The sequence below is a fragment of the Gymnodinialimonas sp. JB5-7 genome, assembly GCF_055693405.1.
Window position 1 is genome coordinate 53,220 of record NZ_JBVFUX010000012.1, and the last position, 55,080, is coordinate 108,299.

Annotated in this window: 59 protein-coding genes and 3 pseudogenes (1 of these 62 cut by a window edge); 16 read left to right on the forward strand and 46 right to left on the reverse strand. The window is 61.9% G+C overall.

Going from position 1 to position 55,080, the window contains the following annotated elements:
* The 3 genes in view from ACZ1HK_RS07815 to ACZ1HK_RS07825 are tightly spaced (at most 48 nt apart) and all read left to right on the forward strand, a layout consistent with a single transcriptional unit that may run on beyond the window.
* Positions 1-22: the 3' end of a hypothetical protein gene (locus tag ACZ1HK_RS07815; RefSeq protein ID WP_472628221.1), read on the forward strand. Its footprint begins 287 nt before the window's first position; only the last 22 of its 309 coding nucleotides appear in the window; the start codon falls outside the window, past its left edge; the stop codon is at positions 20-22.
* A gap of 48 nt (positions 23-70) precedes the next feature.
* Positions 71-1,681, forward strand: a complete 1,611-nt coding sequence (locus ACZ1HK_RS07820; protein ID WP_472628222.1) for a peptide chain release factor 3 — start codon at positions 71-73, stop codon at positions 1,679-1,681.
* Entirely contained in the window at positions 1,609-2,406 is a 798-nt protein-coding gene (locus ACZ1HK_RS07825) for a hypothetical protein (RefSeq protein WP_472628223.1), read from the forward strand. The genes ACZ1HK_RS07820 and ACZ1HK_RS07825 overlap by 73 nt, the downstream gene beginning before the upstream one ends.
* Positions 2,407-2,562: 156 nt before the next feature.
* Here the strand turns inward: ACZ1HK_RS07825 and ACZ1HK_RS07830 are convergent, their stop codons facing one another.
* Complete coding sequence (locus tag ACZ1HK_RS07830) at positions 2,563-2,802, reverse strand: hypothetical protein (protein WP_472628224.1); 240 nt, start codon at positions 2,800-2,802, stop codon at positions 2,563-2,565.
* Between the two features lie 161 nt (positions 2,803-2,963).
* Between ACZ1HK_RS07830 and ACZ1HK_RS07835 the strand changes: the two genes are divergently transcribed.
* The 3 genes from ACZ1HK_RS07835 (at position 2,964) to ACZ1HK_RS07845 (ending at position 6,030) form a co-directional block, all read left to right on the forward strand.
* Positions 2,964-3,569 carry a hypothetical protein gene (locus ACZ1HK_RS07835; protein ID WP_472628225.1) on the forward strand — a complete coding sequence of 202 codons (606 nt, stop codon included), beginning with the start codon at positions 2,964-2,966 and terminating at the stop codon, positions 3,567-3,569.
* Between the two features lie 34 nt (positions 3,570-3,603).
* Entirely contained in the window at positions 3,604-4,065 is a 462-nt protein-coding gene (locus tag ACZ1HK_RS07840; protein ID WP_472628226.1) for a hypothetical protein, read from the forward strand.
* Positions 4,066-4,227: 162 nt separating this feature from the next.
* Positions 4,228-6,030, forward strand: a complete 1,803-nt coding sequence (locus ACZ1HK_RS07845; protein ID WP_472628227.1) for a DEAD/DEAH box helicase — start codon at positions 4,228-4,230, stop codon at positions 6,028-6,030.
* A 54-nt stretch (positions 6,031-6,084) separates the two neighbouring features.
* On the opposite strand, the gene ACZ1HK_RS07850 is transcribed toward ACZ1HK_RS07845, so the two are convergent.
* The 32 genes and pseudogenes from ACZ1HK_RS07850 to ACZ1HK_RS08005 all read right to left on the reverse strand — a co-directional run bounded on the left by ACZ1HK_RS07850 (position 6,085) and on the right by ACZ1HK_RS08005 (position 34,141).
* Positions 6,085-7,761, reverse strand: coding sequence for a ribonuclease J (locus tag ACZ1HK_RS07850; protein WP_472628228.1), 1,677 nt, complete (start codon positions 7,759-7,761; stop codon positions 6,085-6,087).
* A complete protein-coding gene (locus ACZ1HK_RS07855) occupies positions 7,758-8,537 on the reverse strand; it encodes a type III pantothenate kinase (RefSeq protein ID WP_472628229.1) in 780 nt (259 codons plus the stop codon). Before ACZ1HK_RS07855 ends, ACZ1HK_RS07850 begins: the two co-directional genes overlap by 4 nt.
* 11 nt (positions 8,538-8,548) lie before the next feature.
* Positions 8,549-9,298: a biotin--[acetyl-CoA-carboxylase] ligase gene (locus ACZ1HK_RS07860; protein WP_472628230.1), complete on the reverse strand. Its 750-nt coding sequence runs from the start codon at positions 9,296-9,298 to the stop codon at positions 8,549-8,551.
* A 1-nt stretch (position 9,299) separates the two neighbouring features.
* Positions 9,300-10,745, reverse strand: a complete 1,446-nt coding sequence (gene nuoN, locus ACZ1HK_RS07865; RefSeq protein ID WP_472628231.1) for an NADH-quinone oxidoreductase subunit NuoN — start codon at positions 10,743-10,745, stop codon at positions 9,300-9,302.
* Between the two features lie 9 nt (positions 10,746-10,754).
* Complete coding sequence (locus ACZ1HK_RS07870; protein WP_472628232.1) at positions 10,755-12,299, reverse strand: NADH-quinone oxidoreductase subunit M; 1,545 nt, start codon at positions 12,297-12,299, stop codon at positions 10,755-10,757.
* A gap of 6 nt (positions 12,300-12,305) precedes the next feature.
* A complete protein-coding gene (gene nuoL, locus ACZ1HK_RS07875; RefSeq protein ID WP_472628233.1) occupies positions 12,306-14,465 on the reverse strand; it encodes an NADH-quinone oxidoreductase subunit L in 2,160 nt (719 codons plus the stop codon).
* A 6-nt stretch (positions 14,466-14,471) separates the two neighbouring features.
* On the reverse strand, positions 14,472-14,780 hold the full coding sequence (nuoK, locus tag ACZ1HK_RS07880) for an NADH-quinone oxidoreductase subunit NuoK (protein ID WP_472628234.1): 309 nt from the start codon (positions 14,778-14,780) through the stop codon (positions 14,472-14,474).
* Positions 14,781-15,293: 513 nt separating this feature from the next.
* Positions 15,294-15,908, reverse strand: a complete 615-nt coding sequence (locus tag ACZ1HK_RS07885) for an NADH-quinone oxidoreductase subunit J (RefSeq protein WP_472628235.1) — start codon at positions 15,906-15,908, stop codon at positions 15,294-15,296.
* Positions 15,905-16,312 carry a carboxymuconolactone decarboxylase family protein gene (locus ACZ1HK_RS07890; RefSeq protein ID WP_472628236.1) on the reverse strand — a complete coding sequence of 136 codons (408 nt, stop codon included), beginning with the start codon at positions 16,310-16,312 and terminating at the stop codon, positions 15,905-15,907. The genes ACZ1HK_RS07885 and ACZ1HK_RS07890 overlap by 4 nt, the downstream gene beginning before the upstream one ends.
* Positions 16,309-16,803: an NADH-quinone oxidoreductase subunit NuoI gene (gene nuoI, locus ACZ1HK_RS07895; protein WP_368475961.1), complete on the reverse strand. Its 495-nt coding sequence runs from the start codon at positions 16,801-16,803 to the stop codon at positions 16,309-16,311. The genes ACZ1HK_RS07890 and nuoI overlap by 4 nt, the downstream gene beginning before the upstream one ends.
* A 236-nt stretch (positions 16,804-17,039) precedes the next feature.
* Positions 17,040-18,065 (reverse strand): NADH-quinone oxidoreductase subunit NuoH, encoded by a 1,026-nt coding sequence (gene nuoH, locus ACZ1HK_RS07900; RefSeq protein WP_472628237.1) that lies wholly within the window; start codon positions 18,063-18,065, stop codon positions 17,040-17,042.
* Between the two features lie 41 nt (positions 18,066-18,106).
* On the reverse strand, positions 18,107-18,517 hold the full coding sequence (locus ACZ1HK_RS07905; RefSeq protein WP_472628238.1) for a hypothetical protein: 411 nt from the start codon (positions 18,515-18,517) through the stop codon (positions 18,107-18,109).
* Between the two features lie 5 nt (positions 18,518-18,522).
* Entirely contained in the window at positions 18,523-20,541 is a 2,019-nt protein-coding gene (gene nuoG, locus ACZ1HK_RS07910; RefSeq protein ID WP_472628239.1) for an NADH-quinone oxidoreductase subunit NuoG, read from the reverse strand.
* Positions 20,542-20,604: 63 nt separating this feature from the next.
* Positions 20,605-21,030: a DUF5333 domain-containing protein gene (locus tag ACZ1HK_RS07915; RefSeq protein WP_472628240.1), complete on the reverse strand. Its 426-nt coding sequence runs from the start codon at positions 21,028-21,030 to the stop codon at positions 20,605-20,607.
* 104 nt (positions 21,031-21,134) lie between these two features.
* Entirely contained in the window at positions 21,135-21,491 is a 357-nt protein-coding gene (locus tag ACZ1HK_RS07920) for a hypothetical protein (protein ID WP_472628241.1), read from the reverse strand.
* Positions 21,488-21,745 (reverse strand): hypothetical protein, encoded by a 258-nt coding sequence (locus ACZ1HK_RS07925; RefSeq protein WP_472628242.1) that lies wholly within the window; start codon positions 21,743-21,745, stop codon positions 21,488-21,490. The genes ACZ1HK_RS07920 and ACZ1HK_RS07925 overlap by 4 nt, the downstream gene beginning before the upstream one ends.
* A 195-nt stretch (positions 21,746-21,940) precedes the next feature.
* Positions 21,941-22,693, reverse strand: coding sequence for a class I SAM-dependent methyltransferase (locus ACZ1HK_RS07930; protein WP_472628243.1), 753 nt, complete (start codon positions 22,691-22,693; stop codon positions 21,941-21,943).
* A gap of 147 nt (positions 22,694-22,840) precedes the next feature.
* Entirely contained in the window at positions 22,841-23,203 is a 363-nt protein-coding gene (locus tag ACZ1HK_RS07935) for a hypothetical protein (protein ID WP_472628244.1), read from the reverse strand.
* Between the two features lie 264 nt (positions 23,204-23,467).
* Positions 23,468-23,845: a DUF5333 family protein gene (locus ACZ1HK_RS07940; protein ID WP_472628245.1), complete on the reverse strand. Its 378-nt coding sequence runs from the start codon at positions 23,843-23,845 to the stop codon at positions 23,468-23,470.
* On the reverse strand, positions 23,842-25,137 hold the full coding sequence (gene nuoF / locus ACZ1HK_RS07945; RefSeq protein WP_472628246.1) for an NADH-quinone oxidoreductase subunit NuoF: 1,296 nt from the start codon (positions 25,135-25,137) through the stop codon (positions 23,842-23,844). The genes ACZ1HK_RS07940 and nuoF overlap by 4 nt, the downstream gene beginning before the upstream one ends.
* 42 nt (positions 25,138-25,179) lie before the next feature.
* Positions 25,180-25,476, reverse strand: coding sequence for a DUF5337 domain-containing protein (locus ACZ1HK_RS07950; RefSeq protein WP_472628247.1), 297 nt, complete (start codon positions 25,474-25,476; stop codon positions 25,180-25,182).
* A 32-nt stretch (positions 25,477-25,508) separates the two neighbouring features.
* Complete coding sequence (locus ACZ1HK_RS07955) at positions 25,509-26,273, reverse strand: hypothetical protein (RefSeq protein ID WP_472628248.1); 765 nt, start codon at positions 26,271-26,273, stop codon at positions 25,509-25,511.
* Positions 26,274-26,408: 135 nt separating this feature from the next.
* Positions 26,409-27,527, reverse strand: a complete 1,119-nt coding sequence (locus ACZ1HK_RS07960; protein WP_472628249.1) for an NADH-quinone oxidoreductase subunit E — start codon at positions 27,525-27,527, stop codon at positions 26,409-26,411.
* Between the two features lie 84 nt (positions 27,528-27,611).
* Positions 27,612-28,097: a hypothetical protein gene (locus tag ACZ1HK_RS07965; RefSeq protein ID WP_472628250.1), complete on the reverse strand. Its 486-nt coding sequence runs from the start codon at positions 28,095-28,097 to the stop codon at positions 27,612-27,614.
* Between the two features lie 114 nt (positions 28,098-28,211).
* The gene (locus tag ACZ1HK_RS07970) at positions 28,212-28,442 is read right to left on the reverse strand and encodes a hypothetical protein (protein ID WP_472628251.1); all 231 of its coding nucleotides are present in this window, start codon (positions 28,440-28,442) and stop codon (positions 28,212-28,214) included.
* Positions 28,439-28,807: a hypothetical protein gene (locus ACZ1HK_RS07975; protein WP_472628252.1), complete on the reverse strand. Its 369-nt coding sequence runs from the start codon at positions 28,805-28,807 to the stop codon at positions 28,439-28,441. The genes ACZ1HK_RS07970 and ACZ1HK_RS07975 overlap by 4 nt, the downstream gene beginning before the upstream one ends.
* 415 nt (positions 28,808-29,222) lie before the next feature.
* Positions 29,223-29,525, reverse strand: a complete 303-nt coding sequence (locus ACZ1HK_RS07980) for a hypothetical protein (RefSeq protein ID WP_472628253.1) — start codon at positions 29,523-29,525, stop codon at positions 29,223-29,225.
* Between the two features lie 152 nt (positions 29,526-29,677).
* Entirely contained in the window at positions 29,678-30,922 is a 1,245-nt protein-coding gene (locus ACZ1HK_RS07985) for an NADH-quinone oxidoreductase subunit D (protein WP_472628254.1), read from the reverse strand.
* The gene (locus ACZ1HK_RS07990; RefSeq protein WP_472628255.1) at positions 30,919-31,536 is read right to left on the reverse strand and encodes an NADH-quinone oxidoreductase subunit C; all 618 of its coding nucleotides are present in this window, start codon (positions 31,534-31,536) and stop codon (positions 30,919-30,921) included. Before ACZ1HK_RS07990 ends, ACZ1HK_RS07985 begins: the two co-directional genes overlap by 4 nt.
* 10 nt (positions 31,537-31,546) lie before the next feature.
* Positions 31,547-32,079: pseudogene (locus ACZ1HK_RS07995) on the reverse strand (NuoB/complex I 20 kDa subunit family protein).
* A gap of 656 nt (positions 32,080-32,735) precedes the next feature.
* Positions 32,736-33,494: a trypsin-like serine peptidase gene (locus ACZ1HK_RS08000; protein WP_472628256.1), complete on the reverse strand. Its 759-nt coding sequence runs from the start codon at positions 33,492-33,494 to the stop codon at positions 32,736-32,738.
* A gap of 281 nt (positions 33,495-33,775) precedes the next feature.
* Entirely contained in the window at positions 33,776-34,141 is a 366-nt protein-coding gene (locus ACZ1HK_RS08005) for an NADH-quinone oxidoreductase subunit A (protein ID WP_368475982.1), read from the reverse strand.
* 205 nt (positions 34,142-34,346) lie between these two features.
* Here ACZ1HK_RS08005 and ACZ1HK_RS08010 point away from each other — a divergent pair, with 205 nt between their 5' ends.
* Complete coding sequence (locus ACZ1HK_RS08010; protein WP_472628257.1) at positions 34,347-34,838, forward strand: hypothetical protein; 492 nt, start codon at positions 34,347-34,349, stop codon at positions 34,836-34,838.
* Between the two features lie 8 nt (positions 34,839-34,846).
* Here the strand turns inward: ACZ1HK_RS08010 and ACZ1HK_RS08015 are convergent, their stop codons facing one another.
* The 12 genes and pseudogenes from ACZ1HK_RS08015 to ACZ1HK_RS08070 form a co-directional block, all read right to left on the reverse strand.
* Positions 34,847-36,391, reverse strand: a complete 1,545-nt coding sequence (locus ACZ1HK_RS08015) for an AMP-binding protein (RefSeq protein ID WP_472628258.1) — start codon at positions 36,389-36,391, stop codon at positions 34,847-34,849.
* A 202-nt stretch (positions 36,392-36,593) separates the two neighbouring features.
* On the reverse strand, positions 36,594-37,373 hold the full coding sequence (locus tag ACZ1HK_RS08020; protein ID WP_472628259.1) for a crotonase/enoyl-CoA hydratase family protein: 780 nt from the start codon (positions 37,371-37,373) through the stop codon (positions 36,594-36,596).
* Positions 37,360-38,220: a hydroxymethylglutaryl-CoA lyase gene (locus ACZ1HK_RS08025; RefSeq protein WP_472628260.1), complete on the reverse strand. Its 861-nt coding sequence runs from the start codon at positions 38,218-38,220 to the stop codon at positions 37,360-37,362. The genes ACZ1HK_RS08020 and ACZ1HK_RS08025 overlap by 14 nt, the downstream gene beginning before the upstream one ends.
* Positions 38,213-38,872 carry a glutathione S-transferase family protein gene (locus tag ACZ1HK_RS08030; protein WP_472628261.1) on the reverse strand — a complete coding sequence of 220 codons (660 nt, stop codon included), beginning with the start codon at positions 38,870-38,872 and terminating at the stop codon, positions 38,213-38,215. Before ACZ1HK_RS08030 ends, ACZ1HK_RS08025 begins: the two co-directional genes overlap by 8 nt.
* Positions 38,869-40,790: pseudogene (locus ACZ1HK_RS08035) on the reverse strand (ATP-binding protein). The gene ACZ1HK_RS08030 and the pseudogene ACZ1HK_RS08035 overlap by 4 nt, the downstream one beginning before the upstream one ends.
* Positions 40,780-41,502, reverse strand: a complete 723-nt coding sequence (locus ACZ1HK_RS08040) for a hypothetical protein (protein WP_472628262.1) — start codon at positions 41,500-41,502, stop codon at positions 40,780-40,782. The pseudogene ACZ1HK_RS08035 and the gene ACZ1HK_RS08040 overlap by 11 nt, the downstream one beginning before the upstream one ends.
* Before the next feature lie 27 nt (positions 41,503-41,529).
* Positions 41,530-41,955 carry an ASCH domain-containing protein gene (locus ACZ1HK_RS08045; RefSeq protein ID WP_472628263.1) on the reverse strand — a complete coding sequence of 142 codons (426 nt, stop codon included), beginning with the start codon at positions 41,953-41,955 and terminating at the stop codon, positions 41,530-41,532.
* A 68-nt stretch (positions 41,956-42,023) separates the two neighbouring features.
* A pseudogene (locus ACZ1HK_RS08050) lies at positions 42,024-43,616 on the reverse strand (carboxyl transferase domain-containing protein).
* A gap of 446 nt (positions 43,617-44,062) precedes the next feature.
* The gene (locus ACZ1HK_RS08055) at positions 44,063-44,533 is read right to left on the reverse strand and encodes a hypothetical protein (protein ID WP_472628264.1); all 471 of its coding nucleotides are present in this window, start codon (positions 44,531-44,533) and stop codon (positions 44,063-44,065) included.
* A complete protein-coding gene (locus tag ACZ1HK_RS08060) occupies positions 44,524-44,976 on the reverse strand; it encodes a hypothetical protein (RefSeq protein WP_472628265.1) in 453 nt (150 codons plus the stop codon). The genes ACZ1HK_RS08055 and ACZ1HK_RS08060 overlap by 10 nt, the downstream gene beginning before the upstream one ends.
* Positions 44,973-45,272 (reverse strand): hypothetical protein, encoded by a 300-nt coding sequence (locus tag ACZ1HK_RS08065; protein ID WP_472628267.1) that lies wholly within the window; start codon positions 45,270-45,272, stop codon positions 44,973-44,975. Before ACZ1HK_RS08065 ends, ACZ1HK_RS08060 begins: the two co-directional genes overlap by 4 nt.
* A 107-nt stretch (positions 45,273-45,379) precedes the next feature.
* A complete protein-coding gene (locus tag ACZ1HK_RS08070; protein ID WP_472628268.1) occupies positions 45,380-46,540 on the reverse strand; it encodes an isovaleryl-CoA dehydrogenase in 1,161 nt (386 codons plus the stop codon).
* 128 nt (positions 46,541-46,668) lie between these two features.
* Between ACZ1HK_RS08070 and ACZ1HK_RS08075 the strand changes: the two genes are divergently transcribed.
* Positions 46,669-47,895 (forward strand): NAD(P)/FAD-dependent oxidoreductase, encoded by a 1,227-nt coding sequence (locus ACZ1HK_RS08075; protein WP_472628269.1) that lies wholly within the window; start codon positions 46,669-46,671, stop codon positions 47,893-47,895.
* A gap of 63 nt (positions 47,896-47,958) precedes the next feature.
* Complete coding sequence (locus tag ACZ1HK_RS08080; RefSeq protein WP_472628270.1) at positions 47,959-49,071, forward strand: hypothetical protein; 1,113 nt, start codon at positions 47,959-47,961, stop codon at positions 49,069-49,071.
* Positions 49,072-49,077: 6 nt separating this feature from the next.
* On the opposite strand, the gene ACZ1HK_RS08085 is transcribed toward ACZ1HK_RS08080, so the two are convergent.
* Positions 49,078-49,446, reverse strand: coding sequence for a YybH family protein (locus ACZ1HK_RS08085; protein ID WP_472628271.1), 369 nt, complete (start codon positions 49,444-49,446; stop codon positions 49,078-49,080).
* Positions 49,447-49,871: 425 nt separating this feature from the next.
* Between ACZ1HK_RS08085 and ACZ1HK_RS08090 the strand changes: the two genes are divergently transcribed.
* The 7 genes from ACZ1HK_RS08090 (at position 49,872) to ACZ1HK_RS08120 (ending at position 55,047) form a co-directional block, all read left to right on the forward strand.
* A complete protein-coding gene (locus tag ACZ1HK_RS08090; RefSeq protein ID WP_472628272.1) occupies positions 49,872-50,729 on the forward strand; it encodes a PhzF family phenazine biosynthesis protein in 858 nt (285 codons plus the stop codon).
* A 160-nt stretch (positions 50,730-50,889) separates the two neighbouring features.
* Entirely contained in the window at positions 50,890-51,339 is a 450-nt protein-coding gene (locus tag ACZ1HK_RS08095) for a DMT family transporter (protein ID WP_472628273.1), read from the forward strand.
* Positions 51,340-51,431: 92 nt separating this feature from the next.
* Positions 51,432-51,872 (forward strand): tellurite resistance TerB family protein, encoded by a 441-nt coding sequence (locus ACZ1HK_RS08100; RefSeq protein WP_472628274.1) that lies wholly within the window; start codon positions 51,432-51,434, stop codon positions 51,870-51,872.
* The gene (locus tag ACZ1HK_RS08105) at positions 51,869-52,621 is read left to right on the forward strand and encodes a phosphate/phosphite/phosphonate ABC transporter substrate-binding protein (RefSeq protein WP_472628275.1); all 753 of its coding nucleotides are present in this window, start codon (positions 51,869-51,871) and stop codon (positions 52,619-52,621) included. The genes ACZ1HK_RS08100 and ACZ1HK_RS08105 overlap by 4 nt, the downstream gene beginning before the upstream one ends.
* A gap of 65 nt (positions 52,622-52,686) precedes the next feature.
* Positions 52,687-53,463: an ABC transporter ATP-binding protein gene (locus ACZ1HK_RS08110; RefSeq protein ID WP_472628276.1), complete on the forward strand. Its 777-nt coding sequence runs from the start codon at positions 52,687-52,689 to the stop codon at positions 53,461-53,463.
* Complete coding sequence (locus ACZ1HK_RS08115) at positions 53,453-54,208, forward strand: substrate-binding periplasmic protein (RefSeq protein WP_472628277.1); 756 nt, start codon at positions 53,453-53,455, stop codon at positions 54,206-54,208. The genes ACZ1HK_RS08110 and ACZ1HK_RS08115 overlap by 11 nt, the downstream gene beginning before the upstream one ends.
* A 110-nt stretch (positions 54,209-54,318) precedes the next feature.
* Complete coding sequence (locus ACZ1HK_RS08120) at positions 54,319-55,047, forward strand: transporter substrate-binding domain-containing protein (RefSeq protein WP_472628278.1); 729 nt, start codon at positions 54,319-54,321, stop codon at positions 55,045-55,047.
* Positions 55,048-55,080: the final 33 nt, after the last annotated feature.

Below are 55,080 nucleotides of genomic sequence, written 5' to 3' on the forward strand. Positions count from 1 at the left end.
ATCCGATACCGGCATGGGCTAGCGCAGTTGGGCGTTGTCCCCGCCGCGCCCGCCCAATATATGGCGCGATATGTTGGACAATCGCCCCACCCTTCCGCCCGAGATTGCGCGCCGTCGCACCTTTGCGATCATCTCGCACCCCGATGCGGGCAAGACGACGCTGACCGAGAAATTCCTGCTCTACGGTGGCGCCATCCAGATGGCGGGCCAGGTCCGTGCCAAGGGCGAAGCGCGCCGCACGCGGTCCGACTTCATGCAGATGGAGAAAGACCGCGGCATCTCGGTCTCGGCCTCCGCCATGTCCTTCGACTTCGCGACCCCGCAAGTGAACTACCGCTTCAACCTCGTCGACACGCCCGGCCACTCCGACTTCTCCGAGGATACCTACCGCACCCTCACCGCAGTGGACGCGGCCATCATGGTGATCGACGGCGCCAAGGGCGTGGAATCCCAGACCCAGAAATTGTTTGAGGTCTGCCGCCTGCGTGACCTGCCGATCCTCACCTTCTGTAACAAGATGGACCGTGAAAGCCGCGACACGTTCGAGATCATCGACGAGATCCAGGAAAACCTCGCCATCGACGTCACACCAGCAAGCTGGCCCATCGGAGTGGGCCGCGACTTCCTCGGCTGCTACGACCTGATCCACGATCGACTGGAACTGATGGACCGCGCCGACCGCAACAAGGTCGCTGAAAGCGTATCCATCAATGGCCTCGACGATCCCGCCCTCGCCGACCACATCCCCACCGATCTACTCGACAAACTCCGCGAAGAGGTCGAGATGGCGCGCGAACTGCTCCCGCCGATGGACGCCACCGCGTTCGGCCAGGGCACGCTGACGCCCATCTGGTTCGGCTCCGCCATCAACTCCTTCGGCGTGAAGGAACTCATGGACGGCATCGCCGAATATGGGCCAGAGCCACAGGTGCAAAACGCCGAACCGCGCGAAGTCGCGCCCGAAGAAACCAAGGTCGCGGGCTTTGTCTTCAAGGTGCAGGCCAATATGGACCCCAAGCACCGCGACCGCGTGGCCTTTGTCCGCCTCGCCTCGGGCCATTTCAACCGCGGCATGAAGCTGACCCATGTCCGCTCCAAAAAACCCATGGCGATCTCCAACCCGGTCATGTTCCTCGCCTCGGACCGCGAATTGGCGGAGGAGGCATGGGCCGGCGACATCATCGGCATCCCCAACCACGGCCAGCTCCGCATTGGCGATGCCCTGACCGAGGGCGAGGCCCTGCGTTTCACCGGCATCCCCTCCTTCGCGCCCGAACTCCTGCAATCGGTCCGCGCGGGCGATCCGATGAAGGCCAAGCACATGGAAAAGGCCCTGATGCAATTCGCCGAAGAAGGGGCTGCCAAGGTCTTCAAACCCACTTTCGGCTCCGGCTTTATTGTGGGCGTCGTGGGCGCGCTGCAATTCGAAGTGCTGGCCAGTCGGATCGAGCTTGAATACGGCCTGCCCGTCCGGTTCGAGGCCTCGCAATTCACCTCCGCCCGCTGGGTTCACGGCCCGAAAGAAGCGGTGGAGACATTCGCCGCCGCCAACAAGCAGCACATCGCAGAAGACAACGACGGCGACCCGGTCTACCTGACCCGCCTGCAATGGGACATCGACCGCGTGGAACGCGACTACCCAGACGTAACCCTGTCGGCCACGAAGGAGCTGATGGTCTGACCACCGGCCCCTCCATCCGCACCTGGCTCAAGCTGGAGGAGGAGGCGACCGCCCCCTTCACGGAGCTTGGCGACGCGGTCCCGGCGGCAGACGTCGATTTCGCGGCGCTGTTGAACGAAAGCGTTCCCGAAGCCGACGGCCCCAAAGAACCCGCCGCCGCCAGCGATTTCGCCGCGAAATCCCGCAACCTCGCCCGCGCCTTTGCCGGTCAGCCCGCGATTCTACTGCTCAACGCCCGGCTGATCTCCCTGCTCCGCCGTCGCAATCCCCCCGCGCATATCCCGCGCCTCTTTGCCGACCTCTGGTCCGCCCATGCCGATGACCTGGCCGATCTCCAAGATGCCCGCTGGCTGATCTCGTCCTGCCGCACGCTGGCCGATTTCGGCCCGACCGCGCCGAGCCGCATCACCGGCGCGGAACTCGCCATGCTGGCTGACATGATGAAACTCTATGAATCGGAGCGTCTGTTTTCCGGCACCGCGCCCGAAGACCTGTTCGCAGGCAAACGCAAACCCGCGCCCCTGCCGCTCGACCTCGATGCGTTTGCCATCGGGGCCGGTGATCTGGATCGGTCCATAGCAACCCGCATCTGGAAACGCGCCGCCGGTGATCCGGTTGCCGAGGCGCTCGTCAGCCGTCTGATCCCCGACATTCTCGGCGATCCGCGCGGGCTGTTTCTTCGGCTGCGCCGAATGCGCGACCGACGAAGAATGCGGCGCGGCTGATCGCTTTCGCAATAAGTGACCAACTGGACGCTTTTTGCGGAAAACAGTGACCAGATGGGCGCATTTGCGTTCAAATGGTCACTGTTTGGCGTCATCTAAACGCGTTCGCGCCGCTGACTTTAGCGGCGCAAACTTTTCATTATTCAACATTTCAGGTTAACGCCGCCCGGCCCGTCCCGTCGGGTCGATATAGTCCTTCGGGATCATCCCCGGCGGCAGCGTCACGCCTCTGCCTGACCGTGATCGCGACCGTCGCGCCGCGCGTTCGCGGTCCGACCCGGCCCAAACCAAAAAGGCCGCACAACCGGCCAACAGGATCAGGCCAGCGGTCATTGGGTCAAGGTTGGCAAGGTAGGTCGGCACCTCATCAAGGCTGCGGGGGAACGAGACCTGCACATAGGCATGCCCCCCAAATCACTTAAACTCCGTGTCACTCGTTACGTCCTTCTGCTCTTGGTGTTTGGTGTGCGAAGACAATCGCCGCTGAACGTGCCGATTGTTCGTTGAAATACGTCAAAAAGCAGGACAATTTCGGGGCGATCGGAGGATTGTTTCCCATGCCGTTGCGCAATCGCGTTTTGCCCACAGGCCAGATTGTCGCCGACCCGGCCCGCGGCACCTTCACCGGAAATCGCGGCATTCTGGTGGATCGGGACGGCCATATGACGAACCGTCAATGGGCGCTAAAGGCTTGGATTACTTGCGTTTTGGAGTTCAGGGGGCGTCGCAGACCTATCGCGCAACCGCGCACCTGGACCGAGCTCTTTTTCCTCGACGAAGCCGTCGCCTTTTCCGCCGGTCATCGCCCCTGCGCCTATTGCAGGCGCGGCGATTACAACCGGTTCAAGGCGCGTTGGGGCGGCCTGAAGGCCGTCGAAATGGACCGGATTCTGCATGCTGAACGCCTTTTGGGACGTGAAAAAAGGCTACACCCCGCCCGCCTGCAAGACCTGCCCGACGGTACATTTGTTATGCACCAGGACCAACCAATGCTGATCAAGGGCGACGTGCTTCTGCCCTATGCCCCAAACGGGTATCTCCCGCCCCTGCCCCGCGCAGACGGCCCCACGCAGGCTTTGACACCGCCGAGCCTGATCGAGATCTTGCGCGCGGGCTATCGCCCCCAACTGCACCTGACGGCCGCACCTGCTCCGCCCGGTTAGCGGTCGGTTAACCAATTCAGGGCACACTGGCCCCATGCGGTTTATGATCCTGATCTTGTTTCTCTTTTGCGCGGCCTGCACGCCCCAATCCGGCGCACTCACCGCCCCTGCCCTTGGCGCGCAGGGCAATTTTACCGAGCAAATCGTCATCTCCAACCATCCCCATCACGTCCTGATGGGCCATGTCGTGGATGTCACCCAAGCCAGAACACGGACCCGCGCCTTGGTGATCGGGCAACGCCGCGACGGCGTTCATCGGCTGCGCATGTCCGAGGCTTGGCAAAATGGCACCGCCTTGCCATTTTCACCCACCCACCGGCGGCTTGACGGCTGCACCCATGGCCATTGCCGCGACAATTCCGTCGGCTTCATCCTTCTGTCGGACATCCTGTTTCAATCCGCGCGGCAACACGGACTGACCGCTCGCCTGATCGGGACAAGCGATGCAATCAACATCGCGGTGCCGGCCTCACTTTTTCAGGCGTTGCCGGAATAGCGCGCCCCACATTAACGACGCCGCGCCTGTTTGACCTCAGCCCCCCAATGGCCTATGTGCCATTGTGCTTTGGCGGTCCGCGCCAGGCCATTCGCGGAGCGCGATCAGGTAACATGCGCTCCATCACCCTTCCGGCCCATCGGCCGGTCAGATTGGACGCATATGACGACCTTTTCAGAGCTTCAGCTCAATCCCAAAGTGCAGAAAGCCATCGCCGAGGCGGGCTACGAAAATCCCACGCCGATTCAGGAAGGGGCCATCCCGCCCGCCCTTGAAGGGCGCGACGTTCTGGGGATCGCCCAAACCGGCACCGGCAAGACCGCAAGCTTCACCCTGCCGATGATCACGATGCTGGCCCGCGGACGCGCCCGGGCGCGCATGCCCCGCAGCCTCGTGCTGTGCCCGACCCGCGAACTCGCCGCACAAGTCGCTGAAAACTTTGACGTTTACGCCAAACACGTGAAGCTGGCCAAAGCCCTGCTGATCGGTGGCGTGTCGTTCAAGGAACAAGAAGCCGCCATCGACAAAGGTGTGGACGTCCTGATTGCAACGCCCGGCCGTCTGCTTGACCATTTTGAACGCGGTAAGCTGATCCTGAATGACGTGAAGGTCATGGTCGTGGATGAAGCCGACCGCATGCTCGACATGGGCTTTATCCCTGATATTGAACGGATTTTTGGCCTTGTGCCGTTCACCCGGCAGACCCTGTTCTTCTCGGCCACCATGGCGCCTGAGATTGAGCGGATCACCAATACGTTCCTGTCAAATCCGGCCAAGATCGAAGTCGCGCGGCAATCAACGACCTCCGACACGATTGAGCAGCGCCTCATCGAATTCAAACCGACCCGCCGCGACATGGCCGCCAAGCAGAAGCGCGACATGCTGCGCGCCTGCATCACGGCTGAGGGTGAGGCGTTCAACAATGCGATCATCTTCTGCAACCGCAAAGTTGATGTCGATATTGTCGCCAAGTCGCTGAAAAAGCACGGGTTAAACGCTGAGCCGATCCATGGCGATCTGGACCAGTCACACCGGATGCGCACGCTGGATGGCTTCCGGGATGGCTCGATCACCCTGCTGGTTGCCTCGGATGTGGCGGCGCGCGGGCTCGACATTCCGAACGTGAGCCACGTGATCAACTATGATGTCCCGTCGCACGCCGAGGATTATGTGCACCGCATTGGCCGCACGGGCCGCGCCGGTAAGACCGGTGTCGCGATCACACTGAGCGTTCCGGCCGACGAAAAGTATCTCGGCGCGATCGAGAGCCTGATCGAACAGCCGATCCCGCGCGGCACCCCACCGATGGAGGTGCAAGACACGCGACGCAAGCGCGACGATGAGAAATCCGAAGAGAAGCCGCGCCGGAATCGTCGTGGTCGGGGCAAGGCTGAGGAAGAGCCGCAGGCGGTTGAGGCCCCGGTGCAGGTGGCTGAGGCACAGCCAGAGGCAAAGCCTGATGATCGTCCCCGCCGTGAACGCGGCGGCCGTGGACGCGCACGCGACCGGGATCGCGGGCCTAGAATTGTCGGCATGGGCGAACATACGCCGGATTTCATCTCGCTCAGCTTCGATGAACGCCGCGGTGGGCCAGCCCGTGATCTGACGGAGGACTCTGACGAAGAAGACGTCGCGGAGGCGGCAGCGCCCGAACCGGAGGCCGCGCCGGAAGAAAAGCCAAAGCGGCGCCGGTCGCGCAAGCCGAAGGCAGAAGAGCCCGCTGTAGAAGACGCGCCGGCAGAGGCCGAAGCACCGGAGGCGGAGGCCCCTGCCGAAGAGGAAAAGCCAAAGCGCCGCCGCCGGAAGAAGGTTGAGGAGCCCGCGTCTGAGGATGCGGCTGAGCCTGTGGCGGAGGAAGCCGAAAAGCCCAAACGGAAACGCGCGCCCCGCAAGAAGAAGGCGGAAGCTGACACGCCCGAGGCGGAGGCCCCCGCGGAAGATCCGGCACCAAGCCCTGAAGAATAAACAAAAAAGCGCCCCTGACTGTGGGGCGCTTTTTTCGTTAGGGGCGTTGGAGCCTTACTCAGCCATCAAGCGGCTGACCAAAAGCGCAAGCTCCGGCTTTTTGCCAAGCTCCTGATTGCAGGTTTGCCGCACGACCCGCTTGATCGACTCCTCAAGCTTGTCATCATCCTCAATCACTTTCGCATCAAGGCGCGGGAGCAGCTTGGCGATGTCATCCTCGATCAGCTCCTGCAAGGGCGCGCCGGAAGAACCAACCTCGGGCAGGCCCTTGAGCTGAACCCAAGCGTCTTCCAGCATTTCGTCGCCTTCATCGACGATCAGCGCCACAACGACCATGCCGTTCAGCGCCATCTTCATCCGCTCGCGGATCACACCGTCGAACTGCCCGACAAAGGCTTCGCCATCCAGATAGGTGCGCCCCGTCTCGATATATTCGACAACCCCCGGCGCGTTGCCCGACAGCTCCACGACCGAGCCGTTGGGGGCCACGATCCCGGCCATACCCTTCGACGCGGCCAGGCGCGCATGTTCGCGGATGTGACGGAATTCACCGTGGCAGGGGATCAGGATCTGAGGCTTGAGCACCTCGTGCATCACCTCAAGATCAGGCCGGTTCGCATGGCCCGAGACATGGTAGAAGCCGCTATTGTCATCGACAATCTCGACGCCAATCTCGGCCAGCGCGTTCTGGACATGCGCCACAGGCACTTCGTTGCCCGGGATCGTCTTGGACGAGAACAGGAACGTATCGCCGTCTTTCAACTCATGGCCCAGGAACTTGCCCCGGCTGAGATTGGCCGACGCCGCGCGGCGTTCGCCTTGTGACCCGGTGACAATCAACATCAGGTTCTCGCGCGGGACATCCAGCGCATCTTCGGGCGATACCGTCGACGGGAAGTCGGTCAAAACGCCCGATTCCACGCCCGCCTTCACCATACGCTGCATGGCGCGGCCCATCAGGCAGATGGAGCGGCCTGCGGCGACGCCCGCATCGGCCAAGGTCTTCACCCTTGCGATGTTGGACGCAAAGGTTGTGGCCACAACCATCCCGCTCGCCTGCGCCACAAGCGCGTTGATATGCTCAGGCAACTGGCTTTCCGAGCGGCCCGGATTGCGATTGAAGACATTTGTGGAGTCGCAGACATAGGCCAACACGCCTTGCGCGCCGATCTCGGCCCACATGTCTTCATCAAAGGGCTCGCCCACCAGCGGATCCCGGTCGATCTTGAAGTCGCCAGAATGCACGACCCGGCCCGCATCGGTGTCGATCACGAGGGCGGAGGCTTCGGGGATGGAGTGCGAGACGGGCGCGAAACTGACGCGGAAGGGGCCTGCTTCCACAACCTCCGGATAGGCACCAACAACCTTGACCATGGCACTGTCATGGCCCGCCTCCTCGATCTTGCGGGTGGCGTGGATCGCCGTGAACGTCCGGCAATAGACCGGCGCGCGCAGACGGTTCCACAGATGGCCCACTGCCCCCACGTGATCCTCGTGGGCATGGGTGATGAAGATGCCGTCGATACGGTCCTGACGCTCTTCCAGCCAGGCGACATCGGGCAGGATCAGGTCCACGCCCGGCTGCCCATCCATATCGGGGAAGGCCACACCCACATCGGCCACGATAAACCGCTCCGCCCCTTCCGGCCCATAGCCGTAGACATAGCAATTCATCCCAATCTCCCCCGCGCCACCGAGGGGGAGGTACATCAGCCGGTTCCGGTCTGTCATGAGGGGGTGTTTTCCTTGTTATACTTATGAATGACCGTCAGGCCGTACATCGTCAGATCGTCTTCGATGGTGTCAAATAGCAGTTCCCCTTGGGCGAACAAGGGGGCAAGGCCGCCCGTGCCGATGACTTTCATGGGGCGTCCGTATTCCGCTTTGATCCGTGCCGTGATGCCCTCGATCAGGCCGATATAGCCCCAGAACACCCCGGATTGAATGCAGCCCACCGTATTGGTGCCGATCACTTGATCAGGCTTGGTGATATCCACATGCGGCAGGGCTGCAGCGCCAAGCGCCAGCGCCTCAAGCGAGAGGTTTACACCCGGCGCGATCACCCCGCCGACATAGGCGCCATCCTCGGCCACAACGTCGAAATTGGTGGCGGTACCGAAATCAACCACCACGCAATCCCCGCCGTGGCGAGCAAAGGCCCCTGCGGCATTGGCGAGGCGGTCAGGGCCCACGCCTGTGCCGTAATCGACGCGCGGATCAATGGGCAGAGCACAGTCAGGCTTTCCAACGACCCAAGGGCGCAAGCCGAAGAACCGGTCGCAGAAGACACGCAAGTTGAAAACCACACGCGGCACGGTGGAGGAGATGATCACATCATCAATCTGTGGGTCGATGCCGTAATGGCCAAGCAGGGTCGAGAACCAGGTGAAATAGGCATCCGCCGTGCGGGAATGGTGGGTGGAGGTTCGCAGCGTGCACAGCCAGCTTTCCCCATCCCAGATCGAGAAGACCGTGTTCGTGTTGCCGCAATCAATGCAAAGGAGCATATTGGCCTCCCCTAGAAATAGATGTCCGCCGCCGCAATCCGGCGCGGGCCTTTGGGTGTTTCAAGCACAAGGTTGCCCGTCTCGTCCACGTCCGCGAAGGTTCCTTTGACCTCCTCACTCGGCAAGCGGGCGGTAATGACCTCTCCCCTGCGGGCTGCGTGGGACAGCCAGGCGATGCGAGTCGGGCCGAAGCCGTAAGTGGCAAGGCTCGCCTCATGGCGCGCGAATGCGGGGGCGAGCGCATCGAGCAAGGCCTCGGGTTGGGCCGTCACCCCGCTCTCGCGCAGCGAGACAGGGGCCACCGCCCGAGGCTCCAGTGCGGAGGCGTCTGGCACGGCGGCAAGGTTCACGCCGATGCCGATGATCAGATGGCTCACACCGCCTGCCCCGTCACCCACGCTCTCCAACAGGATACCGGCCAGTTTTCCGCCGTGCAGAAGCACGTCGTTGGGCCATTTCAGGGAAAGCGCAGCGTCCGGGCATCCCACCGCAATTAGGGCATCCCGCAACGCAAGCGACGCCGTGAAGGACCGCAGCGCGATCTGCTCGACTGGCCCACTGGGGCGCATCGTGAGGGACGCCGCAAAATTGCCAGCGGGCATCGACCAGCCCCGGCCCCGTCGGCCACGCGCAGCCGTTTGGTTCAAGGCCAGCACCCATTCCGGGGCCGCGAGCGTTGCGGCGGAGCGCGCTGCCTCAGCCATTGTGCTGTCGGTCTCAGCCAGGACGCGACGGCCCACGCCGGTGGGCCAATCGGTCATATCAGCGGGTCAACATCGCAGCCGCGAGTTCCGCCGGGCCTTCGATCCCGAACAGGTTGATCCCTGGCACCCAGCCCAAGCCAATGACCAAGGCCATCGCGATCAGGCCTGCATAGGTGGCAAGGCCCATCCGGCCATCGAGGCCCTCGCGCGCCTCGCCAAAATACATCAGGTAGACGATGCGGATATAGTAGAACGCGCCGATGACCGAGGCGATCACGCCTGCGATTGCGAGCCAGACCATTTCGGCCTCAACCGCCGCCGTCAGAACGGCATATTTGCCGAAGAAGCCCAGAAGTGGCGGGACGCCAGCAAGGCTGAACATCAGCACCAGCAAGGCCATGGCTTTGCCCGGCTCTTTCGATGCGAAGGCGCTGAGCGATGAGATGTCGGTCACATGCCGTCCGTCGCGTTCCATCGTCAGGATGAACGCGAAAGTGCCGATGTTCATGGCCACATAGATCGCCATGTAGATCAGCATGGCTTCGACGCCGACAGCCGTGCCAGCCGCCAACCCCATCAACGCAAAGCCCATGTGCGAGATAGAGGAATAGGCCATCAGGCGCTTGATATCCGTCTGCCCAATTGCGGCGATGGCGCCGAGGAACATCGACACGACGGCCAAGAACGCCACGACCTGCTGCCAATCGCCAACTACACCGCCAAACGCATCATGCACCACGCGGGCGAACAGCGCCATCGCGGCAACCTTGGGCGCGGTCGCGAAGAGCGCGGTCACTGGCGTCGGGGAGCCTTCGTAGACATCCGGCGTCCACATGTGGAACGGCGCGGCCGAGACCTTGAAGGCAAGACCCGCCAGGATGAAAACAAGTCCGAACAGCAGGCCAAGCGACAGCTCGCCATTCGCCGCGTCGATGATGCCCGCGAATTGGGTCGTCCCCGCAAAGCCGTAGGTCAGCGAGATGCCGTAAAGCAGCAGACCCGAGGACAGCGCGCCAAGGACGAAGTATTTCAAACCCGCCTCCGTCGACCGCACGCTATCGCGGCGCAGCGAGGCCACGACGTAGAGGGCCAGCGACTGAAGCTCCAACCCCATGTAAAGCGCCAGCATGTCACCGGCGGAAACCATCATCATCATGCCGACGACCGCCAACACGATCAGCATAGGGAATTCGAACCGGAGAAGGCCCGTCTTGCTCATATAATCCTGACTGATCGCCAGAATGCCCGCCGCCGCCAGAAGGATGGTGATCTTGGCAAAGCGGCTGAACGCGTCATCGACGAACATGCCATCAAAGGCTGTGCGCGCACCCGCGCCGGTCACGCCGATGTAGAACGCCATGATGACGAATAGCAGCGCGGTGCCCCAGGTCAGTGCGGCCGCAAGCCCGTCTTTCGAGGTATAGACCGCCGCCATGAGGCCGCCCATCGCGAACAGCGACAGGACGATTTCCGGCGTCAGGATGGCAAGATCAGCACTCAGCATCGGTCTACCTCAGTGGTTCGCGGCGACATGGGTGAGCGGCTCAAACGCCGCCACGGCCACATCATAGTTTTCAACAAGGGCACCAACCGAGGGGCCGATCACATCGGTCACAAGGCTCGGGTAGACGCCCAGAAGGATGGTCATCACGATCAGCGGCGCGAAGATCGCGCGCTCCCGTGGCGTGATGTCTTGGATGGTCTTGAGGCTTTCCTTGATCAGGTCGCCAAACACGACCCGGCGGTAAAGCCACAACGCGTAGCAAGCCGACAGGATCACACCGGTTGCGGCGAAGACGCCGACCCATGTGTTGACCTGGAAAACCCCGATCAGTGTCAGGAATTCGCCCACAAAGCCAGAGGTACCCGGCAGGCCCACATTGGCCATAGTAAAGAGCATGAAGATCAGCGCATAGGCCGGCATCCGCACCACCAGGCCGCCGTAAGCGTCGATGTCGCGCGTATGCATCCGGTCGTAGATCACGCCGACACACAGGAACAACGCGCCCGAGATGAAGCCGTGGCTGATCATCTGGAAAATTGCACCGTCCACGCCGTTCTGGTTCGCTGCAAAAATGCCCATCGTCACAAAGCCCATGTGGGCGACCGAGGAATAGGCGATCAGCTTCTTCATATCCTCCTGCACCATCGCGACAAGCGAGGTGTAGACGATTGCGATCACGCTCAGCCAAAGAACCAACGGCGCCAGAAGATCTGAGGCGACCGGGAACATCGGCAAGCTGAACCGAAGGAACCCGTAGCCCCCCATCTTCAGCAGAACCGCCGCCAGTATGACCGACCCCGCCGTGGGCGCCTGCACGTGCGCGTCTGGCAGCCAGGTGTGCACTGGCCACATCGGCATCTTCACGGCAAAGCTCGCGAAGAAGGCGAGGAACAACATTGTTTGCAACCCGCCGATCACCTGAATGCCCAACACGTTGAAGGTCTCGGTCGCGAAGTTATGGCTAAGCAGCTGCGTGATGTCCGTTGTGCCCGCATCGACAAACATCGCGATCATCGCGACCAGCATCAGGACGGAGCCAAGGAAGGTGTAGAGGAAAAACTTGAAGCTCGCGTAGATGCGGTTCTTGCCGCCCCAAATCCCGATGATCAGGAACATCGGGATCAGGCCCGCCTCAAAGAACAGATAGAACAGCACCAGATCCAGCGCCACAAAGACACCGATCATCAGCGTCTCAAGCACCAGCATCGCGATCATGTATTCCTTCACGCGATGCGTCACCCCCCAGCAGGACGCAATGGTGATGGGCATCAGGAAGGTCGTCAGCATCACGAACAGGATCGAGATGCCGTCAACACCCACGCGGTATTGCAGGCCGAAGAGCCATTCACTCTCCTCAACCATCTGGAAGCCAGTGTTCGACGCGTCGAACTGCACCAGCAGGAACAGCGACACAAGGAACGTGGCCGCCGTTGCCGCGAAGGCCAGCCGCTTGGCGTTGAGCTGCGCCGCCTCATCATCGCCGCGCAGGAAGACGGCCATGATGATAGCTGCGACCGCAGGCAGGAAGGTAACGATGGAGATCAGGTTATCCATGATGTCTTATCCTGCGCTCAGCGTCATCCAGGTGATGAGGATCACGATCCCGAGCACCATGGCGAAGGCGTAGTGGAAGATGTAGCCGGATTGCAGCCGGTTCAGCGTGCGCGTGAAGAACGGCACGATACCCATCGCAAGCCCGTTGATCCCGCCGTCGATGACGGCCCCATCGCCGCCTTTCCAGAGGAACCGGCCGAGCCATTTCGCGGGTCGCACGAGGAGGAAATCGTAAGCCTCGTCGAAGTACCACTTGTTCAGCAGGAAGTTGTAGATCGGCCGCTGCTGCGCCGCGAGGCGCCCCGGCAGAGACGGGTTCACGATGTAGAACAAATAGGCCGTCAGGAAGCCAAGGACCATCGACACGAACGGCGCGAGTTTGACCCAGACGGGCACCGAATGCGCATCGTTCAAGACGTGGTTGTCCGGCGCGTGGTGGATCGCACCCTCGCCCGGCGCGCCTGTGAAGACGTAATGCGTGTCATAGCTGGCATCGGCGTAATCCTCATCGCCATGGCCATCATCCGCGTGTTCTTCGTCTGCATGCTCCTCGTCACCATGGGCCGCATCTGCATGCTCTTCCCCATGATGTTCTTCGGCTGCGTAGGGCACACCAAAGAACTGGGCCACGTAGTTCGTCTTCCCGAAGAAGCTGCCATACCAAACCATGCCCGCGAACACCGCACCGACGGCCAGCGCGCCAAGCGGCACCAGCATCGTCATCGGGCTTTCATGGGCGTGGTCGTGGGTGTGCTTGTCGCCCCGCGGCTCGCCATAGAAGGTCAGGAACATCAGACGCCAGCTGTAGAAGCTGGTGAAGAGCGCGCCGATCACCAACGCCCAGAAAGCGAAGTTGCCGAGGTCCCCGCCAAAGGCATAGGCCGACTCAATGACGGCATCTTTGGAGACAAAGCCTGCAAAGCCGACCGGGAAGCCGAAGTAGAGCAACGGAATACCGACACCGGTGATCGCCAGCGTGCCGATCATCATCGCCCAGAACGTGTAAGGCAGTTTGTGCCGCAACCCGCCGTAATTCCGCATGTCCTGCTCGTGGTGCATGCCGTGGATCACGGAGCCCGCGCCAAGGAACAGCATCGCCTTGAAGAAGGCGTGGGTCAGCAGGTGGAACATCGCGACCGAGTAGACGCCCACACCTGCGGCCACGAACATATAGCCAAGCTGGGACATGGTCGAATAGGCGATCACGCGCTTGATGTCGTTCTGCACCAGGCCGATCGTGGCCGCGACAAAGGCAGACAGCGCGCCGACGATGATGATGAAATTGCCAGCCAGAGGCGCATATTCGATCAGCGGCGACATGCGGCAAACCAGGAACACACCCGCAGTCACCATGGTCGCGGCGTGGATCAGGGCCGAAACAGGAGTCGGGCCTTCCATGGCGTCGGGCAGCCAGACATGCAGCAACAACTGCGCCGATTTACCCATCGCCCCGATGAAGAGGAAGAAGGCGATCATCTCAACCGCGTTCAACTCCATACCGAGGAAGGTGATCGACATGCCTGCGATCTCTTCGCCCATCGGCAGGATCACGTCGAACTGGATCGAGTCCGTCATCCAGAAGATCGCGAAGATCCCGATCAGGAAGCCGAAATCGCCCACACGGTTGGCAATGAAGGCTTTCATCGCCGCCGCACCGGCGGAAGGTTTGCGGTAGTAGAACCCGATCAAAAGATAAGACGCGACGCCCACGCCTTCCCAACCGAAGAACAGCTGCAACAGGTTGTCCGCCGTCACCAGCATCAGCATCGCGAAGGTGAAGAACGACAGGTAGGCGAAGAACCGGGGGCGGTAGCTTTCGCCCTCTTTGAAGTTCTCGTCATGGGCCATGTAGCCAAAGCTGTAGAGGTGGACCAAAGCCGAAACGGAGGTGATCACAATCAGCATGATCGCCGTGAGACGGTCGATCCGGATCGCCCAATCGGTGAAGAGCGTGCCGCTCTCGATCCAGGTCAGGATGCTCTCGGTGTAGTAACCGTTGTCATGGGCGCTCGGGTCGAAGGTCAGGAAGATGACCCACGACAAAAGGCAGGAAATCCCCAGGCCGATTGTTGCAACGACACATGCACCTTGTTCGCCGATCAACCTCCAGGAGAACCCGCAAATGAGCGCGCCGATGAGAGGGGCAAAGAGGATGATTTGTTCCATGCCGGCTTACCCCTTCAGATTGTCGAACGCTTCCACGTCGACCGTGCCGCGGTTGCGGAAGAAACAGACAAGGATGGCAAGGCCAATCGCGGCCTCAGCCGCCGCAACCGTCAGGATGAACAGGGTGAAGACCTGGCCCGTCAGATCGCCCAGGAACGAGGAGAACGCGACCATGTTGATGTTCACGCTGAGCAGCATCAGTTCCAGCGACATAAGGATGATGATGACATTCTTCCGGTTTAAGAAGATGCCGAAAATCCCAATGACAAACAGCGCCGCCGCCACCGTCAGGTAATGCTCGAGACCTATGGTCATGTCGTCGTTCCTCCAGGCCCAGACGCTTGCCGGCTAACCCCAATATTCATCGGCCAAACATTCTCTCGTATCCGCGCGCGAACGGATACGCTACGGCGCAACCGCAACCCTGATGTTGCTCTCTGTCGTCAAATTCCACTCTGGGACTGACTTGCTCCATCTCGCGTCCGACCTCTTCAAGTGCAAAAGCCTCCGGGCTTCCAAGAATTTCTTCGAACCTAGAAAGCACCTCTGTTTCAACGTCGAACTGCCTCTCTCCACCAGATGCAAAGAAAAGCTGCACTCTCAAAGACTGTCGTGCTCTGCACGCTTGCACAACCAGTGTCCGAGCGCTGACATGGGTGTTGGAGGCGATCGAAATTTCCGAAATGCTGTCTATGTTCGAAACCACACCGCGACCGTGATCTCGCCAGTGCAAGGACGGCCGATGAATGTCCTCATAATTGCATTGCGATATCGTTGCGACAGCTGGGTTCGCTACGAAGACAGCCAAAGCTAGGTAAATGACTGTTCTCACAACCCCTGCCCCGGCTTCACATCCTTCAGCTCCATCGCAGTCGCCGGGTCGCGCATCATCTGGGCGACGGGGCTCTGGCGCTTGACGTCCACGCGGTGGCGTAGGGTCAGGACGATCGCCCCAACCATCGCGACCAGCAGGATCAAGCCCGAGATCTGGAATAGCAGGAAGTAGTCGTCGTAAAGGATCAGGCCGAGGGCCTGCGTGTTATGCGCCACATCCAGCGGTGGCGCAGGGTTGCCCAATCGCTGGTCGATCCCTTCCGAGAACTCCCACGAGCCATAGGCCAGCGTGAGTTGCATCAACAAAACAACGCCGATCAGTCCCGCGACCGGCACATATTTCGCCATCTCGGCCTTCAGCTCGGCGAAATCGACGTCGAGCATCATGACCACGAACAGGAACAGCACCGCGACGGCGCCCACGTAGACGATGATCAGCAGCATCGCGACGAATTCCGCGCCAAGCAGCACGAACAGACCCGCCGCACTCAAGAACGCGAGGATCAGCCACAAAACCGAATGCACTGGGTTCTTTGATGCGACCGTGAACAGCCCGCCGGTGATGACCGACAGCGCAAACAGGTAGAAGGTGAAATCAGCTACAGTCATGCCTCGTCCCCTTGGATCGCCTCTTGCGCCAGTTCCATGGCTTTCGTCATCGCGGGAACGCCGCCGAACATCGCAGCCACGCCAATGGTTTCCGCGATTTCCTGCTGCGTGGCGCCCGCCTCAATCGCGTGGCGCACGGTCAGCCGGATCTGCGCCTCGGCCACAGCACCCTGCACCGTCAGCCCCAGAAGGGTCAGCAAAAGTCGTGTCTTCGCGTCCAACCCGCCCGGGTTGAACTGCTTGCCCATGAACGCTTCCAGCATTTCAGCCGGAACCGTGGGCCACATCTTGTCCATGGACGATGGCGCAAAAGAGGTCATCGCCGGATTGACCGCCTTCAACCATTCCTGCGTCATGTCCTGCGTCTGCTTGAACAGCGCCTCAAAAGGGTTCGCGTCACTCATCGGTAGGGCGCGTCCAGCTCTAGGTTCTTGGCGATCGCCGCTTCCCAGCGTTCGCCGTTATCGAGAAGCTTTTCCTTGTCGTAGAACAGCTCTTCGCGGGTCTCAGTGGCGAATTCGAAATTCGGCCCCTCGACGATGGCATCGACCGGGCAGGCCTCCTGACAGAAGCCGCAATAGATGCACTTGGTCATGTCGATGTCGTAACGTGTCGTCCGGCGAGAGCCATCTTCGCGCGGCTCGGCATCGATGGTGATGGCCTGTGCCGGGCACACAGCCTCACACAGCTTGCAGGCGATGCAGCGCTCTTCCCCATTCGGATAGCGGCGCAGGGCGTGTTCGCCACGGAAGCGCGGCGAAAGCGGCCCCTTCTCGTGCGGATAGTTCACCGTGACCTTGGGCGAGAAGAAATATTTCATGCCAAGCCCGAAGGCTTTGAAGAAATCGGTGAACAGGAAGTATTTCGCAGCGCGGGTGTAATCGATCTGGGTCATTGACGAGCCTCCAAAGCTTCCGAGACGCACCCACGAGTGTCGAGCGCACCTGCGGCCATACAGCCGTCGAATACCTCAGTGAACCTCTCGCACTCCTCGGCGGAGCGAGCAGGAAAAGGTCCTTGCCCATAAGTTTCGAAGTCACCGAGAACGAAAATCATAATGCCGTTCCAGCACGATCCGAACGAAGAAACTAAATCGGGATGCTCAAGGGTAGAGTTCACAGCTTCCATGCGTTAGCCCCCCACCGCAAAGCGAGCATAGAACCCGCCGAACACTTCAAATTTCGCCATGAACGCCACGAACACCACCCAGAAGAGCGAGAACGGCAGGAACACTTTCCAACCCAGACGCATCAGCTGATCGTAGCGGTAGCGCGGCACAATCGCCTTCACCATCGAGATGGCGAAGAACACCAACAGCATCTTGCCCACCATCCAAAGCGCGCCGTCAGGCAGACCTGGGATAGGCGACAGCCAGCCGCCGAAGAACAGCAGCGTCATCAACGCGCACATCAGGAAGATGGCGATATATTCGCCCGCCATGAACAACAGGAACGGCGTGGCGGAGTATTCGACCTGATAACCCGCGACCAGTTCCGACTCAGCTTCCGGTAGATCGAAGGGCGGGCGGTTGGTTTCGGCCAGGGCGCTCACGAAAAACAGCATCACCATCGGCAGGTGTGGCAGCCAGTACCAGCCAAGCAGGCCGTATCCGGTGTCTTGCGCTGCGACAATGTTGCCGAAGTTCATGGACCCGGTGGAGATGATCACACCGATGATGATGAGGCCAATGGAGACCTCGTAGGAGATCATCTGCGCGGCAGAGCGCAACGATCCGAGGAATGGGTATTTCGAGTTGCTCGCCCACCCGCCCATGATCACGCCGTACACCTCTAGCGAGGACATTGCGAACACATAGAGAATGGCAACGTTCAGATCGGCCAAAACCCATGTATCGTTGAACGGAATCACCGCCCAGGCGATGATCGCCAACACGAAAGAGGTCAGCGGCGCGATGAAGAAAACCGGCCTGTCGGCGCCCGCAGGCACCACCACTTCTTTGATGATATATTTGAACGCGTCGGCAACGGCTTGCAGCAGGCCGAATGCGCCCACCACGTTTGGGCCTCGGCGCATCATCACGGCAGCCCAGATCTTGCGGTCGCCATAAACCAGCATCAACAGCGAGATCATCACGAAAGCGATCACCAGCAGGCATTGCCCCGCTATGATGAGGATGCTGAACAGAAGCTCGTTCATCGGTCGTTTGTCCCTTGGCTCGGGGCCTTTCGGTCACCTTATCAGACCGAAGGTATCCCTTGCTCCGCGCAATCTGCCGCAACCACCTGAGCTTCGAGCGTCTGCAACCCGCGCGGGAGTTCCGGCGAGATGGTGTAAACCGCATCTGCGACCCAAACGCCACCCTCTTCCGTAATACTTGTGCGCACATGTCGCGCAAAAGTATAGCCACGGATCAGGGTATATTGCGCGGCCGCGCAGCGGGTATAGGCATCAAGGTCCGCCCGGGTGGCCACACCGGTCATCTGAGCGCGGAAATTTACCAGATCATCGTCCAGCAAACGCGTTTCGATTCCGTCGTACGTTGCTGGTGGAGCCTGTTCGAGGGTCGGCCCCTCTGTCTCAGGCACACACCCGGCAATCGAGGCAGCTGCGCAGACACCCGCCAGGGTGGATAAGGGGCTGCGCAGCATGGACCTTATTCCGCCGCCATCGGCGCGTCTCGGCGCGCTTTCGCATTTGCACTCAATTCTGCCATAAGGCTGGAGGCCCGCGTGATGGGGTTGGTCAGATAGTGATCCGCAATGGGTGACGCAAAATCGCCGGAGCCAAGGGTGCCAAGCGGCAGTGCCTCACCCTCATTCTCGGCCACATCGTCAATCATCGCCAGATGTGGCGCGGCTTTCACCATCTCGGCCCGCACGGCGCCGATTGTGTCAAATGGGAGCGTCGCCCCGACTTCTGCCGACAAGGCCCGCAGGATCGCCCAGTTTTCCCGCGCATCGCCGGGCGGGAAGCCCGCGCGCATGGCGAGTTGCGGGCGGCCTTCGGTGTTCACGAACAGGCCCTGCTCTTCCGTATACGCCGCACCCGGCAGGATCACATCGGCGCAGTGCGCGCCCCGGTCCCCGTGGGAGCCTTGGTAGATGACGAACGGGCCGGTTGCGATCTCAACTTCATCGGCACCCATGTTATAGACAACGTCTGCATCCTGAATCGCGGCCATAGCGTCAGGGTTGGTGGCACCGATGTCCATCGCGCCCACACGGCCCGCAGCGGTGTGCAACACGAGAAGGCCGGAACCGGTTGCGTCCGCCACTTTCTGAGCGTGCGCCAGAACCGCCTCGCCATCTTCACCCGTCAGGGCGCCCTGCCCCACGATCACGACGGACGGGACGTCTTTCACAGCACCGAATTCCCGATCAGCCAGCGCCTTCAACGCCGCACGATCCGTGCCCATGTGGACATATTCATACGTCAGATCAACGGCTTCACCGATCAGCGCCACATTTGCGCCCTTGCTCCACGCTTTGCGGATACGGGCGTTCAGAACCGGCGCTTCCGCGCGTGGGTTGGTTCCGATCAACATGATGTATTGCGCATCATCCAGGTCTTCGACCGCCGCCGTGCCAACATAGGCCGCGCGGTTGCCCGAGGGCAGCTTCGCGCCATCGGTGCGGCATTCGACAACGCCGCCCTGCCCCTCAACCAGTGTTTTCAGCGCGTAGGCTGCCTCGGTCGAGGCCAGATCACCGACCAAACCGGCCAGCTTTGTGGCACCTTTGATCTTTTCTGCAGCAAGACCCATCGCCTCGCCCCACGAGGCCGCGCGCAGTTTGCCGTTTTCGCGGATGTATGGCTTGTCGAGCCGCTGGCGACGCAACCCGTCCCAAACGTATCGGGACTTGTCGGAAAGCCATTCCTCGTTCACGCCATCATGGTTGCGCGGCAGGATACGCATCACTTCGCGCCCCTTGGTGTCCACGCGAATGTTCGACCCCAACGCGTCCATCACGTCGATACTCTCGGTCTTGGTCAGTTCCCAAGGACGCGCGGTGAAGCTGTAGGGTTTGGAGGTCAGCGCACCGACCGGGCAGAGATCGACGATATTGCCCTGCATTTCCGACTCGAGCGTCTGGCCCAGATACGAGGTGATCTCCGAATCCTCGCCACGTCCCGTCTGCCCCATCTCGGGCATGCCCGCGACTTCGGTGATGAAACGGACACAGCGCGTGCAGGAAATGCAGCGCGTCATGGCAGTGCCCACCAGCGGCCCCAGCTCCAACTCCGTCGCGGCGCGCTTGGGCTCGCGGTAACGCGAGAAATCGACGCCGTAAGCCATCGCCTGGTCCTGAAGGTCGCATTCGCCACCTTGATCGCAGATCGGGCAATCGAGCGGATGGTTGATCAGGAGGAACTCCATCACCCCTTCACGCGCCTTCTTCACCATGGGCGAGTTTGTTTTGACGACCGGTGGCTGGCCCTCCGGACCGGGCCGCAAATCCTTGACCTGCATCGCGCAAGAGGCGGCGGGTTTCGGCGGTCCGCCCACAACTTCCACAAGGCACATCCGGCAATTGCCCGCGATGGTCAGCCGTTCGTGGTAGCAAAAACGCGGAATTTCGATCCCGGCCTGTTCGCAGGCCTGGATCAGGGTCATGGCTGGATCAACCTCGATCTCGTTGTCGTCGATGATGATCTTGCGCAAATCGCTCATGGGGACCGGTCCTTTCCCTCAAGCACATGATATGTGCCTGCTTGTCTGGACCGTCTTCTAACCCTAGCGGAGCAATCTGCCAATCGGCGAACCGGCGGTAATTTCGTCGCGCCCCACGCGACACACGGCATCGCGGTCGCCGGCATCTACGCCGCGGGCGGCAAACCAGTCTCGCATGATGGCGCGATAGCGCTCCTGCTCGGTCCGGTCGTCGATAAAGGCATCCACGTCGCGCCGTTCCACGCCAAGGTCCTGCGCCCGGTCCACCAGCCCTTCGGCAAAGGCCCAGGCCCGGACCATGCGCGGGCGAATATCGTCGCATATGTTCTGGATGTGGCGCCCGACGGAGATCACGGTAAGGCCCGAATGAATTTCAGGATCATCCCGCAAGACCTGCCAGCTTGCGTTCTGTGCGTGGCCGATCGTTGTGAACAGCCCGGTGACCAACAGCACACCAGCGGCGGCCGCGATACGGAAGGGGGTAAGCATTTTTATTGTCCCTTTTAATAGGTTGGCCCGTTTCCAGAGACGGACATGGGGACAAGGACCCATGTTATTCAATGTCACGAATGGGTCATCGCGCCTTTCGGCATCTATTCGCCAACAGGCACATCACAGCCCGCCGCGGACCAAAGGCTTTCATCGCCCACCGCGCGCCAACCAAAGAACAGCGGCACGGTATCAAGGTCGAAGTCGAGGCAATGGGCCTGCATGGCCTCAAGCGCGGCAGCGCGCGCTTCGAACGGAACCGCACGGCCATTGAGCGTTCGCACGACGAGGCCACCCTGAATTGGAACAGGCTCAATCTCCGTCCCGTCGGGTAATGCGACCGGATTGAAAATCGTCACATCGGGGTCTGCCTGAACCTGTAGCGGCCCAATCGACGTCACATAGACCTGCGGCGTGACACAGGCCGCAAGGGCCAGCGACAGCGCAGGCCAGGCCCTCATAACCGCACGCCCCAAAAGGTGATGATAAGCCAGACCAGCAGGGTCAGGAACAGGATAGCCAGGATGATGTAGATCGCGGCTTCCATCCGTTCAGGCGTGTTCAGCACGATCGCAATGCCCGAGGCAACCATACCGCCCATCACCGCGCCCAGAATGCCGCCGCCCAAGCCCCATAGCTGATAGCACAGGCCCGCGCCCACAACGGCGCAAGCGAGGTAAATGATCGCCAGAGAATACCAGTATACGCGAACCATGCCGCCGCCCCTTTGCCCTCATAACGCCAATGCGGTGCGTATCACGCCCACTTGGTCATTTTGCGCAAAGGATAGGAAAGTTGCGGGACTCCAGCAAGATGGACGGCGCAACCACAGCCTTCAGTGAGTCCTCATGGTCACAGGCGAAAGGTGGTGCGCCGCATCGCCCGGAACAGCACACACAGCCCAAATGGTTTAATTGCGCCCTTCGCCGCGTTGAATATTCGCAGGCCGCTTTTGCATTCGCTTTTCCAACACCGTAATCGAGTCGTGCACATGGATACTGTCCAATGCATCGGCCGTCGCGTCGATCCTTTGCCCCTTTGGGTGATACCAGTGGTGGATGTCATCAATGAGCGTTTTAATCACACTCATGAAGCTGGCCCGGCGACGGTATCCCCCTGTGAAACCGGGCCAATAGGCGGCCTGCAGATCCTCAACCATGTAGACGCCCCCATCGCTCAGCCTTGGGAACAAGACATCGAGGGAAGCGCGGATATGCAGGGAATCGTGGCTGCCATCATCCAGTACGACGTCCACGCCGCCCATTTCGTCCACCACTTTCGCCAAGAACGCCCCATCTGCCTGAGAACCGATGCGGACGGCCCCGCTTTGGCCATCAAAGGCCGCGCATGCAGGGTCAATATCAATGCCAAAGATCACCGCATCTTCGCCAAAATATGACCGCCACATCTCAAGCGAGCCGCCCTTCGCGACGCCGATTTCAAGGAACCGCACCGGCGTGTTCCGAAACCGTGCGAAATACCGATCATAGATCTCGAAATAGTGCAGCCATTTGTGCACGACGGGCCCGTTATGGGCCCAGAAGAAGCGCTCAAGATCGTTCTGCTGTTCTTCAAGAGCCGGCGGCTCGCCCTGAAAGCGATACTGTCCGCTGCCACCCGTGCGCCCCCATATCAGCCGCGCCAGAGAATTGGGCAATGCCATGTTCGATTGTCCCGTATTTTCGCGTGCTGCGGACGTTTTTGCATGATGCACAGCGCGCCGCATGTCCAGTGGCGGCGACCCTCGCCCAATCCGCACACGTCCCGCAAGATCATGGCAACAGGCCACGGCTTGAGTGGGTCTCCACGGTCACAGACCTTCTGGCGCATCGCCGGGGCAGAGCCCGAAGAAATGCCACGCGCCAAAGCTGTCGGTCCCGATGCCCACAAAATTGGCGCGCACGCCGTCACTGCTGTGATCCGGGCACCGGACAGAGCGCGCCAGCGTCGCGACTTGGCCGCGCCCGTCATCGCCAAACTGGAATGCAGCAGCGCCTTGCAGGACATAGACCTCGGTAAGGACTTCGCGCGCCTCCTGCGGCGCACAGGGGGTCGACGGGTGACATGACCCGAGCCCCTGGTCGGTGTCCGTGAAGGTTTGGATCACATAGCGCACGCCATCCGCGTCTACGATCTGGCGTGTGTCGGGCTGCTGAATCGCCGCATAAGACAAGGGGGGCGGCACCGGCGCTGTACAGGCTACGATGCCAGCAGCCGAAAGGAAAAGACAGGTTCGCCTAACCAGCAAATCGGCCGCCGGGACGCGCCCATACCGCCATCCGCAAACGTGCCCACACGCCACGAAGGCCGCCGATCAATTCCGGTGGGAGCCCTTCAGAAACTTCAGTCGGCGCGCGTTCAACACCGCGCAATCGATCTTGAACCTCGCGCTCCAGCACCTTTGTATCGACATGTCCGTAGCACATAGGCCGCCCTCCTATCGCAGAAAACGCCCAATCTGGCTTCCTGCCGCAACTTCGCGATCAGCATAGGCACAAAGTGCGGCCGTGTCGCCCGGTGTGACACCCTGACGACCCATTTCCGAGATCACGCCGTCAATCACCTGTTCCTCGGACGTGTTTTGGACGGCTTGCAACACGTCCAACTCCGAATATCCCGACGCCAGCATCTGATCCACAAACGCTTCAGTCAGCTGCTCAATCGAGCTTCGCATTTGGTATTGCGGACAAAGGCCCGCCATGATGTCAGCTGTTGCAGCGTTCCCGGCGAATGCCGCGAATTGCGCCTGTACGCCCGTGGGCTGCGCGACACAGCCTGCCAGCGCGATCAGGCCGACGGCCGCAAGCGACCTCATTCCGCGGCGACCTGAACTGTTCCGTCGCGTCGCACCTTGATGCGATCTTCAATCTCATCGCGGAAGTTACGGATCAGACCCTGGATTGGCCAAGCCGCCGCATCACCAAGCGCGCAGATCGTGTGGCCCTCGACCTGCTTGGTCACGTCCCACAGCATCTCGATCTCTTCGACCTGCGCCTCGCCTTTCACAAGCCGTTCCATCACCCGCATCATCCAGCCGGTGCCTTCGCGGCACGGCGTACACTGGCCGCACGACTCGTGCTTGTAGAAGCAAGCCAGCCGCCAGATCGCCTTGATGATGTCGGTCTGCTTGTCCATCACGATGACCGCCGCCGTCCCAAGTCCCGAGCCAAGCTCGTTCCGGAGATAGTCGAAGTCCATGATGGCGTCTTTCATGTTCTCGCCCCGCACGCACGGCACCGACGAGCCGCCGGGGATCACCGCCTTGAGGTTGTCCCACCCGCCGCGAATCCCGCCGCAATGGGTCTCGATCAGCTCCTCAAAGGTGATCGACATCGCCTCTTCGACGACGCAGGGCTGGTTCACATGGCCAGAAATCGCGAACAGCTTCGTGCCCGCATTGTTCGGGCGGCCAAAGCCCGCGAACCACTCCGCGCCTCGGCGCAGGATCGTCGGCACAACGGCGATGGATTCGACGTTGTTCACAGTCGTCGGGCAACCGTAGAGACCCGCACCCGCCGGGAAGGGCGGTTTCATGCGGGGCATACCCTTGCGACCTTCGAGCGATTCCAGAAGCGCAGTTTCTTCGCCGCAAATATACGCCCCTGCGCCGTGGTGCAGGTACAGGTCGAAATCCCAGCCGGACTTGGCGGCGTTCTTGCCAAGAAGGCCCGCGTCGTAGGCCTCATCAATCGCGGCCTGCAGCGCCTCACGCTCGCGGATATATTCGCCGCGGATGTAGATGTAGCAGGCATTGGCATTCATCGCGAAAGACGCGATCAGGCAGCCTTCGATCAGGGTATGGGGATCATTGCGCATGATCTCCCGGTCCTTGCAGGTGCCGGGCTCGGATTCGTCCGCGTTAACCACCAGATAGGCCGGGCGTCCGTCGCTTTCCTTGGGCATGAACGACCATTTCAGACCAGTCGGGAAACCCGCCCCGCCGCGACCGCGCAGGCCAGAGGCCTTCATGATCTCAACGATCTTGTCGCGACCCAGACCGATCAGATCCTTTGTGCCGTCCCAATGGCCGCGCGCTTTCGCACCGGCAAGGGTACGATCGTGCATCCCGTAGATGTTGGTGAAGATCCGGTCTTTGTCCTGCAACATTGGCTAAATCCTTGATCGCTCGCGCGGGGTCTGGTCGCGCGTCTAGCTTTGTCTGCGCTCTTTCCACACCCAATACGTCACCACAAGCGCCCAGACCAGTGCCCCAATCGCCGCAAGGTCGAAGAGGAATACAAACCGCGGCGGCCAGCCCATCTGTCCGCCGATGAATTGCACGCCCATCCAAAGCACCATGGTCAACGCCATGACAATCGCGGCCCGCCGGATCTGGCGCACGCGGCGTTGTTCTTCGGCGGAGACTGGCTTTTTCTCAGGCATCACCGGCCCCAAAGAAAGCTGCGCGACAGGGCCGCGCAGCATCATGTCTGTCAGGTTAAGCATATCTCACCCTCGGATCAGCTGTGGTCCGAGGCTTAATATACATCTCCGTCATCGACTTTCTTGGAAAACTCGGTCTCACCGCCTGCGGCCAAAAGGCCCGCCTGCTCAACCCAGTTGTCGCGGCTCACGCGGCCCTTGAAGCCTTTCAGGTTCTGGTCAACCCACGCGACTTCGTCGGCGCTCCAGGCAGCGATCTGGTCGAAATGGTAGAAGCCAAGCTCGTTGCAGAGCATTTCCATCTTGGGCCCGACACCTTTGATCCGCTTGAGGTCATCGGCCTGACCACCGCGCGGGCCATCAAGCGCCTCCGGGCGCGTGCCCGCGCCGGGGTCCGCAGCAGGTGCTGGAGCAGCGGCGGCGGCGGCACTTGCGGCTGCCGCTTCGGCTTCAGCCGCGCGAGCCGCTTCGGCGTCAGCGGCAGCTTTCGCCTCTGCCTCTGCGGCTGCGCGGGCGGCCTCAGCCTCTGCGGCGGCAGCAGCTTCTGCTTCGCGTGCGGCATCCGAAGCACTCGTGTCAGCGGCCGGAGCCGTGGCAGCAGCGGTTGTCGCAGTTGATGTCGAAGACCCGCCAGCGCTGCTTTGCCCGGAATTAGCCGATCCGAGCGGTGCGGCAGGTGCGCGGCACATGGTAATCGTCAGAACCGCACCCAGCACCAGCAGCACCAGAACGCCCATGAAGGCGCCCTGCATAAAGCTCCATCCTCCCAGAACCCAAAGTGCTGCCGCCGTGAAGACGCCGGCCAAAGCGGCAATCCCCCAGGTCCAGGCAAGGCATTCCACGCCACCGGATTTGTTCATTGTAAGACCCCCGTCATTCAACGTTTTTATCGTGTCGCTGGGAGTCTTAGCGCAGGATTCGGCCCCTGTCTTCCGCTACGTCGACGGATTGTCGCAGGTTTGCAGCAGGGCCACACATTTTCCCCGCTTGGCGGCTCAGCCTTCGTTCGCAAAATCGGCGGCTTGCGCGATCCAATTGTCCCGTTCGATCCGACCCTTGAACTTGAGCCGCGCATCGACCCACGCCACTTCGGCCGGGCCCCAGGCCGCAATCTGATCGAAATGGTAAAAGCCCATCTCGTTCAGCACACCTTCAAGCTTCGGGCCAACGCCGCTGATCCGCTTGAGGTCATCGGCCCCACCGTCGCGCGGGCCGGACAATTGCTCGGGCGCTTGTTCGGCCACATCTGCCGAAGCGGGTGCAGGCTCTGCCGCGGCTTTCGCCTTTGGCTTGGCTTTTGATTTGGCTTTCGCCTCTGCCTTCGTGGCACCGGTCTTGTCGGCGGGCGCCTTGGCACGGTTTGCAGGCTTGGGCCGCGCGGGTTCCGTGGGCACACCATCGCCCGATTGCCGGCCCCAGGGTGCAAGCAACGGCACTTCCGTCCCGTCGATCCGCTTGATCGTATCGCCAATGTCAGCCGCCAACCGGGCAGAGGCATTCAACCCGTCCTTGCCCGCCTCGTGATCTTTCAGCGAGGTCAGCCCACCCGCAGGTTCCGACGCATAACGCCCGTTCTGTGGCCCCGGTGTCGGCACTTCGCCTGCGGCCATCTTGTCGATCAGCGCCGCAAAGCTCTCTGCGGTCAGATCCTCGTAGTAGTCCTTGCCGATCTGCGCCATCGGCGCATTGGCGCAAGCACCAAGGCACTCCACCTCTTCCCACGAAAACTTGCCATCCGCGCTCAACTCATGGGCACGCGGGGCGATCTTGTCCTTGGCCACGGCGACCAGATCTTCGGCCCCGCAAATCATGCACGAGGTCGTGCCGCAAATCTGGATATGCGCGACCGAGCCCACGGGCTGAAGCTGGAACATGAAATAGAACGTCGCCACCTCCAGCGCCCGGATGTGCGCCAGACCCAGCATATCGGCCACCGCCTCGATCGCCGGACGGGTCAGCCAGCCCTCCTGCTCCTGCGCGCGCCACAAAAGCGGGATGATCGCGCTGGCCGCACGGCCTTCAGGGTATTTGGTGATCTGCGCCTCGGCCCAAGCCTGATTGGCGGGCGTGAAGGCGAAAGTGTCCGGTTGCTCGGGGTGCAGGCGTCGCAGCATGTGGGTCGTCCCTGGCGGTCGTGTGTCCGGCACGGGTTTCGCGCAAATAGCCGGGGATGTCCATGCGCGCTATGGCGCAGGGGGCTATTGCATGGCGTAGGGCGATAGGGCGAACAACGTCCCCTCCGGTTCACAATCGGCGACATGAAACAGGCCAGTGCGCTGCGCCATACGGCCGGACCGGATCGCGTCGTTCAACCTTCCGTCCATCGCACGCGCCGCCGCCAGAACTGCGCGCGCCTCGGGGTGGCGGATCGTTGTGCTGCGCAACCTCAGCGCGAAAAAGCCCTGTTGCGCGACCTCGGGACCAACCGGTTCACCCAACGCCATCATGACGCGGTCGACCAGAAAAACCTCGAAAACCGACACCAGATCTATTGGCAATGCGCAGCCGATGGCTGCGTAGGCCTCTTCCATGATCTCCTCAACGGCCACGGTGTCTAGCGCTTCCGCGCGGTCAAACAAGCTCGCCTCCGGCAGGCTCTGCGCAGGAACCAATAAATCCCATTGCGCGTCCGCCGCGTGAACCGGATTGCACACCAGCGCCAAAATCACTGAAAGACATCGCATGCCATGAGCCTAAGGCAGCCTGGCGCATTGTGTCTACGACTCTCAGGACGGCAGATCAGGTCAAGCTGGCCCTTGAACGCCTATTGAAACCGGATCGACGCCAATTGCCCGCCCTTAGCACCCTACGAGCGTCCTCCCTTCATCCCCATCGACCAGACGACCCTGTCGGACAAGCTGCAACACACCACGCTCCAGCATCGCCTCAAACGCATCTAGGAACGGGTCCATTTCTTCCGACGGCAAAGCTGTTTCATCAAATCCGAAGCGTGCCCCCACGGCGCGCGTCACTTCGCTTTGGAACCGTCCGAACTCATCCGCACCGATGACACAGCCCCGCGCCTTCATGATTTCCGCCACGACATCCGCAGATTGATCACCCCCAAGGCCGTCATCCAATCAACAGCTGCTTGCACACCAATTGGGGTCGCGCTCCCCAAGGTACCGTTCGGGCAGTCGGGATGCAGAAGCACAAGGTTGTCGTTGATTTGTCGGAACTGCCCTTCGGCAAACATCTGTTGTCCAACCTCTTCAGAGACGTCATCGCTCAGGCCCATGGCCGCAACGACGGCATCTTCATTCGCGCGGGTCATGACGCAATCGAACTGTAGAAAGGCTTGAATGACGGCTGCTTGCTCTGGCGAGGATTGTGCGGAGGCGGTCACTGGACACAGCGCCAAGGCGACGATTGGCAGTATGGAAAACGGACGCATATTTGAAAAAGCCCTTTGATCGCAGAAAGATGAAAAACGTTCCTGCATGTTGGGAAAGACCGATAAGGCTGTCCAACAAATAAAGTAGGGCGCCTTTCCTGCACGATGTCAGGAAAGACGCCCCCGCCCGGGCCGGACCCCTTCTTTCCGCCGGGCTAAGCGAAAGCGTTCAGCGCCAGGGAGATTGCGCAGGACGCCAATTCGTCGGGTTCGTGACAGTGCGACCGCCCGCTTGCATCCGGGCAATCACTTTGGACGCACGGGCAATGCAGGGATCATTGAGGGATTTCGCGGAAATGGGCTCGTGTGGCAGCAGCGGGCGCATGGCTTGGGTCCTTCGTGTCAGGGGTGTCACGTGTTCGTGAACCCAACCTGCCCTTGAGAACCTTTTCCCACAACGGAGGGAATCCGTAGCTTACTCCGTCTCGGCGTCGCTCGCCTCTGGCGCAGCATCCGTCGCTTCGGGCTCCTCAGCCGGCGCTTCTCCGGTGCAAAGCCCCCAGTTCACAAGTGTCAGAGTCCCATTGCCGGAAGACCGCAAGAACCCCGTCTGCATCAGCGGCACCGCCATCTGCGGAAACATCGCACTTTCCACGCCGATGCTTTCCATGACGGAATTTACATCGTCCTGATGCAGCACGCAGCCTTGTTCCGCGATGGCTTGGGCCAGCGGATAGCCCGGATGATCCTCCGGCATCGCAGCCTGCCCGTGGGCCATGGATGCCGCGAGAAGTGCCGCAGGGCCGAGGAGGAAGAGTTCTGAAAATACGCATATGAAACGGTCCTTCGAATAAGCCACGGGATCTGTAACACAAAGAAAAAGCCCACCAAATGGCGGGCTTTCCTGACCTTACAGGTTTGTGAAGACGCTTAGCGGTCCACTTCCCCGAACACGATATCGAGCGAGCCCAAAATCGCCGACACATCCGCCAGCTGGTGGCCTTTGCACAGGTAATCCATCGCCTGCAAATGCGGGAAGCCCGGCGCGCGCAGTTTCGCGCGGTAGGGTTTGTTCGTCCCGTCAGCCACGAGGTAAACGCCGAATTCGCCCTTCGGCGCCTCCACGGCGGCGTACACTTCGCCCTCAGGCACATGGAAGCCTTCGGTGTAGAGCTTGAAGTGGTGGATCAGCGCTTCCATTGAGGTCTTCATGTCGCCGCGCTTGGGCGGGGACATCTTGCCCCGCGCCATGATGTCCCCCTGGTTCTCGGGCATCCGCAGCTTTTCGCAGGCCTGCTTGATGATCTTTTGGCTCTCGCGCATCTCGGCCATGCGGCAGAGGTAGCGGTCATAACAATCGCCGTTTTTGCCCACGGGGATCTGAAACTCGAACTCGTCGTAGCATTCGTAGGGCTGCGACCGGCGCAAATCCCATGCAAAGCCCGAGCCACGCACCATCACTCCCGAAAACGCCCAATTTTGGATGTCCTCTTCGGTCACGATGCCGATATCGGCATTCCGCTGCTTGAAGATGCGGTTTTCCGTCAACAGCGTGTCGATATCATCGAGCGCCTTGGGAAACGCGTCCGCCCAGGCGTCGATATCCTCGATCAACTCCGGCGGCAGATCTTGATGCACGCCGCCGGGCCGGAAATAGGCCGCATGCAGACGCGCGCCCGAGGCCCGCTCGTAGAAGATCATCAGCTTCTCACGCTCTTCAAAGCCCCACAGCGGCGGCGTCAGCGCGCCAACGTCCAGCGCCTGCGTCGTGACGTTCAGCAGGTGGTTCAGGATGCGCCCGATCTCGCAATAGAGCACCCGTATCAACTGGGCGCGACGTGGCACCTCGGTGCCGGTCATGCGTTCGATGGCGAGACACCAGGCGTGTTCCTGGTTCATCGTGCCCACGTAATCCAGCCGGTCGAAATACGGCAGGTTCTGCAGATACGTCCGGCTTTCCATGAGCTTCTCGGTGCCACGGTGCAGCAGGCCGATATGCGGATCACAGCGCTCGCAAATCTCCCCGTCCAGCTCCAACACCAAACGCAACACGCCGTGCGCCGCCGGGTGCTGGGGCCCGAAGTTCAGGTTGAAGTTGCGGATCTTCTGTTCGCCGGTCTCAAAATCGGTGGAGCCGTCGTCATAGGTGTTCGTGCGGATATCGCCGTCCATCATGCCTTCTCCTCCGCATCTGCCTTCTCATCGCCGGGCAGCACGTATTCCGCACCCTCCCACGGGCTCATGAAATCGAACTGGCGGTATTCCTGGACCAGCTTCACCGGCTCGTACACCACGCGCTTGAGCTCCTCATCATACCGCACTTCGGTATACCCCGTCGTTGGGAAATCCTTGCGCAGCGGATGACCGCGGAAGCCGTAATCTGTCAGCAGGCGGCGCAAATCGTCATGGCCAGTGAACAGGATCCCGAACATGTCGTAGACTTCCCGCTCGTACCATCCGGCACTGGCATGGACTCCGGTGATGGAGGCCAGCGTCTCATCTTCTCGTAACGCCACCCGAACCCGGATGCGGTGGTTCTGATACATGCTGAGGAAATGGTAGACGACATCGAACCTGCGATCCCGGCTGGGATAGTCCACCGCGGTGATGTCGATCAGGGTCGAGAACTGGCACGACCGATCAGTCTTCAGAAACTCGATGAATTCCACCAACTGGGTCGGGGGCACGTCAACCGACAGCTCGCCCACCGCGTTGACATCCGTCGACAACACCGCGTCCGAACGCTTTTCGCTGAGATACGTGGCCAGCTCTTGCAGGGCTTGGGTCATTCTAAATCCCTCAGCGCGTGATGGTGCCGGTGCGGCGGATTTTCCGCTGCAACTGCAGGATGCCGTAAAGAAGCGCCTCCGCCGTGGGCGGGCAGCCGGGCACATAGATATCGACCGGAACGATCCGGTCACAGCCCCGCACGACGCTATAGCTGTAGTGATAATACCCGCCGCCATTGGCGCAGGACCCCATCGAGATCACGTAGCGTGGCTCGGGCATCTGGTCATAAACCTTGCGCAGCGCCGGCGCCATCTTGTTGGTCAGCGTCCCGGCCACAATCATCACATCCGATTGGCGGGGGAGGCGCGCGGCGCGATGCCGAAGCGCTCCGCGTCGTAGCGCGGCATGGAGGTGTGCATCATCTCCACCGCGCAGCACGCCAAGCCAAAGGTCATCCAGTGCAGCGATCCGGTACGCGCCCAATTGATCAGATCTTCGGTCGACGTGACCAGAAAACCCTTGTCCTGAAGCTCGCGGTTCAGTGTCTGCGTCGCAACCTCGCGGTCTGCACCGGCATGGTTGGGGGTCGTTGCTACACCCATTGTGGCTCACCCTATATGGTCGTTTGTTCTCCAGATACGGGTGGCGGCGGCGGCGGTCAACGGCGTCCGCACACAATGCCACAAGGGGTCGCAGGCAAACGCTGCGCAACCGCCGTAGCGTGCACAGGGCCTGGTGGTGTAACGATGAATTTGGTCGCAGGCGTGACCTCACCCAATCGGGGCTGGTCATGGACAGGGCCACGCCTGCTGGCCCACACCTATCGGTGTGGGTTTTCGCGCCATCCGCCACGGGGTCGCACAAGCGCAAAACCGGCAGATGTCGTTGTCAGATTGGAAGAGGGCGTCACCCGCCAGCAGTCCGGGCCGCGCAAGCGGTTCCGTGAGTCTGTCGCCTTGCGTCGAACGCACCGCGCATCCGCCTCGGCACTTTGCCGGGCCCGCATCAAAGTGTGGTTCAATCCCGTCCACCGGCCATGAAATGGCAACGGCCCTCTCCCCTTGCGGAGGCATCCCATGAACTGCGCCCAGACCGCAGCATGGCTTGCCAATCCTGAAATGAGAGTCACCCCGATTGCCCCGGCGACATCGCAGGCACAAAAGACCGATCTTTGGCCCGGTTCAAGCGCGCAGGGGCGTCAATTCAGGAAACCCTCAGGTAAGGGGAACCCGCAGTTTCCCAGGGGCGCACTTGCGCCCTACGGGACAATGTCCATGGCGGGTGTCAGCGGACCTGCAGTGTAGCAAAACGTGCGTCCAATATCAGGGCAGCGGTCCCGACCGCGAAGGCTGTCGGTCAATATGCCCCAGATCATCGGCCGCCCCTCCGACCAGCCGATCATGGGAGAGCCTGAAGCACCGCTGCCGCTGTCGCAATCGTAGCGGGCAACTTCCAGCGTGTCGCGCGGCTCGGCGGCACGCCCTACAATCTCACCCGCTGTATCGAGGATGGAGGTCGTCGGCGGCACACCCCGATATCGGCAGGTTTGTGCCAGAAATCCCTCTGTCCGATAGGACGCCGTGCCACCGGTCACATTCAAGATCGGTCGCCCCTCTTCCAGGATCAGATCATCTGCCGTTGCCACGGGCAAAGGCCGCGCGCTCTGCGGAACGCGGCTCAACTGCACAATGGCCCAATCCGCGCGGGTGATCGGAACGGAAAGATGGCTTCCCAATTCGGGCGGGACGCGGAAGGGCCCTGCCTTCAACCCAACCGTGTTCAAAGTCACAACGTCACCACCTGTGTGGATGGCCACGCAATCCGGGTTTCGCGCGCGGTGACTTCCGTCTTCGTTCAAAAACACATGGGCCGCCGTCAGCATTCGGTCGCCCTCGGCTATGAGAACGCCACCGCCAGTTGTTCCTCCCCGGCAAGAGACGCGCACAACGGCGGCGATGGCATCTTCCCAACCCGGGAACTGCGTCGGATCATCTGGCGCAAAGTCGGCCAGCGGCACGCGGCTTTCCCTCCCGATCACACCAGGCGGCGGTGGCGTGTCAACTTTGGAAGGCAGCGGATTTTGATGGTCCGGAGAGGCCGCACTCAACGCAAACCAACCAACACATGCAAGCGCGACACAAATCAAAATGCCACGAACGGGCGAGGCGCCGCGTTCGACGGGTCGGTAGGGTTCAGGCCCCGGCATGTGTGCGCGAGATGTTCGATTGAGGAACGCAGCGACCGGTTTTACCGTTCTTTTTCAATGCTATAGATAGTCTTATCACGCGTGATAAGGCATCATTCCCACTCAAGCGCACCCTTTTTCCACTCATAGGCGAACCCGATGGTCAGAACAGCGAGGAACACCATCATGGACCAGAAGGCGGTGTCGCTGAGATCCGGGAACGCGGTGGCCCACGGGAACAAAAATGCGATTTCCAGATCGAAGATGATGAACAGGATCGACACGAGGTAGAACCGCACGTCAAACTTCATCCGCGCATCATCGAACGCGTTGAACCCGCACTCATAGGCGCTGACCTTTTCCGGATCCGGATTGCGGACCGCAAGAACCACCGCCGACAACATCAAAACCAGGCCAAGCCCGATGGCAATGGCCAGGAAAATCAGGATCGGGGCGTAGTTCGACAAAAGCTCGGTCATCGGCGTCTCGTTTGGTCCGGTCACCTGACGGTTTACGGCGCGCCGCCGGGGCGGTCAATTCCCTGCCGGTGCGGCAAAGGGGTGCGGACGATATTTCATGGCCCTCACGCAGATATGAGACAGCGGAATTCCGCACCTGCCAGCCGAAAGGTTTTCTGGAATGTCTGGCCACACCCCTTCTTTTCGCCGCTCGAAAGCTTCCGACATGTTTCGTCCCTTCGTCCTGCCCGCCGCATTCTGCGCCTTGTCGCTCATCGCGGCCCTGCCCGCCGCAGCGCAATTCTCTACTCAAGGTCCAGGCGACGGTTGCGCCCCCTATAATGACGGCACCATCAACTCGGGTTGCCTAGCCGTTTTGCGAAACTTGGCCTTCCAGGCGGCGACACCTTCGGATTGGGAGCGCCTGCCGCAAGACACGCTCGCGCCCGCCGCAAGCCCAATCGAGGCGATCTTGCCGCTCCTGTCGGGCGTCTTTGGAAGCGGTACATTCCCGGCGGAGGCCGTGGAATTTGCGACCAATGATGGATTTTCCGTCGATTTCCGGGTCACATCCGGTGTGCGAACCAACGATATGAGCGACCAAATCGAATGGGTCGGGCGACTGCTTCAGGACGATAACGGCCTATGGCATCTGCTTCAGATTGATCGCCGCACGACATGCATCGTTGGATCTTTCTTCGGGCCCTCCTGCCCATAACCGCCAGGCTAAAGCGCGTCTCTCAGTTCACGCCGCAGGATTTTGCCGCTCGCGCTTTTGGGCACGCTCTCCACGAACCGGTATTCGTCTGGCCGCTTGTAACTGGCCAGGCACCCTTCGCAATAAGTGCGGATATCGTCCTCCTCAACCGTCCCGTTGGTCACGACAAAGGCAATAGGCACCTCACCGGCTTCCGGGTCTGCCTTGCCAATCACGGCCGCATCAGTGACGCCTTCCATCGCGCAAAGTGCAGCCTCCACCTCGGCCGGCGCCACCTGAAATCCCTTGTACTTTATCAATTCCTTCAACCGGTCCCGGATGAACATGAAACCATCTTCATCGATCTCGGCCAGATCACCTGTGCGCAGCCAACCGCCCTCCGCCATGGTCTCAGCGGTGGCGTCGGGATTATTCAGGTATCCCTTCATTACCTGCGGCCCACGGATCCACAATTCCCCCTCCATGCCGGGTGGCTGATCCTCCAACGTTTCGGGGTCCACGATCCGACACTCGGTCGAGGGCACGGCCTGACCGCTTGATCCATGCCGGATATTGCCGAAGACGGTCATATGGCTGATCGGAGAAAGCTCGGTCATCCCATATCCTTGCACAGAGCTTGCGCCAAAGCGTTCGCCGACAGCCGCTTCGATCTCCGCGCCCAACGGCGCGGCACCTGAGAAGATTTCCGACACGGACGAAACATCGTAATCGTCCACCATCGGATGCTTTGCCAAAGCCAGCGCAACCGGCGGGACGATGTAGAGGCGTGTCGCCCGATGCTCCTGGATCAGCTTGAGGTAAAGCTCCAAATCAAAGCGCGGAAGGGTCACGATTTTCGCACGTTGGTTCAGGAACAGGTTCATCAGAACCGTCATGCCGTAAATGTGGAAAAACGGCAGGAACGCGATGGTGACGTCGTCCGGATCAATCTGTGCCACCGCCGCCGATTGCGTGACATTGGCCACGAGGTTTCGATGGGTCAGCATAACGCCCTTGGGGCGTCCGGTCGTGCCGCTGGAATAGGGCAAGACAACAACATGCTCTGCAATATCAACCGGGGCCTGTTCTGGCAATTCTGGCCCCATCACATCGGCCAGCGTCAACGCCCCGTCTCCGCCATCGAGAATAACCAGCTCGCGGCACCGCGTGCCTTCCATCGCGGTGCGCGCGACGTCAGCAAACATCGAGATTGTCACGAGCATTTGCGCGCCTGCATCTTCCAGCTGATGCTTGATTTCCGGTGCCGTGTAGGTGGGGTTGATCGTCGTGACCGTGCCGCCGCCCCATGCCACGCCGTGAAACACAATCGGATATTCCGGCAGGTTCGGCGCCAGTAGCGCGACGGTTCCACCAGGCAGCACACCACGTTCGGTCAGTCCGCCCGCCAAAGCCTTGATCTGCGCAACGATTGCACCCGCCGTAACCTCCCGGCCGGTCGGGCCGTCCACCATGGCCACGTCATCCATGCGCCCCTCGAAGCCTTCGAACAGCTTTTGCGTGACCGACATATCTGGAACCTCGACCGTTCCGTGCCGACTTTCGAAAATTGCCATGATGTCCTCCCAGACCCGGCCTCTGGATCGGACCGTGTGGTTCAAGGATTGCGGAGGAGTAAGGCCTCTGTCCAGTGTCAATCACGGGACGGCGGGCGGGGCGACGCCCTTGGGCGAGCGTCGCGCGTCGCTCTTCCTTTCCCGTCACACCAAGGAAAATCCAGCATCAAAGGGTGCGCCAAGAACTACTCCTTTTGTGCTGCTACCGATCCCACCCCGGCTTGCGTTTGTCGAAAAAGGCGCCGATCCCCTCTTCCGCTTCGGCGCTTTCCCAACGGGCGACAAGGGCGTCAATTGTGGCGCTGATCTGCGCCTCGGCGGCCACACCACCAAGCTCGGCCACCAACGCTTTTCCTGCAGAAACTGCACCGGGGGCCGCCCTCAGATATGGCTCAATTTCCGACGCAATCGCAGCATCCAAGTCCGTCTTCGGTACGGCACGCGCCAGCAAGCCCAACGCGACCGCCTCGCCGGCGTCAAATCTGCGGCCCGAGAAGAATACGCGCCGGGCCCGAGCCGCACCCATGCGCGCAACGACATAAGGCCCGATGGTCGCGGGGATCAGGCCCAGACGAACCTCCGTCAGACCAAATTTCGCATGATCGACACCCACCGCGACGTCGCACACAGACATCAGTCCAACACCGCCACCAAAGGCCTGGCCCTGCACACGCCCGATCAGAGGACGGGGCATCGCGTCGAGCGCGCCCAACATCTCGGCCAAGGCCCGCGCTTCGCGGGCGCGCGTTTCCGCATCGGCCGCCATCTGTGCGCGCATCCAGCCCAGATCGCCACCCGCACAGAAACTGGCGCCTTCGCCGGTCAGCACCACAACCCGAACCGCCGGGTCGCGCCCCAGCCGGCCCGCCATCAGCGTCAATTCGGCAATCATCGCTGCATCCATCGCGTTGTGCACCTCAGGCCGGTTCAACCGCACCCAGGCCACACCACGATCATCGACGTTCAATTCAACCACCGCCATGTCGCGTCTCCTTTGCCATCCGCCCGGCCTTGGCAACCACAGCACGGTTCAGGCCCGTGACGTATCCCAGCGTCGTCAAATGCGCGTCCAGCGCTTCGGTTGCCAGATTTCCTGCTGCACCCGGCGCATAGGGGCACCCGCCAAGCCCCCCGACCGCGCTGTCAAAAATCCGCACACCGCGCGCCAGGGCTACGTCGACATTGTCCAACGCGCGGCCGCTTGTGTCGTGGAAATGCCCGGCCAGCATGTCCATCTCGGCCACGTTCAGGACGGCCTCCAGCATCGCGTCCACTGCCTCAGGCGTGCCCCGGCCAATGGTATCGCCAAGCGAAATCTCATTGCATCCCATCCCCTCCAAGGCGCTGGCGACCACGGCCACCTGCGACGGGGGTACCGGTCCGTCGAACGGGCAATCGGTCACGCAAGAGATATAGCCGCGCACCGTCAGACCATCGGCCTTGGCTGCACGCACCACCCCATCAAAGCGTCCAAGGCTCTCAACAACGGATGCATTCAGGTTGGCCTTGGAGAACCCTACCGACGCGCTTGCAAAAACGGCGATCTCGTCCACCTTTGCCGCCCGCGCGCCCTCCAGACCCCGCATATTCGGCGTCAACGCCATGTACCGCACGCCGTCTGTCCGCCGGATGCCGGCCAAAACCTCCGCCCCGTCCGCCATCTGTGGCACCCATTTTGGTGAGACAAACGACGCCACTTCGATCCGGCGGAACCCGGCACAGGACAACAGATCAACCAGCGCGATTTTCTCGTCTGTAGGGATCAGCCGCGCCTCGTTCTGCAACCCGTCCCGCGGTCCGACCTCGACGATTTCGACCGTCTCACCCATCGACCGGAACCTCGTAGAACGGTTTGGAATAGAAGCGTTGCGGCCCTTCGATCGCCGCCGCCGCCTGAAACGCAGGCCGGGCTTGCAGGCGCGCCCAATAGGATTGGAGCCCTGGCCATGGATCAAGCTTCACGTAGAATGGCGCAGCGAACAGGTTGAAGCCCAGCATCGCATCTGCTGCCGAAAAACCGGATGGCAGCAGGTAGTCCCCAGCGATCATCCCGTCGAGCGCATCCAGCGTGCCCTTCAGGCGCAGCGTATTCAACTTGATCACTGTGGGCGACGGCTTGGCCGGTGCGCGCAGGAACAGGTGGTTCAGGTTCAACTGCTCAATCAGCGAGGCTTGTGTTTCCGCAAATCCCATCGCTTCCAGATACGCCACCCGTTCCGAATGACCCGGAGCGCGGCCAAAGCCGAAATCGGGCCGGGTTTCGCACAGATATTGCAAAATCGCCGAACTCTCGAAAATCGTGCGTCCGTCGATCTCCACCGCCGGAATACGTCCTGCGGGCGAGCGATCTTTCAGGATCGGTTCCTGCATTTTGCGCGTACCGATCTCATAGAGTTCCAGCTCTGGCGTCAGGCCCATTTCCTGCAACAGCCACAGCACACGGAACGACCGCCCCCAAGGCACATGGTGCAATCGGATCATGCCTCATCCTCCAAAACGATCAGAGGCGCGCCGGCTTCCACCTGGGCACCGGCCTCCACAAGAACCTCGGCCACGATGCCGTCCCGGCCCGCGGTCAACACATGTTCCATTTTCATCGCCTCCAGCACCGCCAATCGGTCGCCCGTTTCTACCTCAGCACCCGCTTTCACAAAGACGGCCTTCACCAACCCCGGCATGGGCGCCTCAATCCGCCCGGCACCATAGGCTTCCGCCTGCACATCCAACGGATCTGGCAGTTCGAAATGATAGTTGTTGCCCCAGAACACGCTCAGCCCCGCTGCGTGCCGAACCACGTCCGCCGCAACCGGCGCGCCATCCACGGACCAATCGGTGCCAAGCGTCACACGATGCTCGGCATCTCCCAAGGCGACGGCATAGTCACCTGCGCCGAGCGTCGTCACATGTGCAACCTCCGCCAAGCCATCGCGGGCAATCACAACACTCTGCGGCACCGGCGCCCACAGCGTGAACCCTTCCAACGGCCCGTCGCGGTCCACCGCCCCCACCGCTGCAAGGGCGCGTGTGCGCGAACAGGGCTCTGGCGCGCGGGCCAGAGCCTCGACCTCCCGGTCGATCAGGCCGGTATCAACCTCTCCGCGCCCAAAGCCCTCATGCGTCGCCAAGGCGCGCAGAAAGGCGAGGTTCGTGACAGATCCCGCCACTTGTGTGCCCGCCAAGGCCCGATCCAGCTTGGCCAGAGCGATCTCCCGTGTCGGTCCATGGACAATCAGCTTGGCGATCATCGGGTCATACCAGGGGCTGATCTCGTCCCCCGGGCGCACGCCGATATCCGCGCGTGCACCGTCAGGGAATTTCAGATGCGCCAAAGTTCCCGTCGCGGGCAGGAAGCCCTTTGGCACATCCTCCGCGTAAAGCCGCGCTTCAAAGGCATGACCTTCAATTGACAGAGCCTCTTGTGTGACAGGGCAAAGGCTCTCCCGCCGCGACGCGCAACTGCCATTCGACCAGATCGACGCCTGTGATCGCCTCCGTCACCGGATGCTCGACCTGCAAACGCGTGTTCATCTCCATGAAGTAGAACCGATCCGGCTTCAGCCCGTCAGAGCGCATCCACGATAAACTCAACCGTGCCGGCACCTTTGTAGCCAATTGCCTCAGCCGCGCGCACGGCGGCGTCTCCCATCGCGGCCCGCATTTCCGCCGTCATGCCCGGCGCGGGGGCCTCTTCGATCACCTTCTGGTGGCGGCGCTGGAGCGAGCAATCCCGCTCGAAAAGATGCACAGCCCGCTCACCGTCGCCAAAAACCTGCACCTCGATATGGCGCGGGGTCGCGACGAACTTTTCTATGAGAACGGCGTCATTTCCGAACGCCGTTGCTGCCTCTCCCTGCGCGCTGGCCAGCGCATCGGCAAAATCCTCTGCCCGGTCGACGCGCCGCATCCCTTTGCCGCCCCCGCCCGCGACGGCCTTGATGAGCACCGGATAGCCGATCTCTGCGGCGCGCTCGGCCAACCCCTCTTGCGAGGCCCCGTGATAGCCCGGCACGACCGGAACACCGGCCTCCTCCATCAAGGCCTTCGCCGCATCCTTAAGTCCCATCGCACGGATCGCTTCGGCCGACGGCCCGATGAAGACGAGCCCTGCCACCTCGCACGCCTCCACAAACTCCGGGTTCTCGCTCAGGAACCCGTAGCCCGGATGCACCGCCTCCGCGCCCGTGGCCTTGGCCGCCGCGATGATTGCGTCGCCTCGCAAGTAGCTGTCCGCCGGTTTCGGCCCACCGATATGCACCGCCTCATCGGCCATCGCGACATGCCGCGCCGAGGCGTCGGCGTCAGAGTAAACCGCCACCGTCCGCACACCCATGGTGCGTGCCGTGTCAATGACGCGGCAGGCGATCTCTCCCCGGTTCGCAATCAGGATTTTACGAAACATCAGTCTCTCCCGGTGGTAGAAGCCGCTCGAAGCGGTGGCGGTATATCAGGTTCGGGCGCACGCCATCGGCCCAGTAGACAAGGACCGGGATCATCAGCGCCATCAAAATCGGGGCCTGCACAACGAATGCCGCAATCACGGCCCCAAAGACCATCGGATAGGCCACGGGTTGACGCGCAAAGATGGGCCAGATCGGCAACAGAAAGACCGCCACAAGCGCTGCCTCCCAAAGCTGCGCCAACCCCAGCATAAGGTCGATGATCACCAAAATCGCCGCCAGGCACAACGCTCCGACGCTTAACCACAACCCTGGGCTCAGTCGGTTGAGCGGATGCCCCTCCACATAGCCTGCGCCCGTGAACACCCATTCCCATTCCTGAATGCCGTGTCCCCGTGCGCAAAGCCGCATCGCGCGAGCCTCGCCCCAATGACGGCCAATGCGGACTGCCGCGAAACTGGCCAACCAGGAACACAAGATGGCCCCGACAGCCACAGGCCATGTCGGGAATGTCACAACGACCACCAGGGTTGCGCACAGCCAGACAAGCCACATCACCACAAGGGCGGGCCATTTCCCGAGCCGACCCAGCAGGATCAGCGCCACAAGTGCGGCCCCGACACAGGCAATGCCGACGCGGCCCTCCCAAGCGGTCCCCAAGGCAAGCAAAGCCGAGGCGCCAGGCAGGCAGAAGAACAAACGCCACGCTAGCATGGCGCAGCACCGGTCTCGAAAAACGGCTCAGCCCACATTGTCCACCGCCCCCAAATCCTCAACCACCTCGAACCTCTCCCAGACCAATTCCATCTGCGGTTTGAATATCCCGGCCCGCCGGTAGTACCGCTCGTGGTTCTCCTGCCATCCGGCCAAGGTTTCGTCCTCGCCCTCGGCAAGCGCCAATTCCTCCGGCATGTCGCAGAACCGCACGAGCCGCAGTTCCACCGTCCGATTCACCAGCGCAGGCCGGCCATCAAACGTCGTGGCAATGTCACATCGCCCGATTTGCGGCAGCGCTTCGCCCGCCGCGACTTCCGCCATTGACAAACAGGTCGCGCGTTTCCGACCGGAACGCACCAAGCCCAATAGCAGCCCCGACAACTGCGCCGAGTCGCCAAACGAATAGGTCTCCGCCCCCGGATATCGCGTCTTGAGCGCGTCCAGTGTCATCGCCCGGCCCTTCCTTGTTTCAGAAATACCTCGGGGAGGCGGCCACAGGCCGTGGGGGCAGCGCCCCCTTACATCCGGAACAGGCCAAACCGCGTCTCCTCGATCGGCGCGTTCAACGCAGCCGCCAGGCTCAACCCCAACACCTCGCGGCTTTTTCGAGGGTCGACCACCCCGTCATCCCACAGCCGCGCGCTGGCGTAGAGCGGGTGGGACTGCTCCTCGAACATATCAATCGTGGGCTGCTTGAACGCGGCCTCTTCGGCCTCAGACCACGCCTCCCCTTCTTCTCGATCGCGGCCCGCTTCACGGTCGCCAGAACGCCTGCCGCCTGCGCGCCGCCCATCACGGAGATCCGCGAATTCGGCCAAGTCCACAGGAAGCGCGGGCTGTAGGCCCGCCCGGCCATCCCGTAGTTGCCAGCCCCGAACGAGCCGCCCACCAGCATCGTCACCTTCGGCACAGCCGTGGTCGCCACTGCCGTGACCATTTTGGCCCCATGCCGCGCGATGCCCTCATTCTCGTATTTCCGGCCCACCATGAAGCCGGTGATGTTCTGCAAGAAGACCAACGGGATTTTCCGTTGCGAGCACAGCTCCACGAAATGCGCGGCCTTTTGCGCCGCTTCACTAAACAAGACGCCACTATTGGCGATGATGCCGACCTGCATCCCCATCACCTCGGCGAACCCGCACACAACCGTCTCACCAAACCGCGCCTTGAATTCGTCAAAGTAACTATCATCCACGACCCGCGCGATCACCTCGCGGATGTCGTAGGGCGTGGTCAGGGCTGCGGGCACGACCCCCAACAACTCCTCAGGGTCATAGGCCGGGTCGCGTCCGCCTAAAGCGACGCCCGTTGCTGGCCCGAGGTTCGACACCGTCCGCCGCGCCAGCGCCAACGCATGGGCATCATCCTCCGCTAGATAATCCGCCACGCCCGACAACCGCGTATGCACATCCCCGCCGCCCAGATCCTCCGAAGTCACAACCTCCCCCGTCGCCGCTTTCACCAGCGGCGGACCGGCCAGGAAGATGGTCCCTTGCTCCTTCACGATGATTGTCACGTCAGACATCGCAGGCACGTAAGCCCCGCCCGCCGTACACGAGCCCATGACCACCGCGATTTGCGCGATCCCCTTCGCGCTCATCCGAGCCTGATTGTAGAAAATCCGCCCGAAGTGATCGCGATCCGGGAAGACCTCATCCTGATTGGGCAGGTTCGCCCCCGCTGTCGACCAGATAGAGGCACGGCAGATGGCACTCCTCTGCAATCTCCTGCGCCCGGAGGTGCTTCTTCACGGTGATCGGATAGTACGTCCCGCCCTTCACGGTCGCATCGTTGCAGACAACCATCACATCGCGCCCGTGGACCTTCCCCACGCCCGCTACAACGCCGCCACAGGGTGCGGCGCCCTCGTACATCCCATGCCCGGCCGTCGCGCCGACCTCCAGAAACGGAGAGCCTGGGTCCAGCAAATTCGCCACCCGCTCCCGCGGCAACATCTTGCCCCGCGACACATGCCGCGCGCGCGAGCGTTCGCCCCCACCGGCCGCCGCCATCTCAGCAGCTTCGCGCACCACGGCCAAAGCCTCCAAATGCGCCACTCGGTTTGCCTTGGCTTCGTCGGAGCCCGCGATGAAAGAGGATTTGAGTTTCATTGGACGCTCCACTTCCGGCTGAACCGCGCAACCAATGGGTCGAAAAAGAAGGCCAAGAGCGGCCCGGCAAACGGCCAGAGCGTTGAAAACACCGAACTCGGCTGAAGCATGATGTACGTTCCCATCGAAGCAAAAGGAGGGCCGACCACAAAAGGATCACCCATGCCGCGCCCGATGTAGACAACGACGCCTGACAGGTCGCGCAAGTGATGCGGTTCGCAGGCTCACCTCCGATGAACGGCCAACGAGAAAACAGATAGGTTTCTGGAAACGACCAAGCTTCCGGCATCCGCAAATCACTCGACCCACAGGACGGACAGGTCAGCCCTGCCAGATCTCTTCGAAATCCTAGCATCACTCCAACCCACTCATTTCGTCCCAATCAAGCGGCCCCATCACCCCGCTTAACCGCGCCACCTGCCAGGCCCAGACGGCCTCCTCGAACTTCAGGACCGACTGAAACGACGCGCACCAGAGCTGCCGCCGGTAGGTCTCCCCGCACAATCGTCGCCTGCGTTGAGCCCGTGCGCCACGGCCCAGACATTCCCGTAAAGCGGCCCCAGTGGGAGCCCCTGCAATGCCTCGGGTTCCGGTAGCACCTCCCGCATCGCCGCCGCCCGCTCATCAAACGCCGCGCGCAGCCGCCGCTGGCATTGCAGCGAATTGGCCGCGACCTCGCAAATACCCATCGCCAGATAGCCACAATGCTGCACCCAATGGACGTTGAAGGAGTCCATCGGCACGGTCACACCATAGCCCGGCAGGCCCAACAAACGCGCTTCAAACGCCTCCATCTGCTCAGGCAAACACTGTTCGAATCGCGGCACGTGAACAGCGCGCGGCGCCTCCGCCCATGACTGCGCCTGCACCGGCCCCGCAAACAAGGCCAACAAGCCCAGCAAAACCCTCAACGCCATCCGTCCGCCTCCACTACTCCCACGACACGGGCAACCTGCCACAAAGCCGCCGACTGGCCCAAATGCTCCAACGCCTCTTGCGGCCCACAGGCCTCGCATCCTGCCGCTACCTCAGCCCAGAGCTGAGGATAGAGCCCGTCCGACCAAGGCGGATTTCGGCCCGAGACAGCCTCCGGCGCGGGCACGTCCGCGAACCGCTCCGCCTGTGCAACCATCTGGCGTGAGATCCCGTCTCGACACGCCACATCCGCCCCGCATTGCAACAGAGCGATCCCCCCGCAATCGGCCACAAAGCGTCCCCGCACGAGGTCGAAATTCGGCGCCGCCTGTTCGTTCAACGACGCCGTCAGGCGGCCCTCAAAAGCGACTATAGCATCCGATACACAGGCCTCGAATGCTGCCGCTGGTGACGCCAGGAGCGCGAGGAAAGCCAGTCCCCTCACGTTCCATCCTCCGGCACCGAGACATCCTCTACCACGACGCCCCATTCGTCGGTTGCTCCGTACCACGCCTCTCCGCCTTCGGGTTCGCAAATCACGATCAGCCGGACGCCTTCCACGCCCGAGGGCACGGCGAAGCAATCCAGAAGTTCACCGCCCGTCTCGGCCACATACCGCGCGGCGTGGACGTTGATGATCTCCGTCTCGGTCGGTGGGGCGGCCCTTAGCCCCAACCAGAGGCCCAACGCCCCCGCAACGGCCAGCAAGGCGGCAAGCGGCAATGCGATCCGCGCCATCATGGCGCCACCGCCCCCGGTGCGACACAACGCTCAGCCCGCCGCACAAACGCGCCGCCTGTCTTCCACTGTTTCCAAATACCTAAAAACATCCCGTGGCCTGCCACGCCTCACATCATCCCCATCAATTCGCGGCCCACCAACATGCGCCGGATCTCCGACGTGCCTGCCCCAATCTCCATCAGCTTGGCATCCCGGAACATCCTGCTCACGGCGCTGTCATTCATGAACCCGGCCCCGCCCATCGCCTGCACGGCCTGGTGGGCAACCTTCATCCCCTCCTCGGACGCATACAACACACAGGCCGCCGCATCCTGCCGCGTCACAGCCCCGCGATCACATGCCTTGGCAACCTCGTAAGCATAGGCGCGCGCCGAGTTCATCGCCGTGTACATATCCGCGATCTTGCCCTGCATAAGCTGAAAATCCCCGATGGGCCGCCCGAACTGCTTGCGCTCCTTCAGGTACGGCATGACCTCATCCAGACAGCCCGCCATGATCCCGATATTCACGCCGCTCAGCACCACACGCTCATAGTCGAGCCCGCTCATCAGAACCGCGACCCCGCGCCCCTCTTCGCCAAGGACATTCTCAAACGGCACCTCGACATCCTCAAAGATCAGCTCCGCCGTATTCGACCCGCGCATGCCCATCTTATCGAAATGCGGTGATGTGGAAAAACCCACCATTTCCTTTTCGATGAGAAAGGCCGTGATCCCCCGCGATCTGGCCTCCGGGTCGGTCTTGGCATAGACCACAAGCGTGTCCGCATCCGGCCCATTGGTGATCCAGTATTTCGTCCCGTTCAGCAGGTAGCGATCGTTCCGCTTCTCCGCCCGCAGGCTCATTCCCACAACGTCCGACCCCGCTCCGGCCTCAGACATCGCGAGGGCGCCCACATGTTCTCCTGACACCAAGCGCGGCAGGTATTTCGCCTTCTGCTCAGGCGTCCCGTTCAGCTTGATCTGATTGACGCAGAGGTTGGAATGCGCGCCGTAGGACAGACCAATCGAGGCCGACACGCGGCTGATCTCTTCGACCGCGACCGCGTGGGCCAGATACCCCATGCCCGCGCCGCCGAATTCTTCCTCGACGGTGATACCAAGAAGCCCCAATTCCCCCATCTCGGGCCAAAGCTCATTGGGAAAAGCGTTCTCTTGGTCCGTTTTCGCGGCCAGCGGCTTCACCCGCTCCTGCGCCCAGGAATGCACCATATCGCGCAAGGCATTCACATCCTCGCCCAGATCAAAATTCATCGAGCCCAGAAACATGGCGCCGCTCTCTCCCAAGAATTGAACACTTGTTCATTTAATCGTTGGACCCATCGGAGTCAAAACCAATCTCGTCAAATCTAGCCCCTTTGCCTAGGCTCAACCGAAAGACCCCGAGGATCGACCCTATGCCCACCCACGTCCAGACGGTAATCATCGGCGGCGGCATCGTGGGTACCGCGACGCTCTACTGGCTGGCACGGCTTGGCCACACCGATACCCTGCTGCTGGAACGGCGTGAGCTTACCTCCGGCTCCACCTGGCATGCGGCGGGCAATACCACGTATTTCGGACCCTACCCGAAGATGACCCGCCTTTTCGCAGGCTCGATCCGCACCTATCTCGAAGCCGAAGCCGAAAGCGGCCAGTCGGTCGGCTTTCACCAGACGGGCTCGCTGCGCACCGCCGCGACCGAGCGCGAACTGGAACTCTTCCACGCCTACGCCCCCCGCTATGCCGAGCTTGGTATTCCCTTCCATATCCGCACGCCCGAGGAGGTCGCCGACCTCCACCCCCTTCTCGACACGTCCCGCATATTCGGCGCGGCCCATACTCCCACCGACGGCCATGTCGACCCCACCGGCGCCACCCATGCGCTGGCCCGGGCCGCCCGCGCACAGGGGGCCGAGATCGACCGCCACCGCCCCGTTGAAGCGTTACAGCATGATGGCACCCACTGGCACCTCTCCACGCCAAACGGCTCCGTCACCGCGGAAAACGTGATCGTCGCCACCTCCTTCTGGGCGCGTGAGATGCTCCGGCCCCTCGGCCTCGAGCTGCCGCTTTACGCCACGCAGCACCATGAACTGATCACCGAACCCGTCCCCGAACTCGCCAAGCGCGACACCGAACTCCCCGCCGTGCGCGACAGTTGGGTCTCCTGCAATGTCCGCCAGGAACGCGATGGCCTGCTCATCGGCATCTACGAGACACGCCCTGAATTCTGGGCCACCGACGGCATCCCGAAGGATTTCAAGGAAGAGCTTCTGCCGCCCAACATCGACCCGCTTCTGCCGCACCTCGAACGGTTGATGGAGCGTCTGCCCATCTTCGCCGAGATCGGAATCAAGCAGGTCAACAACGGCCCGATGTGCTTCACCCCCGATGGCCTGCCCCTGATCGGGCCCATGCCCGACCTGCCCGGCCTCTGGCTTGCGACCGGTTTCAACGTCGGCATCGGCACCGGTGGCGGAGCGGCGGAAATCCTCGCCCGCTGGATCACCACCGGCGCCCCGCCCGATGGGCTTTCCGCCATCCACGCAGACCGCTTCGGCACATCCATGCCCCGCGATCAGGCCCTTGAGGCGATCCGCGCCGTCTACGCGCGCGGCTACACCCTGCCCGACGCGATCTGAGCCCTCTCACAATCCCGACAGCGCGGATTGACGCATGGGCCCGGCGCGGTCCACCTTCGCCAAATGTCCGACAAACCCTTTCGCTTCTTCGACAACCGCCTGAAATACCTCACCTTCGTGAACACCACGAATGAGAAATGGCGCATTTCCGAGCGTGTCGCGCAGGAGCTTGACCACATCACACCGCGCCCGCCCGCCGTGCGGGTCTTCGATGCGGGCATGGGTGACGGCACCGTGCTCGCCAATACACTCCGCGCACTGCACCAGCGGCACCCGACCATCCCCTTTCACGCGGTCGGCAAGGAAATCAGCCTCGAAGACATCCGCCTGAGCCTTGCCAACATGCCAGACCGTCTGGTCGAACACCCCGCCACGGTCGTGACCATGACGAACCTCTTCTATGCCGAGGCCCCGTGGCTCACGCCCAACAAACCCGCCGAAGTGACGTGGAAATTCGTGGCCCTCGACGGCGCGTCTTCCATCGGGTTTCAGGAGCAATTGCGCGACCTTGACCCCTTCCTGGTCGAAAACTGGCAAGTCAAATCCTCCCCCAAAACCGGCAATCCGCTTTACGTCACGCCCACGGTGCTGGTGATCTACCGCACCGATCACGCCTTCCTTCTGGACAACGTCATTCCACGTGAAGGTGAGAGCCAGGCGCACTATGACCTCATCCTCGCCTCCCAACCCTGGCGCGCCCGCACGCCTGCCCCGCTCAAGGCCAAGTCGATCCTCGCGCCCCTATCCCGCGCCCTCGCACCGGGGGGCCGGATGCTGACCGTGCAAAGCGCAGGCGGCGACCCGGCGGAGGAAATCGTGAACGCCATCTGGCCCGACATCGACCTCTTTCCGGTCAACCGCTACGACCTGATCGCGGCCTTGAAACAGGAACTTGGGCCCCAGACCGCCGACTTCGACCTCACCATCCCCTCAGGCGGCGACGCGCTTTTGTCCTACCGGATGCACACCCTACCCGAGGAGGTCGGCCCCTCCATCGGCACCTCCACCCTCTCCGCCGCCTGGAACGCTGCGACTTACGTGGCCCAGATCGACGACCAGTTGCTGGAAGAGGTCCACGGCGCGACCCGACACTTCGACATCACCGCGGACATCCTGCACAAATACGGCGGCCTATGGTTCAATGATGAAGCGTTTACGGTCACGCGGCTGCGCTAGGCGCGTTTACGATTTCGGCCCCAATTGCTCGCCGACCAGCACCCACACCTCATCCTGCCGTGCAAGAACCGCCGTGCCTCGACCTGATCCGGAGGCCAGTTGCCCGTCAATATAACCGCTCCAACGGAAGTCAAACCCATAGGCTGCCGCCTTGTCGGTGCGAACCAGCCATTCAACGTTTTCGACCCGGAATTCCTCACCCTTGATGGTTGCGAAATTATGCTCGTAAGCCGCGCGAATGGCCGCCTTGCCGGACAGCACCCTGCCGTCGGAAAAGACGACCCGCGCAGTATCCGCGATCAAAGGTGCGACGGATTCCCAATCCTGGCGGCCCAAGGCAGCTTCATAGCTTTTGACAAAGTCCTCAGGCGCCATTTCACTTGTCCCGTAATTGTTGGACCGCGACCCACTCTAACACCGCGACACCACCGCACGCACCCCCGGCAATTCTCCACAAAATCTTAACTTGCCGCTTTATAATGAGAGCAGATGATCATCCGCCCGACCCGCGCCTCCCCATAGGCGCGCAAGGGCAACCCATGACGGACACGACCCAGCCCAGCCCACCGAAAGGGTTAACGGCCAAGGCAGGGCGGTTTCGCGCACCAGACCTCACCGGCTCCGTCCGGTGGTCGAACGTCTCGTCGCCCTGAGCGGCGCCGCTCTTCCTCACTACCTGGAACAGCATCCAAACACCTGAGATCACGCCGCCTGACACCGCCCATAACACATCGTCATGGCCCACCCCCTTGCGCCTTCGCGCCAAGGGCCGCACCCTGCTGCCAAGACAGGAGGGGCCAATGCTCGATTTCCACATCTATGACGTCTTCACCGACACGCCCTTCGCCGGCAATCCACTCGCCATCGTCGGAGGCGCAGACGGTCTGACTACCGCGCAGATGCAAACCATCGCCCGCCAGTTCAACCTGTCCGAGACGATCTTCGTCCAGACCCCCGATGATCCTGCCCACACCGCCAAAGTCCGCATCTTTTTTCCGACCGCCGAGATCCCCTTCGCCGGCCACCCCACCATCGGCTGCGCCCTCCACTTGGCAAACGGCGCATCTGAGGTGACTCTCGAAGAAGTCGCCGGCCTCGTCCCCGTCACCCTCGCGAACGGCACCGCCGAATTCACCGCGCCCAAGCTGCCAAAGGCCCGCCCCGCACCCGACCGGGCCATCACCGCCGCCGCCATGGGTCTGGCCACCTCTGACCTCGCCGACACACCGATCGGCCATTTCGAAGGCGGCCCGTCCTTTGTCTATGCAGAGGTCAAGGACCTCGAAACCCTCGCCCGCGCCTGGCCGCAAGAGCCCGCCTTTGGCCAGATGTCTACAGCCGCAAACGGCACCGGCGGCCTCTACGCCTATGTCCGCACAGGGCCATACAGCGCCCAGGCCCGCATGTTCGACCCGCCAGCCGGCATCATGGAAGATCCCGCCACCGGCTCTGCCACGGCGATCTTTGCGGCCCAACTGAATGCCACGGGCCATTTGCCCGCCACCGGCACAACCACGCTTTCCCTCAAACAAGGCGTCGAAATGGGCCGCCCTTCAGGGTTGCGCCTCAGCATCGACACCGAAAACGGCCAGATCACCGCCACCCGCGTCGCGGGACAGGCCGTGAAAATCGCCCGGGGACAGATCAGGGTGCCGTGACCTGGTCTTCCATTGGTCCGAAATACCTCGGGGGTCAGCGATCTTTTTCAACGAGAAAGTCGCAAAGGGGGCAGCGCCCCCTGAAAAAGTAAGGCTTCCCCCACTTTCGCTCTCTCCAAAGCCCGTTCACTCTCTCCCTATTCATTTAAGGAGATTTCAGATGGGCCTCTCGCTCGGATTTGCCGTGGCGATTGTGATCGCCGTGGGGGCAGCCCTTGCCATGCAAGCCCCCATCAATGCCGCCCTGGCGCGCGAGGTGGGCGACCCAACCGCCGCGGCCGCGATATCCTTCGCAATCGGGTTCCTCGTGCTGGCCGCCATGGCCTGGTGGAACGGCACCACAACCTCGACCATCGCGGCGCTCAGCTCCGTGCCCTGGTGGGCACTGATGGGCGGCGTTCTGGGTGCCATCTGGGTCTGGGCCGCGATCTGGTCTGTGCCGCGCTTGGGCGTTGTGACCATGTTCGGCGCGATGATCCTGGGCAAACTTCTGGCTGCCATCATCCTTGATGCGCGTGGCGCTTTCGGGATGGAGGCGCGGCCCATCGACCTCACCCGCATCATGGCAATCGCGATGGTCGCAGGCGGCGTGGTGCTGTCCAAGGCATGAGCTCTACGGGACGGCGGGAGGGGCGATGGGCAAGGCCCGAGCGTCTCCCAGCCGACCTTCCCATCCCGCCAATCGCGCCATATATCGTCCCCATGTTTGCAGACCTCCTCAAGCGCCTCGCCGCCCCCGAACCCGAACCGCTGCCCTTCGACGATGCCCGCCTTGCATTGGCCGCCCTTCTCGTACGGCTGGCCCGCTCAGATGGTGACTATGCCCAGATCGAGGCAGACTATATCGAACACATCCTCAGGCACCGCTATGCCATGGCCCCGTCCGAGGCCCGCGCCCTTCTGATCGAGGCCGAAGCCCTGGAGGCTGAGGCCCTCGACACCGTCCGCTTCACCCGCGCCATCAAGGACGCCGTCCCTTATGACGACCGCATCGGCGTGGTGGAGGCACTCTGGGCCATCGTTCTCGCCGACGGTGTGCGGGATGAAGAAGAAGACGCGTTGATCCGCATGGTCGCCCCCATGCTCGGCATCAACGATCGCGACAGCAACCTTGCCCGGAAACGCGTCGAAGCGCAGGGATGATTGCGTCGCTGCCAATGTATGCCACGCCGCGCACCGCCGGGGCGGATGCGCGCCTTTGGTCGTCCATTGCGACCCGCTTGCGCCACGCGGGCCATGGTGCGCCCGAGACGCTCAGCCTTGCACCGGGCGATCTGCTTGGCCATTGGACCGATCCCGCGCTCGTGCTGTCGCAAACCTGCGGACGGCCTTACAAAGACCACCTGCATGGGCGCGTCCAGCTGGTGGGCACACCAGATTACGGGGTGCCGGGCTGCCCGCCCGGCCATTATCGCAGCCTCGTCATCGCCCGGGCAGACGATCCGCGCTGCGATATCAGCGAATTCGCGGGTGGAGTTTTCGCGTACAATGACCCCGGATCGCAATCGGGATGGGCGGCACTTGCCGCGGAACGGCCCGAAGTCCTTACCGGGCCCGGCCTGCGCACGGGAAGCCACCGCGCCTCAACACGTGCCGTCCGCGAAGGCCGTGCGGATTTCGCGGCGATTGACGCTGTCACCCTAAGGCATCTCACGGCCGCTTCTGAGGCGACCGGGGTGAAGATCATCCACGGCACCGAACCACGCCCCGGCCTGCCCTTCATCACCGCCCAATCGCAAGACGCCGCCGCAATCGCCCGGGCTGTCTCAGAGGCCATTGCGGCCTTGGACAAGACCGACCAAGCAACGCTTGGCCTGCGCGCGCTGGTCGCAATTCCGGCAGAAGAGTATCTCGCCCTGCCCGATCCAGCCGTGCAACCGCCCGCGCCTTGAGCGCGGCCATTGCATTTCCACGGTCCTTCGGTCCAAATCACGCAACCCTACGAACGGACAGCGATATGACCGACACCCCCGTCATCGACATCAAAGGCCTGCACAAAAGCTTCGGTGCGCTCGACGTGCTGAAGGGCGTCGACCTGACGGCCAATGCGGGCGATGTTGTCTCGCTCATCGGCTCGTCCGGGTCTGGCAAATCCACCCTGTTGCGCTGCGCGAACCTTCTCGAAGACAGCCAGCAAGGTGACATCCTGTTCGAAGGCGAGCCCGTCAAATGGAAAGGCGCAGGCGCCAACCGCCGCCCGGCAGACCCCGAGCAGGTCCGCCGCATCCGCACGAACCTGTCCATGGTGTTCCAAAGCTTCAACCTCTGGTCCCACCTCACGATCCTGCAAAACGTGATGGAGGCGCCGGTTACCGTTCTGGGTGAAGACAAAGCCGAGGTCGAAGACCGCGCCCGTCAGTTGCTCGAGAAGGTCGGCATTGGCGCGAAATGCGACGCCTGGCCTTCGGAGCTTTCCGGCGGCCAACAACAGCGCGCCGCCATCGCGCGCGCGCTGTGTATGCAGCCCCGTGCGCTTCTATTCGATGAACCCACCTCCGCCCTCGACCCCGAGCTGGAGCAAGAGGTGATCCGCGTGATCCGGGGCCTGGCCGAGGAAGGCCGCACGATGATCCTTGTCACCCACGACATGCGCATGGCGCGCGACCTCTCAAGCCACGTGGTCTTCCTGCATCAGGGCCTGGTGGAGGAACAGGGCGCGCCGTCTGCGCTCTTCGGCAACAACGCGCAATCCGAGCGCTTGCGCCAATTCCTCAGCCATTCCGATGCGGCTTAAGGCCCTCTTTCTTGCCAGTCTAACCACCTGCCCCGCAGTGGCGCAGGACATCACCATCGGTACGGCCTTTGCCTACGATCCCTTCATCTCGCGCGATGAAACCGGCACCTACGAGGGGGCAGAGCCTGAGATTTTGAGCGAGATCTGCACCCGCGCCGGATGGACCTGCACATGGGTCGCACTGCCCTTCGAGGATATCTTCCCCGCCCTGCAGCAGGGCCGCATCGACATTGCCGCCAATGGCCTAGGCCATACAATCGAACGCGCGGCTGAGGTCCATATGGCCTGCCCCTACTACCCCGTCTTGGGCGATCCGCCGTCCGGCACCTTCTTTGTCACCGACCCGAACCACGATCCGCGCGCGGGCCCGGTGGGCGTCACCGCCGGTTCGATCTTTGAGGCAACTTTGCTGCGCGAAGGCTATGTGCCGGTCCCGTTCGAGGATGAAACGATCGCCCTGCAAGCCCTCCACGATGGCCTGGTGCCCGCCCATTTCGGCAGCAGCACGTATCCTGCGCAGATTGGGGCAGGTAGCGGCCTCTTTGAGGTCGGTGAGATCGAGACCGGCGCCATCGGCTTTGCCTTCGCCCTTTCCCCGGGCGATCCTAATCTGATCGAGACGTTTGAGGATGTTCAGGCAGACATTTCCGCCGACGGTACCCTTGCAAGCATTGCGCAAATCCATCTGGGCTTCAGCCATCCTGACCCGATTTCGCTGTGTGATCGCACCAATCCCGTCAGTTGACGCAAGGGCATCCCTGACCGCGCGGCTTGCCCCCACGCGCGAATTCTCTATCAATCAACGCATAACAGGTGCAGCCGCCAAAAGGACTGTGCCACAACACGGAGATACACATGAAAAAGCTGATCCTCGCCACCACGGCGTTGACCCTTACCGCTGGCATGGCACTCGCCGATGGCCATTCCGTTGTCCGCATGGGCACCGAAGGCGCCTACCCTCCCTACAACTTCATCAATGATGACGGCGAAGTCGATGGCCTGGAGCGCGCGCTTGGCGATGAACTCTGCGCACGGGCTGAGCTGACCTGTGAATGGGTCACGAACGAGTGGGATTCGATCATCCCCAACCTGACATCGGGCAACTACGACACCATAATCGCGGGCATGTCGATCACGGACGAGCGTGACGAAGTCATCGACTTCACGCAGCCCTATATCCCGCCCGCCGCGTCGCTCTTCATGGGGATGGATGACGGGCTGGAACTCGACGGCGCCACCATCGCTGCCCAAACCGGCACCATTCAGGCCGGCTATCTGGCAGGCCTCGACGGTGTGACGCTCATTGAATTCGCCACGCCCGACGAGACCGTCGCGGCCGTTCGCAACGGCGAAGCCGATGCCGTTCTGGCCGACAACGACTACCTGCAACAGATCGCGGATGAAGACGCCGATCTGTCGATCATCCTCGAGCCTGTCCCTCTCGGCGGCGGTGTTGGCATGGGCCTGCGCGAGGGCGATGAGTTGATTGCCGCCTTCGACGCAGCGATCACCTCGATGAAGGAAGATGGCTCGCTGAACGCACTGCTGATCGAGTGGTTCGGCGAAGGCACCCAGACCTGGTAAGTGTCTGACACGTCTACAAACTGGAAGCGCGGG

What these genes read in the sequence shown, in the direction of transcription:
- nuoN (WP_472628231.1), bottom strand. Translation starts at nt 10,745, where the DNA reads ATGCTGAGTGCTGATCTTGCCATCCTGACGCCGGAAATCGTCCTGTCG.
- ACZ1HK_RS08110 (WP_472628276.1), top strand. Translation starts at nt 52,687, where the DNA reads ATGACCGACACCCCCGTCATCGACATCAAAGGCCTGCACAAAAGCTTC.
- ACZ1HK_RS07925 (WP_472628242.1), bottom strand. Translation starts at nt 21,745, where the DNA reads ATGGTTCGCGTATACTGGTATTCTCTGGCGATCATTTACCTCGCTTGC.
- ACZ1HK_RS07820 (WP_472628222.1), top strand. Translation starts at nt 71, where the DNA reads ATGTTGGACAATCGCCCCACCCTTCCGCCCGAGATTGCGCGCCGTCGC.
- ACZ1HK_RS07950 (WP_472628247.1), bottom strand. Translation starts at nt 25,476, where the DNA reads ATGCTTAACCTGACAGACATGATGCTGCGCGGCCCTGTCGCGCAGCTT.
- ACZ1HK_RS08065 (WP_472628267.1), bottom strand. Translation starts at nt 45,272, where the DNA reads ATGATGGCGCGGATCGCATTGCCGCTTGCCGCCTTGCTGGCCGTTGCG.
- ACZ1HK_RS07930 (WP_472628243.1), bottom strand. Translation starts at nt 22,693, where the DNA reads ATGGCATTGCCCAATTCTCTGGCGCGGCTGATATGGGGGCGCACGGGT.
- ACZ1HK_RS07990 (WP_472628255.1), bottom strand. Translation starts at nt 31,536, where the DNA reads ATGACCCAAGCCCTGCAAGAGCTGGCCACGTATCTCAGCGAAAAGCGT.
- ACZ1HK_RS08100 (WP_472628274.1), top strand. Translation starts at nt 51,432, where the DNA reads ATGTTTGCAGACCTCCTCAAGCGCCTCGCCGCCCCCGAACCCGAACCG.
- ACZ1HK_RS07960 (WP_472628249.1), bottom strand. Translation starts at nt 27,527, where the DNA reads ATGCTGCGACGCCTGCACCCCGAGCAACCGGACACTTTCGCCTTCACG.
- nuoK (WP_472628234.1), bottom strand. Translation starts at nt 14,780, where the DNA reads ATGACCATAGGTCTCGAGCATTACCTGACGGTGGCGGCGGCGCTGTTT.
- nuoF (WP_472628246.1), bottom strand. Translation starts at nt 25,137, where the DNA reads ATGTTGCAGGACAAAGACCGGATCTTCACCAACATCTACGGGATGCAC.
- ACZ1HK_RS07920 (WP_472628241.1), bottom strand. Translation starts at nt 21,491, where the DNA reads ATGAGGGCCTGGCCTGCGCTGTCGCTGGCCCTTGCGGCCTGTGTCACG.
- ACZ1HK_RS07825 (WP_472628223.1), top strand. Translation starts at nt 1,609, where the DNA reads ATGGGACATCGACCGCGTGGAACGCGACTACCCAGACGTAACCCTGTC.
- ACZ1HK_RS07885 (WP_472628235.1), bottom strand. Translation starts at nt 15,908, where the DNA reads ATGACTGTAGCTGATTTCACCTTCTACCTGTTTGCGCTGTCGGTCATC.
- ACZ1HK_RS07965 (WP_472628250.1), bottom strand. Translation starts at nt 28,097, where the DNA reads ATGCGATGTCTTTCAGTGATTTTGGCGCTGGTGTGCAATCCGGTTCAC.
- ACZ1HK_RS07975 (WP_472628252.1), bottom strand. Translation starts at nt 28,807, where the DNA reads ATGCGTCCGTTTTCCATACTGCCAATCGTCGCCTTGGCGCTGTGTCCA.
- ACZ1HK_RS08030 (WP_472628261.1), bottom strand. Translation starts at nt 38,872, where the DNA reads ATGATCCGATTGCACCATGTGCCTTGGGGGCGGTCGTTCCGTGTGCTG.
- ACZ1HK_RS07905 (WP_472628238.1), bottom strand. Translation starts at nt 18,517, where the DNA reads ATGCTGCGCAGCCCCTTATCCACCCTGGCGGGTGTCTGCGCAGCTGCC.
- ACZ1HK_RS08105 (WP_472628275.1), top strand. Translation starts at nt 51,869, where the DNA reads ATGATTGCGTCGCTGCCAATGTATGCCACGCCGCGCACCGCCGGGGCG.
- ACZ1HK_RS08005 (WP_368475982.1), bottom strand. Translation starts at nt 34,141, where the DNA reads ATGACCGAGCTTTTGTCGAACTACGCCCCGATCCTGATTTTCCTGGCC.
- ACZ1HK_RS07855 (WP_472628229.1), bottom strand. Translation starts at nt 8,537, where the DNA reads ATGCTCCTTTGCATTGATTGCGGCAACACGAACACGGTCTTCTCGATC.
- nuoH (WP_472628237.1), bottom strand. Translation starts at nt 18,065, where the DNA reads ATGAACGAGCTTCTGTTCAGCATCCTCATCATAGCGGGGCAATGCCTG.
- ACZ1HK_RS07985 (WP_472628254.1), bottom strand. Translation starts at nt 30,922, where the DNA reads ATGATGGACGGCGATATCCGCACGAACACCTATGACGACGGCTCCACC.
- ACZ1HK_RS08075 (WP_472628269.1), top strand. Translation starts at nt 46,669, where the DNA reads ATGCCCACCCACGTCCAGACGGTAATCATCGGCGGCGGCATCGTGGGT.
- ACZ1HK_RS07840 (WP_472628226.1), top strand. Translation starts at nt 3,604, where the DNA reads ATGCGGTTTATGATCCTGATCTTGTTTCTCTTTTGCGCGGCCTGCACG.
- ACZ1HK_RS07890 (WP_472628236.1), bottom strand. Translation starts at nt 16,312, where the DNA reads ATGAGTGACGCGAACCCTTTTGAGGCGCTGTTCAAGCAGACGCAGGAC.
- ACZ1HK_RS07835 (WP_472628225.1), top strand. Translation starts at nt 2,964, where the DNA reads ATGCCGTTGCGCAATCGCGTTTTGCCCACAGGCCAGATTGTCGCCGAC.
- nuoL (WP_472628233.1), bottom strand. Translation starts at nt 14,465, where the DNA reads ATGGAACAAATCATCCTCTTTGCCCCTCTCATCGGCGCGCTCATTTGC.
- ACZ1HK_RS08045 (WP_472628263.1), bottom strand. Translation starts at nt 41,955, where the DNA reads ATGACACTGGACGCGCTCAAGACGCGATATCCGGGGGCGGAGACCTAT.
- ACZ1HK_RS07860 (WP_472628230.1), bottom strand. Translation starts at nt 9,298, where the DNA reads ATGACCGATTGGCCCACCGGCGTGGGCCGTCGCGTCCTGGCTGAGACC.
- ACZ1HK_RS08025 (WP_472628260.1), bottom strand. Translation starts at nt 38,220, where the DNA reads ATGGGTGAGACGGTCGAAATCGTCGAGGTCGGACCGCGGGACGGGTTG.
- ACZ1HK_RS07845 (WP_472628227.1), top strand. Translation starts at nt 4,228, where the DNA reads ATGACGACCTTTTCAGAGCTTCAGCTCAATCCCAAAGTGCAGAAAGCC.
- ACZ1HK_RS08080 (WP_472628270.1), top strand. Translation starts at nt 47,959, where the DNA reads ATGTCCGACAAACCCTTTCGCTTCTTCGACAACCGCCTGAAATACCTC.
- nuoI (WP_368475961.1), bottom strand. Translation starts at nt 16,803, where the DNA reads ATGACCCAGATCGATTACACCCGCGCTGCGAAATACTTCCTGTTCACC.
- ACZ1HK_RS08120 (WP_472628278.1), top strand. Translation starts at nt 54,319, where the DNA reads ATGAAAAAGCTGATCCTCGCCACCACGGCGTTGACCCTTACCGCTGGC.
- ACZ1HK_RS08055 (WP_472628264.1), bottom strand. Translation starts at nt 44,533, where the DNA reads ATGGCGTTGAGGGTTTTGCTGGGCTTGTTGGCCTTGTTTGCGGGGCCG.
- ACZ1HK_RS07915 (WP_472628240.1), bottom strand. Translation starts at nt 21,030, where the DNA reads ATGCTTACCCCCTTCCGTATCGCGGCCGCCGCTGGTGTGCTGTTGGTC.
- ACZ1HK_RS08010 (WP_472628257.1), top strand. Translation starts at nt 34,347, where the DNA reads ATGTTTCGTCCCTTCGTCCTGCCCGCCGCATTCTGCGCCTTGTCGCTC.
- ACZ1HK_RS07955 (WP_472628248.1), bottom strand. Translation starts at nt 26,273, where the DNA reads ATGAACAAATCCGGTGGCGTGGAATGCCTTGCCTGGACCTGGGGGATT.
- ACZ1HK_RS08015 (WP_472628258.1), bottom strand. Translation starts at nt 36,391, where the DNA reads ATGGCAATTTTCGAAAGTCGGCACGGAACGGTCGAGGTTCCAGATATG.
- ACZ1HK_RS07940 (WP_472628245.1), bottom strand. Translation starts at nt 23,845, where the DNA reads ATGAGGTCGCTTGCGGCCGTCGGCCTGATCGCGCTGGCAGGCTGTGTC.
- ACZ1HK_RS07870 (WP_472628232.1), bottom strand. Translation starts at nt 12,299, where the DNA reads ATGGATAACCTGATCTCCATCGTTACCTTCCTGCCTGCGGTCGCAGCT.
- ACZ1HK_RS08115 (WP_472628277.1), top strand. Translation starts at nt 53,453, where the DNA reads ATGCGGCTTAAGGCCCTCTTTCTTGCCAGTCTAACCACCTGCCCCGCA.
- ACZ1HK_RS07850 (WP_472628228.1), bottom strand. Translation starts at nt 7,761, where the DNA reads ATGACAGACCGGAACCGGCTGATGTACCTCCCCCTCGGTGGCGCGGGG.
- ACZ1HK_RS08095 (WP_472628273.1), top strand. Translation starts at nt 50,890, where the DNA reads ATGGGCCTCTCGCTCGGATTTGCCGTGGCGATTGTGATCGCCGTGGGG.
- ACZ1HK_RS08040 (WP_472628262.1), bottom strand. Translation starts at nt 41,502, where the DNA reads ATGCTAGCGTGGCGTTTGTTCTTCTGCCTGCCTGGCGCCTCGGCTTTG.
- ACZ1HK_RS07980 (WP_472628253.1), bottom strand. Translation starts at nt 29,525, where the DNA reads ATGGCCCACGGGCAGGCTGCGATGCCGGAGGATCATCCGGGCTATCCG.
- nuoG (WP_472628239.1), bottom strand. Translation starts at nt 20,541, where the DNA reads ATGAGCGATTTGCGCAAGATCATCATCGACGACAACGAGATCGAGGTT.
- ACZ1HK_RS08090 (WP_472628272.1), top strand. Translation starts at nt 49,872, where the DNA reads ATGCTCGATTTCCACATCTATGACGTCTTCACCGACACGCCCTTCGCC.
- ACZ1HK_RS07970 (WP_472628251.1), bottom strand. Translation starts at nt 28,442, where the DNA reads ATGAAGGCGCGGGGCTGTGTCATCGGTGCGGATGAGTTCGGACGGTTC.
- ACZ1HK_RS08020 (WP_472628259.1), bottom strand. Translation starts at nt 37,373, where the DNA reads ATGGCGGTGGTTGAATTGAACGTCGATGATCGTGGTGTGGCCTGGGTG.
- ACZ1HK_RS08070 (WP_472628268.1), bottom strand. Translation starts at nt 46,540, where the DNA reads ATGTTTCTGGGCTCGATGAATTTTGATCTGGGCGAGGATGTGAATGCC.
- ACZ1HK_RS08085 (WP_472628271.1), bottom strand. Translation starts at nt 49,446, where the DNA reads ATGGCGCCTGAGGACTTTGTCAAAAGCTATGAAGCTGCCTTGGGCCGC.